Raw genomic sequence first — 57,206 nt, 5'->3', positions numbered from 1 at the left:
CGGCATTTTCCGGCTGAACCGGGTTAAAGAGGTCGAGGGTCAAAGCGACGTCGAGTGCAGCCCGAGCTGGGAGCGCGACGCCGATCTTCCGGAAACTTTCGTCGACTATGAGACCGCTCCGCGCGAATATTTCCTGAATGCGGTGACCACCGTCCTCGACGTCCAGACCCGCGTGTCGGATCTCTACAATCAGCCCTATGATCAAATCCAGGAGCAGCTTCGCCTACTGATCGAGAAGGTCAAGGAGCGCCAAGAATCGGAGCTGATCTACAACGCAAATTACGGCCTCCTCACCAATGCCGCGCCCTCGATGAAGATCAACACGCGCCGCGGGCCGCCGACGCCCGACGATTTCGATGAATTGATCGCCAAGGTCTGGAAAGAGCCGGCCTTCTTCCTCGCCCATCCGCGCGCCATCGCCGCTTTCGGACGCGAATGCACGCAGCGCGGCGTTCCGCCGCCAACCATCAACCTGTTCGGCACGCCCTTCATCACCTGGCGCGGCATTCCGTTGGTTCCGAGCGACAAGCTGAAGATTACCGATTCCGGCAACGGGACCGGCAAGACCTCGATCCTGCTATTGCGCACAGGCGAAAAGAAACAGGGCGTCATCGGCCTCTTCCAGCCCGGCGTGCCGGGGGAAGTGACGCCGAGTCTTTCGGTCCGCTTCATGGGAATCAACCGCAAGGCGATCGCCTCCTATCTGATCTCGCTCTATTGCTCATCGGCGATCCTCACTCCGGATGCGCTCGGCGTTCTGGAGAACGTCGAGGTCGGCCACTACTATGACTATCCGTTATGAATATCCCTGATCCCCGCCATGCAGCGGCCACAGCGCCGGTTGCAACCCCTCCGGCCCCCCAATGGGGGGGCCAGGGGCCTTCCGTCATCGACCCCGGTCTGATCGCGCATCTGGCGAACGCATTTTTCAACGGCGCGCCGGGGCAAGCGGTGGATCCGCAGGCGCTGGCGAACTTCGCCGCAATGCAAGAGCGGCCGCCGTCGCCGCCGACGTCCTTGCCAGGCGCGATCGGCGCCGCCGCCGCCGCGCCGGCGACAAGCGCGCCAGGCGCACAATCGGTTCCCTTCGTCACCGAACTGCCGGGCCATTCGACGGATGCAGGCAGAGCGCCGGCGCAACATATTCCCGCCGCGGGACTCGCCACCAGCGTGACCGGCATCCCCGCGGGCGCCGCCGAAAATCCTGCTCCCATCCCCCTTGCTCCGTTCAACGGTCCTTCGGCGGAAAAGGGCCAAACATCCCACCAAGGCGTCCTGAGCGAAGCGGATCTTGCCGCGCTGCCGCTGAGTCTTGGCCAAACGACATCCCTCGCGCCGGGCGCCCCTGGTTCAAACTTTGCGCCGGCGGGATCTACGCCTGGGTTTTTCCCTGCTGGCCCGCCGGCCGGTTTAGGCGAATCCCTCTATTTTCTCGATGAAGCGGGGACGGCTGTCGCGCCGACGCGGCCCGCCACGGCGCCAACTGCTCCTAGCGCGGCTGCGGCGGCGCTGGGGACGGGCCTTCCGGGCGCCTCCTTCAGTCCCGCTTTGCCGCACCAAAATCTCGCCTCCAGCCTGCCCGCCGCTGCCGGCGCTCCCGGTCCTTCCATCGAGCAGAGTCCAAATTTCGCCCCGAATTTTCCCACCGAGACCGACTTGCGTCCACAGGGACTCGGCGATGCGCAATCGTTTGGCTCAACCGCGGCTCCTTCGGGATTTTCGCACGCGTCCGCTCCCACAGGTTACCCGGCAATTCCCGGCGAAAGCTTGTATTTCTTCAACGACGCCCAAGCCGCCGCCGCGCCTGCCGCAGCCCCGAATGGGGCCGCCCAAACTCCGCATTTCGCGCCTGTGGCGCCGCAGCTTCAGCCTCTGCTCGCTCCCGAGCTGCTATCGGGGACGCGCGCCTTCGACGCCGCTTCGATCAAGCGCGACTTTCCCATCCTGCGCCAGCAGGTCCATGGCAAGCCGCTGATCTGGCTCGACAACGCCGCGACGACGCAGAAGCCGCAGGCGGTGATCGATCGGCTCGCGCTGTTCTATGAGACCGAAAACTCCAACATCCATCGCGCCGCCCACGCGCTCGCCGCGCGCGCGACCGACGCTTATGAGGCGGCGCGCGAGAAAGTCCGTCGCTTCCTCGGCGCGGATTCGGCAAATGACATCGTTTTCACGCGCGGCGCGACCGAAGCGATCAACCTCGTCGCCCAAGCCTGGGGCCGCCGCAATGTCCGCGAGGGCGACGAGATCGTCATCACCTGGCTCGAACATCACGCCAATATCGTGCCCTGGCAGATGCTCTGCGCCGAGACGGGCGCCGTGCTGCGCGTCGCCCCGGTCGACGATAGCGGGCAGGTGCTTTTGGACGAATATGCGAAGCTGCTCGGGCCCAGAACGCGCATCGTCTCCCTCCCGCAAGTCTCGAACGCGCTCGGCACGGTGACGCCGGCGCAGGAGATGGTCGCGATCGCCCATCGTCACGGCGCCTGCGTGCTCGTCGACGGCGCACAGGCGGTGTCGCATATGCCGGTCGATGTCCAGGCGCTTGACTGCGACTTCTATGTCTTTTCCGGGCACAAGGTTTTCGGCCCGACCGGCATCGGCGCACTTTACGGCAAGCCCGACGTCCTCGCCGCCATGCCGCCGTGGCAGGGCGGCGGCAATATGATCGCCGACGTCACTTTCGAGAAGACCGTCTATCAGGCGCCGCCTCTGCGCTTTGAGGCCGGCACCGGCAATATCGCCGACGCGGTCGGGCTCGGCGCCGCGATCGACTATCTCGACCGCATCGGCATGGCCAATATCGCGGCCTATGAGCATGAGCTGCTCAACTATGCGACGCAGGGGCTTCTCGGGGTGCCGGGCCTGACGATCATCGGGACGGCGAAAGAGAAGGCCGGCGTGATCTCCTTCGTCCTCGACGGCTGCCGCAGCGAGGATGTCGGCGCCGCGCTCGACCGCGAAGGCATTGCGGTGCGCGCCGGCCATCATTGCGCTCAGCCGATCCTGCGCCGCTTCGGGCTGGAGACGACCGTGCGGCCGTCGCTGGCGCTCTACAACACCTATGAAGACATAGACGCCCTTGTCGTCGCTCTGCATCGCATCCAGACTCAGAAATCCTATCGCGCGCGGTAAAAGCCGCGCGCATTTCATTCGCTCCGAGCGGAACATGCCACAACCCTTCGCAATCTAAGCGATTCCTTATAGATCAAATGATTCCATCCGACCGGGAGGCGCTCCAGCGCGACCCGCGACGCGGAGGAGGTTCCAACATGAACTATCAAGTTCAGGCGCCAGATAGAGATGCTCTCACGCCATCGCTGTGGGAGCTTGATCGAATCGTTGCGGAGCTGCGCACCTTGCGCGCCGAGTGGCGACAAAACACAAAGCCCGACGGAGTGACCTACGAACTGCCATCGCAAGAAGCGCTGTCGGACATTCTCGATGGGGTGTCCGCGGCGCTTTTTCCAAGGCATTTGGGTCCTTCCGGTCTGAGCGAGGAAGGAGTCGATCAATTCGTTGGGCGCTCGCTCGATGGAGCGCTGCGATTGCTTCTCGAACAGGTGGGCCGAGAATTGCGGCTTGTCGCCGGAACGCCTGGAAAGAGCAGCGCTCGGCAGGAGGAGGAAGCTGGCGAGATCGTTCGTGCCTTCGCCGCCAATTTGCCAAAAGCGCGGGCCCTGCTTGAAAGCGATATTCTTGCCGCCTATGAGGGCGACCCCGCCGCGCGGAGCGTCGATGAAGTGCTGTTCTGTTATCCAGGAATTGTTGCGATCACGCGGCACCGGCTCGCGCATGAGCTCTATCAACTGGGCGCTCCTCTGCTCGCCCGCATCATTTCGGAGATTGCCCACTCCGCCACGGGCATCGACATCCATCCAGGGGCGAAGATCGGCGGCAGCTTCTTCATCGACCACGGGACCGGCGTCGTCATCGGCGAAACCGCGATCATTGGCCGGAATGTCCGACTATATCAGGCGGTGACGCTGGGGGCGAAGCGTTTCGCCGTGGACGACGCCGGCGCCCTGGTCAAGGGAGGGGCGCGGCACCCCATCATCGAGGATGACGTTGTGATCTACGCCGGGGCGACCATCCTTGGCCGGATCACCATCGGCCGCGGTTCGACCATCGGCGGGAATGTCTGGCTGACGCGCAGCGTTCCTCCAGGAAGCAGCATCACTCAGGCCCAGGCGCGCAGCGACGCTTTCGTGGATGGCGGGGGGATCTAAAGCATGTTCCGAAAAAGTTGATCGACTTTTTCGATATTTAGACATCGGATATATCCGATGTCTCATCAGAACATGCTCCAACCCTTTGATCTTAAGCGATTCCTTTTCGATCAGATGATTCCATCTGATCGGGAAGCGCTCTAGGCGGATCGGCCAAGGGACGGAATGGCCCGCCTTTTCGTGATCGAATCAGGCCCGCTCTCGACAGGATCGATCAGCCGCCGATTGACCCAGAAGGCCGTCGAAACTCGCGGCTTTCGCGGACCCGGTTTTGGATAGGCGCCTTGGCCCGCGAGCTCGCCGCATAGACCGTTTGCCAGGACGCGTTCGCATGGCGCCGCGTGTTGCCTCGGCGGCGCTATTTCGGCTTCGGCCAGTAGCCGGTTGGGGCGCCCGTCGGGCCGACGGGAACCGTTTCGACGGGGCCCGTTCCGATGATCTGGACGATTGCCTCCTCATCTCCGGCGCCGTCCCAATGGACCGCCCCCGCAGGATGCAAAACATAAGAGCCGGTCTGCATCGGAACGGCCTTGTTGAAATCCAGTTCCTCGCCCACGCCATTCCACCAGACCCCCTTGATCACCGTCGCATGGCGATCCTGCGAGTGAAAATGAGGGTTCGAATGGGCGCCAGGCGGAAATTTGACTCGGATGACATAAACGCCTGGCTTCGAAGGATCGCCGAACAGGATCGCCTGCTGGGGGCCGACGCCAAGAGGGCTCTTGAAGGGGACCTGCTCCGGCGTCATTCGGATGAAGCCGTCGTCGGCCTGCGCGGCCGCTGTCAGGCAAGCGGCGACGGCAAGAGGAATTGTGCCGCGGATTGCGGCGCTGATGGGTGTCACATCGTTCTCCATTGGCAGGGTGCAAACATGGCGCATGAATGCTCAGGCGGTTGCATCTTGCGCGAGTCGCTCTTTGGCTTCGGACCGCCATTCAATGGGTTGTCGCCGGGATCCGGAAGGTTGCATTGTCCGGGGTCGCAACGGCTGCTTCCGAATGGGGCGTTCCCGCCGGCGCCCAGTCATAAGGCACGGGCTGCGCGCGATAGACTTGGTAGTTCACATTGACGCGTCCATCCGCGTCCGTGGCGCGGCGCGGAAAAGGATTGATATATTCCCACACGATCTCGCCCTTTGGCGTGACCTGAAAGAAGCGGCCATATTGCCCTTCGTTGATGAAGGTGTTGCCGTTCGGCAGGCGGCGCGCATTGCTGATGTGGGTGCTCTTGAAAGTCCAGCCGGGGTCGCCGGAATCGGGGCCGATATATTGCCAGACGATTTCCTTTTTGATCGGATCGATCTCGAGAACGCGCGAGCCGCCGGTGACGGTGAGCGCCGCCGGCGGATAGCCTCCTTCGCCCTGATTGTCGAAAAGCAGGAGATTGCCGGCGCCGGGCAAGCCGGCCGGGATGAAATGAGCGTCGTGCTGGCCGGAAATCTGATCGACGGGGCGCGGGACGGCGCGGTTCGTCGTCGTCCCTGTTTCTGGAATGGGCGGAAAATGCGGCCCGAGCGTCCAGACAATCTTGCCGGTCTTCTTCTCGATAATCGCGACGAAATTGGCGCTTCTTGAATCGAAGATGAGATTTTCCGGATCGAACCGCTTGTCGCCTGCATCGAACCAGTGGTTGGGGCCGATGGGCTTCAGATTGTTGACGTGCAGATAATCGGCGGATGTCGATGCGCGCACGAGCTTCAGCTCCTCCGGGGAGAAGCCGAATTCCTCAAGATGTTCGGAGGCCGTCCATGACCAGACGATTTGGCCTTTGGGATCGACTTCATAGACAACGTCATCGAGCACGAGGGGCTGGTCGAATCCCTTGACCGGATGGGAGATTTTGGCGAGCACGATCGTGTTGCCGCCGGGCAGGCGGGCGAGATCGTGATGCTGCTGGGCGCGGCCGCCCGGGGCCCTGTCGTCAAATGTCCAGAGCGTCTTGCCTTCCCAATCCACTTCGCCGATGGTCTTGGCAATGCGCGGACTGACGCGTCCGGGCACGAGATCGGCGCCGCTGCCCTCGACCGTGGCGAGAGTGAGCAGGACATGGCCCCGCTTGCCGTCGACGAGCGCCGGATCGAGAAAGACCGGGGGGAACCCGCGATATTTCCATTCATGGACGACAGCGCCATTGAGGTCGATCAATCGCGTGATCTCGTCTCCGCCGGTAAAGAGCACGAAGGAATTATAGGCCTTAGCCAGTTCGTAGCGCGTCGTGCCGGTTGGGAAGACGCTGGGGCTGGCGGCGGCGGCGCATCCGAGAACGCCGCCAGCAACTGCAAGAAGCGCGATGCTCCATGAACGCGGGCTCTTGTTTTTGGCGGGTGAAGCGGGGGGATTCCTTCGTATAATCATCGCAAGGGTCTCCGTGCGGAGCGGGCTCAAGGCGCCTAGCGATATTAGACTATTTAATTTATAGTGTAAGTAAATTATTGTGATGCGCTAGTCAGGCGCCTGCGGGAAAGGCAGGTGACGATCCAGCAAGGCGCACCTATTTTAGCGCTCGGAAAGTGGGACCGCAAAAACGCGGAACGGAAGCCGCGGCGCTGGCCCCTTGGCCGGATAGGCCAGGCGGGAGAGTTGGCCTTCCGCCACCCATGCGGTGTTTCCGACGCTTGCGACGCCAGTGGGTTGTAAGAACCCATCCTTAATGGTTTCGATCGAAGCGCTATCTTCGGCTATGCTCACGCGATCCAGACTGCCCGCGCCTTCGATCATCAAGAAATCATTGCCGTGAAGCGCCCGAAGAGCGTCCGGCAACGAGAGGGGCCGCGACGTCTTCAACTTCGTGACTTTTCCAGGCGCCCCATCTTTGACGTCTATTCGAAAAAGCTCGCCCGAGGTAAACGTGTTGACGTAAAGATTCCCGTCGCCGCCGAAGGCGATCCCGTCAAGGCCTACGCCATCCTTGGGCGGCTCGAAACGCGAATCGGTCAGCCACACATCCAACTGGGCGCCGCCGGGCCTCAACCGCAGGATCTGCGCGGCCAAAGAATTGGTCACGTAGACCGACCCGTCCGGACCAAGCGTCATATCGTTGCAAAGCGTGCGCGCGCCCGGCAAGGCGGCGCTGGCCTTGCCCTCGCCGGTGCGGAGATCAAATCCCTTCAGAAAGCTTCCCTGGACAGAATTCGGACCGGGCGTCCCCAAAGCAGAGGCATCGTTCGAGCAGACCCAGAGCGTATTCGATCGCTCGTCGGCAAGCAGGCCAAATGTCGAGCGGCTATCATAGGCTCCGGATTTGATCCAAGGCTCCGCATCCGTTTGACCAGGGGGAACGCGAAGAACGCCGCCGTTGACTATGCTCCCGATATAGAGCGCTCCATCCGATGTCGACGTGACGCTTTCTGGAAAGGCGCGATCGCTCGGAAGTTCGATGACCGCCGGCGTGGCGTTTGCGGCTATGGCCCCTCCTCCGGCGAGAATGGCGACCAGACAAATGCGGCGCGCCGATGTGACGAAGGAAACGCTTTCATTAGTCATGGGGAAGCCGTCCTCGTCTTAGCAGTCCTGATCGATGATCGCCCGACCGTTGAATAGCCACCCTGCGCTCGAAAGGGCGCCCGACGATGTCGTCAACTGCATGCGCATTCATGCATATCAACCCCGCTCCAACGCAGCGCGGTCCCAATGTCCAAGATCCGCGGCGCAAGCATAGACGCTCTCGATGAATTCGAGCAGCCGATCATCGACTGGGCCATCTCTCCTTGCCGCGTCATAAGGCAGGATAAATTCCTTGAGATCCCGATGCCAATAGGCGCCGCTCGGCCGAACCGCCGCATCGGCGAAGCCAGGCGGCGCAGGGTAGGCATAGGAGTAGAACGCAGGGGCTGAAAAAAAATCGTCGCCAGGCCAGAATCCGCAGCTGCTGACCTCGTGGGAATAGGCCTCGCGCATGACCCAGTCGCTGAGATTGGGCGCAGCTCCAAGATAGTCTGGCGCCCGGCGGCCGGAAAAGCGGGTGACGGCGAGATCGAAGCTGCCCCAGAAAAAATGGACCGGGCTCGCCTTGCCGATGAACCGCGAGCGGAACGCGTTTAAGACTCGATCGCATTGCGCCAGAATGCGCCAGAACCGGTTGGCGAATTCCTTATCGTAGGATGCATGCATGTGATCCTTCTCGAAGGGAATCGCATTCGGGATTTCAACTGGCGTCGTCCATATCTTCACCGCGAAGTCGAGCGAAGCGAGCCCCGCCATGACCTCGGCATAAAAGTCGGCGACCGAGCGAGGCTCCAGCGCGAGGCTCGCGGTCCTGCCATCACTGCTGGCGATAAGGAGCCTATGGTCGATGAAATCGAAGTCGATTTGGCAGGTCCGATGGCCGAACGGGATAGGGGAGGTCGTCAGCCCGCGGGCGGTGACGTAGAGCGTCGCCTGCCACCAATGATTGGCCATTGGCGCTTGGGCGAGGCGATTTTTCCCCCCCCCCTGCATCCAGAGATGCAGCGTCGCGCGGGTGTCCCGCCACTCCGCGAAGGGCAGACTCGGCCACGCATCGATGTTGTCGGTCATGAGCGCCTCGGTTTCGGCTCCCCTTCAAACGCATTTCCTATGCGCCGGGTTGCGCGAAATGATCGGAAGTCGAAAAATGCCCGGCGAGTTTCCTCTGGCGGCGCAAAATGAGTCCAGCGGCGATGGTCGGCCTTGTCTTGACGATCTTATGTCGGACAGCTTGTCGCCAGCGAGGCGCGGGTCATCGGTGAGGACGCTAGGAATCGGGCTGTATCCTGCTTCCTCCAACGAGTTTGTCTCCGCAGGATTTTCCGCAGCCGACCCGATTCAATGCGGCGGCATCGGAATGAAGATCGGCGGCGCGCCGGAAAATTTTGAGCGGCGTTTGATCTCGGCGTCGTCCGAACCCTGCGGCTTCAGGTAGACGTAGAAGCGATTGTTGCGTTCGACAATGTCATCCTTCGGCTCGCTGCTCTGGCTGATCAGCATGTCGCTCTGAATCCGCACATGCATATAGCCGGGGATCAGCTCGGCCCAGTCTTTGACGTCAGCCTGAAACACCACCGAATATTCGCGGGCGCCATCCAATTTGACCACGCTCCCACCGGGCCCGCTCGGAGCCTGCGAGGGCGTTTCCTGCCAGGTCATCCCGGTCTGTTCGAACACGCGCACCGGATTGAGCATCACATAAAGGGGCGCGTCGGGGTTCGCATTCTGCATGTTCAAAGTTGCCCGGTAGGATTTTCCGTCGGGTTCGTAGGCGATGCGGAGCAGCTCGACATAAAGCCCTGCGAAGGCGGCGTTCTTAAGCTCCAGAGCGGTCTTGTCGCGTGCGGCAAGGATGCGTTGCTGATTCCAGGAGACGCCGAAATCAGCGAGGAAACCGAGGCCGATGACGATGAGCGCGACGCGCAGGGCCTTGGACCCCAGAAATTCGAAGCGGCGGCCGAGCCGGGCAGGGACGTCCGCTCGCGCTTGCGCGCGCCGCGATGGCGCAGCCCGCCGAATGCGTTCGCGCAACTCGCCGGTCGATGGCGGCGGCGCTGAGTTCTGGGGCGTCTGGTCTGAAGCGGCTCCAGCTGACCAAGTTGCCTCGTCGCTCCCTTCGATCGCGACCAGGGCTTTCCAAAGGCCGACGATCAGTTCGTCTTTCTGCGCCTCGGTAAGCGCGTTGAGGTCTGGGAGCGAGGGCGGGCGCTTCATGATGCGCCCCTCACAATGGCGAAGTCATGGGACGATCGCTCCATCCGCGATCTGCACCACCTGCTCCGCCTCGCTGGCAAGCGCGAGATTATGGGTCACGAGCATCAGCGTCGTTCCGCGCTCGCGGTTGACGCTCAAAAAAAGCGCCATGATCTCGCGTTCGGTTTGTTCATCGAGATCAGACGTCGGCTCGTCCGCAAGCAGCAGAATCGGGTCATTGATGAGCGCCCGCGCGATCACGGCGCGGCGCTGCTCGCCGGCCGACATTTCCGATGGATAGGCGTCGAGGTGGGTCCCCAACTCGACGTCCGCCAGAAGCTGCGCGGCGCGATCATACGCCTCGGCGGCTGCATGGCGGCGATCGAGCAATGCGGGAAGCGCTACATTGTCGATAGCGCGCAGCGTCGGCAGCAGGCTCGCAAACTGGAAGACATAGCCGATGCGTCTGTTGCGGAACCGCGCCATGGCGTTGTCGTCCAACGCCCAGATGTCGACGCCGTCGATCAGGATGGACCCGATGGTCGGCCGAATTAATCCGCCGATCATCGCCATCAAAGTGGACTTTCCCGAGCCCGACCGGCCGATCACGGCGACGAAGCGCCCGTCAGGCGCCTCGAGATCGATGCGGCGAACCGCATCGACGGGGCCGCGGTCCGTCTGATAGGTCCTTCCAACGCCGCGGCAGCTCAGCATCGTCAGCCCTCGCCGCGGATCAGGTCATAGGCATCTTGGCGACTAACCCGCCAAGCCGGCGCCAATGCGCCGACGGCGCCGATCAAAGCCGCTCCAAAGACGCAGGCGGCCGCAATAAAGACCATATTTGTCCTGTCAAGCCAGAGAAAGGGGATGCCCATCTGGGTCAGATAGTAGACAAGCGAATGCTCGAACAAGCGCAGCAGCAGCGCCCCCAACGCGACGCCAATGGCGCCGCCTGCGCTGGTCACGCCGATCGCCTCGATTAGCAATAATCCAACAATCTGCGCCCGTCGCGCGCCGATCGCCTTGAGGAGGCCGATCTCGTTGCGGCGCTCGGCGACGATCGCCGAAAAGAGAACGCTCACCATCACGGCGGTGCTGGCGAACATCATCGAGACAAGAGCGAGGACGCCGCCAAGGAGCGCCGTGAGGCCTTGACGGATTCCGGTCAGCAGCGATCCTGCGGACACCGCCTTGATGCCGGAAAGATGAGAGAGAAGGGCGAACCGCGCCTGCAATTCAGTGGCGCCGGGTGCGAGTTCAATGAGAAAGCCAGAGACCTTATCCGGTTCGAGCATCGGCGGCGTTTGTCCGGTGCGCTCGCGGATCCCCGGCGCGAGCGCCAGGAGACTTGAAGTGGCCATGAACACGCCGCGCTCATGCGTTCCCACTCCGGTCCGGCCGAGCTTCGCATAGACGCGGAACGGCCTTCCGTACAGCGCGATCTCTGATCCGAGCGGCAGGTCGCGGGCGGCCCCTAGAATGGCGTCGCCAGGCTGCATGGGGCGGTTGAGACGCTCGGAGATCCAGGGCTGGATGGTGAAGTCGCGTTCCGGATCGAACCCGATGAGATCGACGCTCTCGGCATGGCCGCCGAAGCCCGATTGCTCGGAACGAAAGATGCGCTGGGACGCGGCGCGGCCGATTCCGGCGATGCGCGCCTGCGCCAGCAGGTTCGCATCGAGCGTCTGGTCGGTGGGCTCAACCACGAGCAGGGCCGCCGTGATGTTGGCGAGCGCGTCCTGCGCCACCACCATCAGGTCAGCGCCAAGCCGGCTGAATCCCACCGTTATGCTCGCCTCGATGCTGCGCATCATGACGACGCCGGCGAACGCGATGGCGCCGCTGATCGCCACCGCCAGGACGAGCAGGCTCGTGCGCGCCTTGCGGCGGCCAAGATTTTGGAGCGCCAGACTGCCGAGCAGCCAGCGCGGAACGGACGGGCTCGCCATAGCGTTTCAGATCCCGCTAGAGCGTGTCCCGATCACATGGAATCATGTGATCGACAAGGACTCGCTCAAAATCAAAAAGTTGGAGCATGTCCTGATGAGACATCGGGTATATCCGATGTCTAAATATCGAAAAAGTCGGTCAACTTTTTCGGGACATGCTCTAGGCGCAAGGCGAGCGCCCGCCTTCGCGGACTGAGCCTGTTCGTCGCGCGTCACAGCGTGCACGAGCGGGTATGCTTCATATGGGCGAGTTCGGTAGGGACGATGACGCAGTCGTGGTGCCCGCCCGCGCTCGGCAGGATGCCGATCAAAGTATCGGTCGCCGTCTCGATCACCGCGATGCCGCTCGACAGGCGCTGGAAGCCGCTGAACGGCGCCACCACATATTTTCCGTCATAGGTGATCGCCGGGGTTTGCAGATCCGGGCCTATCCCCTGGATCTCCTTGCGGATGGTCCAGGTATCGGTATCGACGACCATGACGCCGCTTGCGGCCGGCGAAGGATGCAGCACCGAGAGATAGAGCTTTTTGGAGTCGAGCGAAAAGACCATGTGGAAGGGATTGGGGTATTTGCCCCTCCACAGCGGGTCCTCGACATGGGCGATCTTCCGCCACTTGCCGGGATCGGGATCCTCCGTCGAGAACACCGAACAGTTGTTCTCCCTGAGATTGTTCATCATGCAGAGGAAGCGGCCGTCGGGCGAAAAGCCGATCTCGTGGCCAGGAGAGTGGATCTTGTCGAACGTCACCTCCCAATGATCATCAGCTGCTTTCACGACCTCATATTGGTCCTGTGAGTTCGCGTTGAACTGGAGAAAGGCGACCGGCTCGAAATTGCGCTCCGCGTCGAGAATAGCGATGCCGCCGCAAAGGCGGACGACCGTCGCCGCCCAGCGTCCGCTCGGATGCCAGATGGTGCCATCGGCGCCGGTCAAGCTGAAAGGATCGTCGCCCGGCAGGGTTCCCTCCTCGACAAAGAGCTCGCCCATCGGGACCATTTCCCATTCGATCTTCACGCCCTTCGTGCCGAGGTAGTCATATTTCCCGGTCGCCGGGTCGGGATGCAGTCTGGAAATCTTGAGGACGCCGCCATCTTGCCAGGCGCGCGACAACTCGCGCACGTTCGGCTCCCAATCGAACTTCAGCGCGGCCTTGACCCGCGAGGTGGCGCGATCGAAGCAAGCGGCGATGTCTTTTTGCCCATCGGTGACGAAGTAAGACTGGGCGTCCTTTGGATTGATCGTGACATGCACGCCGAGGCCGAGGCCGGTCTCTTCGGAAACATTCTCCATGACCTGCATCTGCGCGCCATCGTAGCGGACGCGGTAGATGTTGGTTCCCGGCGCCGGTTCCGTGATGTTGGTCGGAATGCCGTAGATCAGGCAGTTTTTGCCGCCCTGCGTGCTGTTGATGAATTCGAAGCCATTGTAGGGATCGGCGCTCGGAAATGCGCACAGGTGATGCGCGATCGGGTTGTAGTCGCCGTAGGTCCAATACCAGACCGATGCGAGCACCCGGTTGGTGTTGAGATCGAGCGCATAGCAGCCGCCGCCGAGCTTCGTGGGCAACAGAGCGATCCATTTGCCGAGGCTTCGACCGCCGACATCAGCCTTGGAGTCGATCAATTCGCGGGCGATCGGACGACGCTGCGCTTGCGCGACGACCGCGCCGTCGGGGGCGAGGCCGTGATCGCCGCCGGCTCCGAGTGCGCCGAAGGCGCCGCTATGCACCGCATTGTAGCCGAGCGCCGCGGTTTCGCCGACAATCGCCGTGCCGGCCGCAACCTTTAGTGCGCCGCGTCGCGTGATCTTCGTCGTCGCCTTCTCCGCGGGCGGCGGAGCCTCGACCCGGCTGGCCAGCGCATGAGCCTGCTTCTCGCGCAGATACTCCTGGAATTCCTCGTGGTCGGACTTGGCGATCTCCGCGCGGCGGGCGATGAAAGCGTCGATCTGGGTTCGGCTTCCTACTAGAGGAGCGTTCGCCGCCGGCGCAAGGGGAGGATTTATATCGGTCTCTTGCGCGTCCTTCATGGTCGCTGGTTTTCCGGACTGGTTCATGATCCCCCTTCGCCGTTCAGCGCGTGGCGTCGTCGCGCGGCCTTTCAAAATGTCGGTTGCATCAGCGACGCGCAGGCCGCCTCCAGCTGTCTCATTCGTCCTCGGCGGCTCGCATGGCTGCCGCGCTGGCGCCATTGCGCATCGACGCATGGGGTTCGCGGGCGGCCTCGGCCAGCAGCGTCTTTTTGGCCCTGTCGATCTGCGCGGCGAGGTAGTTTGTGCCCCCGCGATCTGGATGGACGAGCTGCTGCAGGCGGCGATGCGCGGCCTGGATTGCGGTGGGGGCGGCGCCGGGCTTGATGCCGAGAATTTCCAGCGCTTCCTCGGCGCTCATTGCCCTATCCTGCCTTGAGGGCGTCGGCGTCTCCTGCGAGACCGGCCGCTGATGGCCAATCCGCGCGTGGGTCCCGGGATGGCCGATATGCATAAGATAGTCCTCCAGCACGATGGCGGCGCGATGCGCGAGCTCTGGGCCGGGCGGTGGCTGACCGAAATCGCCGCGCAACCCATCAAGGGGATCGTCCTCGGTCCAATTAGGGCGAAACGTCGGACGCGGGAGGATCGCTCGCCAGTTGAACAATGTTGGGACGATCAACATGCCGGCGCCGAGCGCCATGGCCATGGTCCATTGCTGGTAGATAAGCAGGATGATGAGGCAGGGGAGCGAGCCGATGGCGAGGACAAACAGCAGGGATCGGCCCATCCGAATCACGACGCGCGGATCGGCGCCGATCAACCAATCGACGAGCTTGATCGCGGAGGCCGTGAGGGAGATCCCGAGCGCGATTGAACTAATGATCAGCCCAAGGTTCATAGGCGCGGCATCCCATCCGGGCGACAAATCCTTGGATGACGCTCGATTGCCCATCCCGCGACCCGCCCGCCCGGCGACTGCAAGGAGATCGGATCTGCGAGCGACTCGGCGATCCGCTCTCGAAGCCGAGCTCCGACTTGGGTCGGTGTTATGCTTAGCTTACGTCTACCAAGAGACCTTTACGGGCGCAACAGCTCGCATCAAGTGTGACGCGGCGTTTTCGCAAATTGGAAGCGATCGTGTTCTTTCCGCGCTACGTCGCGTTTTGATCGGCGAGGGCGACTGCGCCGCGCCAATCCAACAAAAAAAAAACGCGCATTCGCCAAGCTCGATGCAGCGAAATCCATGGGACGCGGGTTCGTCGCGCTGATCAAAGCCGCCGCTCAAGCGTGCGGATTTGAAAATCACAGGCAAATCATAGGAATGCGCAAACGACAGTGCAAATTCAGGATCAAGTCTTGCTCGGGGATGCTCATGCCGTGGCGTTAAGCCGCGGATGGGCCCTTTGACAGAGCGCGGGTTGCCCACCTAAAGCTGCCCTAGTGCATTTTCGAGCGAAGTAGAAACTGGGTCGCGTTAAGAAAATGCGATAGCTGCTCTTTGGCTCTACGGAAGCTGAAAGCGCACTTTGATCCCGGCGCTATCGGGACAAGCTATGCCTTGGATGATCGAGGGAGGGGCCCCATCGGCCAATCGATGCTGGTGGGTTTATTTTGGCGTGATTCCTGCTTGTCGAGAGCGGAATTGAACCTCAAGCTCGCATCATGCTCTAATCCATGAGCATCTTCTGCAATGTCGCCGGCAACGGCGATGTCATGACTTATCTACCGACCGTCGGCGCGAGCGCTCGCCGTGGTCGTTTTTTCGAAATCCGACGACGGCCGGTATCCGTCGAAATCCATAGTCCAAAAAAGGGAATATGAAGTGTCTTTCTTATACGAGATGGTGACCAACATAAAATTTGCGGCAATATACATTTTTTGGTTGGTGCTCTATATTTCTTGTAATGTTGGTCTATTCACAATAATAAGCTATGGCCTAAAATCATAGGCGTCGCCAAACTATAGCGCTAAGTCTTGCGCGAGGCCCAATTAGATTGGCCGCACGGGACCCGTTGCAGCATCGTGACTGCGGGCTCAACCAGCGTCAGCATAGTCGGCGGCCGGAGGCGAAGCGCGCTTTGGCGGTCCGCTCAAGAACGCGCTCGCGGCGCCATGAATTCCGGGCCGACCGGATCGGCGATCGACTCGCGCAAGATCCGATCGATCTCGGCTTTTGCGGCATCGTCGAGCGACCAGCCGGAGACGCCATCGATTGGCTGTAGCTGTTCGGGACGACGCGCCCCCCATAACGCCGTCGTGACGCCTTGATCTAGCAACCACCGGACCGCAAGATGAATGGCGCGTTTGCCGAAGCGATCCCCCGCGAGCCGGTCGAGGCGCTCCACGGCGGCGAGATACTGCCCGAACCGCGGCTGTTGGAACTTCGGATCGACGCGGCGCAAATCATCGCCCTCGAAAACGGTGTCCGGCCGCATCCGCCCAGAGAGGAGGCCTCGGCACAAGGCGCCATAGCCGAAAATCGCGATATTGTTCTTGCGGCAATAGGGGAGAATCTCCGCTTCGATCTCGCGCTCGAACAAATTATAGGGCGGCTGAAGCACATGGATCGGCGCAACCCGGCGAAACCGCTCCATCTGTTCGACGGAGAAATTGCTGACGCCGATGGCGCTGATCTTACCTTGCTTCAAGAGCGCATGCATCGCCTCTGCTGTTTCCTCGATCGGCGTCAACGGGTCCGGCCAATGGACTTGGTAAATGTCGATGCGATCCGTCTGCAGCCGGCGCAAGGAGTCCTCGATTTCGCGCATGATCCGATCGCGGCTTGCATTGCGAAATATCTTGCCGTCGCGCCATTCGAGCCCGACCTTGGTCGCGATCACGAACCGCGAGCGCAGGCGCCCTTCCGCGATGGCCTTGCCGACAATCTCCTCGGAGCGGCCGAAGCCATAGACCGGGGCCGTATCGATGAGATTGACGCCATGCTCCAGCGCGGCGCGGATCGTTGCAATTGAGTCGGCTTCATCCGTTCCACCCCACATCCAGCCGCCCATAGCCCAGGTTCCGATCGCCACGCGCGAAACCTTCAGCTCTGCGCCAGCAATGTCGGCAAGTTCAATGTTGGTTGCGACTGTTGCGTCTTGCATCGTTGCCTCTTTGATCAGAGTAAGCAAAATCCTTGGCCAGCGCCGCTGCGTCTCTGGCGCTCAACTGCGGGCGACAGCCTCCGCCGGTTCGGCGGTCTTAACGCGCATGCCGTCGACGACGTTCGCTGGCGGGCTGATGATGACGCGATCGCCTGGCCGCAAGCCGGCGCGCACCTCGACATTGGCGCCATTGTCGGCTTCGAGATCGAGCTTGCGCAGCACAACTTTGCCGTCTAGGACGACGGCGGCGTTGAGGCCGTCCTTACTGAAGATCACCGCCTGTGATGGGATGACCATGATTGGGCCTGATCGATTGATGTGAAGGTGGAGCGTGCAGTAGAGCCCGGCCGCCAGCACGCCGTCCTTATTGCCGACGTCAACCTCCGTGAGCAACGTGCGGCTGCCGGCGGCAAGCGCCTGCGCATTGCGCGCAACCTTGCCTTCGAAGGTTCGGTTCGGCAGCTCCGGCACAGTGACTGTCGCGAGATCGCCATCCTTGACGCCGAAATAGACCGTTTGCGGCACGAAGACCTGCACGCGCAAGACGTCGGTTCGCGCAATCGAGAACAATGGGGTTCCGCTGTTCGCGTCGGCCGCGACGAGGCTGCCGACTTCGACCAGACGACTGGTGACCACGCCATCGAAGGGCGCCGTGATCTGCTCGAAGGCGGTCAGCTGCGCAAGGCGGTTCACCGCCGCCTGCTGCACGGCGATATTCGCGTGTGCGACCGCAAGAGCCGCCGTGCGGGAGGCGAATGTCAAGCGATCCTGATCGCCCTGCTGCAGGCTCGACCACCCTTGAGAGACGAGGCGCGATGTCCTTTGGTTCGTCACGCGACCGAGATCGGCGTCGGCTTGCGCCTGTTGGACCGCCGCCTCGAGCTGGACAAGCTGCGCCTTCGCCTGGACGAGCTGTTGATCGAGATCGGGCGCCGCTATCACCGCGAGCACGTCGCCCTTGCGCACTTTGTCGCCGATATCGACATTTCGGACGGCGATATAGCCAGTGGCGCGAGCAAAGACCGTGGCGTTCTCGAACGGCGCCATGGTGCCCGGCAGCTCGATCATGCGCGGTCTTGCGTCCTCCTCGACAATCAGGGTGCGCACGCTTGGCGCGGCGTTTTTGCGGGCCTCCAACACGGCAATGGCTTCCGCCCTTCGGCTCGCCTGGCTCCAGGCCCCGAAACCAACCAATATCGCCACGATGGCGATGGCCCCAATTGCGATCGCGCGGGCGGCCCGGCGGCGCCGATCAAGGTCGGCCTTGCTATGCGCATCTTCGTGAAATGCGCGTTTCATTGGCGCATAGTTCATGACGACAATCCTTCGTTGGCCCTTCGCGCAGGCAATGCGGCGGCCGTCCGTTCAAACCGGCCGATCACTGAATAGAGGTAGGGAACGAACAAAAGCGTGGTGAGAGTGCCGACGGCGACGCCGCCGATGACGGCGCGCGCCAGCACGGCGTTCTGCTCCGCTCCCGGGCCGCCGATCGCCATGGGGATCATGCCGACGATCATCGCCGCCGCCGTCATCAGAACCGGCCGGAGCCGCGTCGTCCCGGCCGACAATGCGGCCTCGAAGGCGCTCAACCCCGCCTCGCGCTGCTCCCGGGCGAATGTAACGAGCAGAATGGAGTTCGCCGAGGCGACGCCCACTGCCATGATCGCTCCCATCAAGGATGGCACGCTCAATGTCGTTCCGGTGACGAAGAGCATCAGCAAGATGCCGGCTCCGGCGCCCGGCAAGGCGAGGATGACGGCGAGCGGATCGAGGAAGCTCTGATAATTGACGACCATCAGCGCATAGACGAAGACCGCGGCGAACAAGAGCCCAAGCTGCAGGTCGAAGAAGGCCCCCTGCATGCTTTCGATCTGTCCGCGAATGACGATATGATTGCCGGGCTTGAGTTGAGGCTCGACCTCGGCGACAATCTGCTGGATCGCACGCGCTGCGCTGCCGAGATCGCTGTTCTGCACGCTGCCGAAGACATCATAAGCAGCCTGGATGTTGGACTGGTTGAAGACCGATTGAACGTCGAGTCGCTTCGCGGCGGCGATGCTGCCAAGCATGGTCGGAATGGGCGCGCCGCTGACGTCGATGCTGCTCGCAAGCGGCGTATTGTCGAGCTGGTTCTTGTTGGCGATGCGATATTCTGGCGTTTGCACGGCAAAATAATAGGGAATGCCGTTCTTTGGATCAGTCCAGAAATTGGGAGAGACTTGCTGCGACGAACTCAAGCTGATGTTGAGATTATTGGCCGCCTCCTGCATGTTCAGCCCAAGCTCCTGAGCGCGAGTGCGGTCGATCGCATAAAGCAGCTCCGGCGCGTCGAGCTCCTGCTGAATATGGATGTCGACGAGTCCTGGAACATCGGCCAGCTTTTTCTGCAACTGCGCGGCGATCGCTTTGTTGGTTTCGCGATCGCGCCCTTGCACCTGGACGTCGATCTGCGTCGGCGTGCCGAAATTGAGCACTTGCGTGACGAGATCGGCGGGCTGGAAATAAAACAGCACATCTGGAAAGGCGGCCGGCAATTTGGCGCGCAGCTTCTTGATGATCTCGGCGGTCGGCTCGTGGCCTTCTGCGAGTTCGATCTGGATGACGCCGTCATTGACCCCGATCGCGCTCCCATCGGTGAAGGCGAGATTATAGGTGCGCGCCGGCAATCCGATATTATCGAGGATGAGCTTCAGGTCCTTGGCCGGGATCTCGGTGCGGATATTGTCCTCGATCGCTTGAAAAATCTGTTCCGTGCGTTCGATCCGGGTGCGCGCCGGCGCGCGGACGTGGAGTTGGATAAGGCCCGCGTCGACGCTGGGAAAGAAATCCGAGCCGACGAAGAGGGACAGGACGCCCGCGCTGATCATGACGATCGCGGCGACGATGGGGGTGAGAAAGCGGCGCCGTAGAATTCCGGCGAGCAGCCAGCCGTAAAAGTCCCGAAATCGATTGAATTGGGCATTGAACGCCGCGTGGAAACGAGGCAGCCAGCCGGTCGCGACGCCGCGCCGCTCGTGCTCCTTGCGCAGCAGGAGACCGATCATGATCGGGGTCAGGGTGCGGGAAATGCCGTAGGAAGCGAGCATGGCGAACACAACCGCCATGGCCAGAGGCGTGAACAGGTAGCGCGCGGCGCCTTGCAGGAAGAAAACCGAAACGAACACGCAGCAGATGGCGAGGGTCGAGATCAGGGTCGGCACGGCGATCCCCGCCGCTCCCTCGAGAACGGCCGCGTCAAAGGGCTCGTCTTCCTCCAGGAGCCTATGGGTGTTCTCGATCGTGACCGTGCTGTCGTCGACGAGAATCCCGACGGCGAGGGCGAGGCCGCCGAGCGTCATGGTGTTGATCGTCTGGCCGAGCGCCGAGAGCACGGCGATCGAGGTCAGGATCGAGAGCGGGATCGACAGCATCACGACGAGCGTGGAGCGCCAGGAGCCAAGAAAAATCAGGATCATCAGCGCGGTCAAGCCGGCGGCGATCGCGCCTTCGTGCAGCACGCCGCTGATCGCATTCTGCACGAACACCGACTGGTCGAACAGCATCTGTATGTTCATGCCAGGCGGCGCCGCCTTCTGAATTTCGGGCAATGCCGCCTTTACCCGATTGACCACGTCGAGGGTGGAGGCGTTGCCGTTCTTGATGATCGTCAACAGGGCGGAGCGCTTGCCTTCGGCGCGCACGATGTTCTGCTGCACGGCCCAGCCATCGCGGACATGGGCGACATCGGAGAGATAAACGGTCGCGCCGCCGGACTGTTTGATCGGCAGCCGGTTGAGTTGCTCGATCGACTGAGGCATACTGTTGACGCGAACGATAAATTGCTTATCGCCCATTTTCGCGTCCCCGGACGGCAATGTCAGGCTTTGGGCGTTGACCGCCTTGACCACATCGTTGGGCGTAAGCGCGCGCGCCTTGAGCGCGTCGGGGTCGATGTCGACCATGATTTGACGATACTTGCCGCCATAGGGCGTCGGCAGGGTGATGCCTGGAATGGGCGCCAGCGCCTGGCGCATCTGATAGATGCCGTAATCGTAAAGCTGCTGCTCGTTCAGCGTATCAGAACTCAAGCTGAGTTGGAGCACCGGGACGGATGACGCGTTGAATTGAACGATGACTGGCGGTTGAATGCCCGGGGGCATCAGCGCGCGGATCGCATTGGAGGCGGATACGATCTGGCTGATCGCCAGATCAACATTCACATTCGGCTGGAAAAAGATTTTCTCCACCGCGACGCCCGACAGCGTCTGGCTTTCGATGTTGCGAATGTCGCTGACGTTGGAGCTGATCGAATATTCGCTATAAGTGGTGACGCGCTGCTCCATTTCCTCCGGCGTCAGCCCGGTATATTGCCAGATTACAGTGACGACCGGTATGTTGATGTTTGGAAAAATATCCTTGGGCGTCACAAGGATTGCGCTGACGCCAAGAAACAGCATCATGAGCGCAAGCACGTAAAACGTGTGGCGGAAGCGAAGCGCAAAGCCGACAATGCCCATGACCAACTCCGTAAGGTCGAGTCTTGGCGTACTGTATGGTACAGTACATATCAAGGGCTTCCGACGCAGCTCACTAGGTTGTGAATGAATACAATCCCTCCAGGCGTAGCCTTGACTGCCCCCTCCCGACCGCCCAGCAAGCGCTTGACCGCGCGGCGGGACGCCTTCCTGGCGGCGGCTCGGGACGTGTTTCAGGAGAAGGGCTATGCCGAAGCCACGCTGGACGACGTAATCGCCAGGTCCGGCGGATCCCGGCAAACGCTTTATGCCTTGTTCGGCGGCAAGCAGGGCCTTTTTGAAGCAATCGTGACCGACGCCTGCGAGACCATCTTTCGGGGTTTGACTCCCGAACAGCTAGCGCCGCTCGCGCCGGACGCGGTGCTGCGCGAGGTCGGCATCCGCTATGTCGCGATCGTGACCGGCCAGGAGTGCCTCAACCTACACCGCCTGATTGTCGCGGAGGCGCCGCGCATGCCCGAACTCGTGCGGCAATATTGGAAATTGGGCCCGGGCCGCAGCCGGGCCTTCTTGGCCGAATTCTTCGACCGCCAGATCGCGCGAGGCGCGCTGCAAATGCGCGATAGCTGGGCCGGAGCGGACCATTTTCTGGACATGCTGTCGGGGACCGTGCGGCTACAATGCCTGATCGGCCTGCGCGAGCCGCCGACTCAGGGCGAAATCGAAACGATTGTCCAAGGCGCCGTCGTCCAATTCCTGAATGGTTGTCTGGCGAATAAAAAAGCGGAACCCTGATGGGCGCTCTTGAACAAAATTCCCGACGCTGAACGATGCGCCCAGCATGTGGCGGCAATGGCCTGGGCCCGCTGCTCGCCAGATGCTGGGCCCGTGATCCATTGCTTATGCGCTTTCGCTCGTTTCTTGACCTACAAAGACTCGACTGCGGCGCGCGCCTTTTCGATAAGCTGCTCGGCGTTGTAAACAATATCGCTGTCGGGGTCATACACCATGGCGCCAAAATTCCTGGCCAGCGCCGCGCTAACGATCATGGCGCTGGCGAGTTCACGCACGTCTCCGCTCCAGCGAAAGACGATCGCGACGTCCTTCCCTCCTATGTGCGATTGCAAGGCGGGCGATGGGCTCTGTGCATCGACATCCTGAAAGCGAATGTCGAAACCGGCGTCTTCTCCATCCAGAGTGCAGGGCAGATAGCCTGAGGTCTTGAGAGGAACATAGGCGTCGTCGAGCGTGAGCTTGAACTTCAGTCCGTCTATGGCTTGTTGCAAGGCCGGTCGCGTGGGCGCATCCGCGCGATTGAGAAAGGCGGTATGCGATCGCGGCATGGCTGTTTTCCTCTGTCCTAGGCGTGCGACTGCGCAAGGCATGTTCGCGCGCTGCAAATTTCGTGGATCGACGATATAGGATCCCGTCTGGGTTGAAGCAATTGAGATTTACTGGCGCGGCGGTCGCGCGTGGCCTTGCGCAATTTTAGCCTCTTTTTTGTAACCTCCAGGCCCACGAAACTATTTCGGTTCGTCTCGCGTAAATCCTCAAGACGCCGGCTCTGCAGTCTCCGGGCGGCGCAGGACACTAACTTGCCCGATAAAAAGCTTGCTCCACTGCGTCGGAGCGGACCTCGCGGGCTAAACAGGCGAAGAAAGCCGGGGAGCGGTCATGAGTGAAACTCCAGAAACAGGCTTGGCGACGCCCTCGCAGACGCCGCGTCGGCTGGCTGTTTACCGGCATGCGCGCGTCACCCGGTTGACCCATTGGATCAATTTCCTCTGCGTGAGCATGCTGTTGTTTAGCGGCCTGCAGATCTTCAACGCCCATCCGGCTCTGTATTGGGGGCAGTTTGGCGCGGACTCCGATCCTTCGATATTCGAGCTTGGAGCCGATGAATCGCGGCCCGGTCCGCCGGCCGGGTTCGCCAGGATTGGTTCGTCAACTTTCGAAACAACTGGGATCTTCGGCCTTTCGCGCAACGCCAGCGGCGAATTCGCGCAGCGCGGCTTCCCGGCGTGGTTGACGCTTCCAAGCTGGCGCGATCTTGCCATGGGGCGCCGGTGGCATTTCTTCTTTGCTTGGCTGTTTGTCGGCAACCTCCTAGTTTATGTTGTGGCCGGACTCGCCAATGGGCATCTTAGGCGCGACCTCGCGCCTAGCCGGCGGCAGTTGCGGCCAGGGGCTTTGCTCCAGGATATCGTCGACCATCTTCGGCTGAAATTTCCGCGCGGGGAAGAGGCGCGCCATTACAATCCGCTCCAGAAGTTGACCTATCTGGGCGTCATCGGCCTGCTATTGCCGGCAATGATTTTGACTGGCCTCGCCATGTCGCCGGGGATGGACGCTATCCTGCCGTGGCTCGTCGATATGTTCGGCGGACGCCAATCCGCGCGGACCATCCATTTCATCGCAGCCAGTCTGATTGTGCTGTTCGTTTGCGTTCATGTCGCGATGGTGCTTCTGGCCGGACCGGTGAATGAACTGCGCTCGATGATCACCGGACGATTGCTTATTTCTGTCGAGGATAAACATGAGTAGAATCCAACTCCCTCGGCGCCGGTTTTTGGCTCTGAGCGCGGCGGGGCTCGGCGGCGCGCTGCTCGCCGGCTGCGACCGGCTCTCCGAGACCCCGGCAGTCCAGGATGTCCTTTTCTCAGCGGAGTCGCTGACCTATCGCGTTCAGCGTCTGCTCGGCGGGCGCGATGCGCTGGCGCGCGAATTCACCGTCGCTGATCTCTCGCCAGTGTTTAAGGTGAATGGCAGCAGCATGCCCGAGGGCGAGGAATATGCAGCCTTGCTGGAAGGCAATTTTGTCGACTGGCGCTTGCGCGTCGAGGGGCTGGTCGCCAATCCGCTGGATTTATCGCTTGAGGATCTGCGCAACCTGCCGCAGCGGACGCAGATCACGCGCCATGATTGCGTCGAAGGATGGAGCGCGATTGGCAAATGGCGGGGCGTTCCGCTCGCCATTGTGCTGCAGCATGCGTCCCTTCTTCCTACTGCGCGGTTTGTCGTTTTCCACTGCGCCGATGTTTATGAGCGGGCGCTAGACGGGACGGGGCAATATTACGAAAGCATCGACTTGGTCGACGCTTTCCATCCGCAAACCATTCTTGCGCATAGTCTCAACGACGCGCCGCTTTCCGTTGGCCACGGCGCTCCATTGCGGCTGCGGGTCGAGCGCCAACTTGGCTACAAGCACGCAAAATATGTAATGCGAATCGAACTGACCGATCGTCTCGATAGGTTCGGACGTGGACAAGGCGGGTTCTGGCCTGACCGAGGCTATGAGTGGTACGCGGGGATCTGAACCGGATGCGCGTCGCAGTTGCTTATTGTCACTGACCCCTCCCGAACGCTTTGGCTCGGAATTCACGCGCAAAGGAGTCGAGGTCCTCATTGGGCACGTCGGATACCGCGCAATAGACGAGATCCTGTTCCGTCCATCGCATGAGGCTGAAACCTCTGAGCGAGGTTGCGGAGATGGACGGCGCCAGCCTGGCCGGCAATGCGGTCAAGCTTATCAAATGGTTGCGCAGTTGATAGACCAGCGCCGGCGCCGGCGCGCCATCGATGACGTCGACCCGCCCGCCAACGAGGACATAGCCGCGTTCTGCGAGGTCAACAACCGGCGGTGAAAATGCAAGACGCGCATCAAACCAAGGCTTGACCGCATGCCGATCCGTTGAGGCGATATCGACAGGGCGGGCCGCTAGCAAACTGCGCATATGATCAAAGACCAATGTTTCGCTGATGGACGGAGTCCGATCAGCAATGAATTGTGGGACGAGCGCTCCCGTCAAACCGACGCTGACAACAACCGAGGCCGCCAGCGCGAACCAGCTTGGGCGGGGTGGGAGGCGCAACGAGCGCGGGGCCTCGTTCGCGGCTTCAGCGGCAAGACGGGTCCGCAGCTCCTGCGGCGCCCGCCCGCGCGGCAGAGCCCTTCGAATGGCTGTTCGAAGGGCGGTCAGCTGATTCCATTCGGCGGCGAGAGTCGGGTCTTGCGCAATCTTCTTTTCAATTTCCAGCTGGCCCGCTGCGTCGAGCTCTCCGTCGAGCGCCGCCTGCATGAGAAGCCTTAAGTCGTCATGATCTTGCGTCGTCATGCCGGCGTCTCCGCCAATGAGCGAATCAACAGGGCGCGTCCCCTTGCGAGGCGAGACATGACTGTGCCGATTGGCGCCTGCAGAACCTCCGAAATTTCGCGATAGCTGGCGCCGTTGATCTCGCGCATGACGATAACTTCCTTGAAGAGCAGCGGCAGCCTTGAAACCGCATCCTCCAGTCGTTTGGCCTCGACGTTGGCGATGAGTTCCGACTCGGGCGTCGCGGTTCTGACCTCATGGTCAGGCATCCTGCGTTCGGCGTCCTCCAGGTCGTCAGCAATGATCACGGTCTTGGGCCTGTTCTTTGAAATCCAGGTATGTGCGGCGTTGCGCACGACTGTCAGCAGCCAGGCCCGGCTATTGCCGCCGGCGAATCCATCCAGGCCCTTGAACGCGCGAAGACATGCATCCTGCACGACGTCCTCAGCGTCCGTCGCGTTGCCAGTAAGCCAACGCGCCAGAGAATAGGCGTCGTCGAGATGGGGCGAGATCACCTCTTCGAAGAGACGCTGTTTCGCCAGAGCGGCTTCTGCCTGCATTCGCTTTGCGTCCAATCAAGATTCGACGATCATTGGGCCTTTGAACTGCGAACGGAGACGTCAAGCGTTTTTATACGTCTCGGCCCCGTTGAAAGTGAGTCGAAACAGTTGTTTACATCCAACGCCTCCGAATGGAAGGCTTCGCCAAAGCCGCCGAGAGAATGACTGTTGCAGTTATTTGCTCTGCGCTCGCAAGAAGGCGATAATATCTGACCTGTCCTGCAGATTCGTGACCGTAAAAAACATCTTGGCTCCGGGAACGAGGCCCTGCGGATCCATCAGCCACTTGTCCAGTGTTTCCTCGTTCCAGACAATCCCGGAATTTTTCAGCGCCGAAGAATAGGAATAATCTGAAACGGCGCCGGCCTTTCTGCCGAAAACGCCGCCGTGTTTGGGGCCGACATCATTCTGCTCGATGGAATGGCAATCGGTGCAGCCCTGATACAGAGCTTCGCCGCGGACCGGATCGCCAGCCGCATAACAAGGGAGCCCGGCCAGAAGAAGAAGCGCGCTCATGCCGCCAGTTCGAAGCATGGCTGGGGGAAACATTCTGTTCGCGCCGCGTTTCTCGCGCGTAAAAGAAGCCACCGGATTTTGCATCTTGAACATTCCTTGAAGCATTGCTGACGCCGCCACGGCGTCCCCATGAAACGGTTGGGCGCGTCACCCGTCGGAAAGCGCTACATCCGTCGTTGCGAGCCGGCGGTTGCTTTGGCTGTAGACAACGTCGGTGACGCCTAGCACGGAGCGTAGCTTGTCCGCCGGAACCAACATCGGTCCGGCGGTTGGGGCCTTTCCCGGCTCCGGCTGAGGAAAGGCGGTCGAGCGAGCGGTATGAAAGGTGACGCGGCCTTCCACCTTTTGGACTATCTGATGAATATGGCCGTTAAGCACCGTGACCGAGCCGAAGGGCTTTAGGAGCTTAAGCGCCTGCGCGGAGTCTTCGGTGCTCCAACCCCATTCCGGATAAATCGCCCAAAGCGGAATATGGGTGAAGACGACAATCGGCGTCGAATGGCTCTTTCCCTTCAGATCTTCCGTAAGCCAAGCGAGTTGATCGGCCCCGAGCGAGCCTGCTCCATTTTTCTTCAATTCAACAACATTGACCAGCGCAACGAAATGGACGCCGGAATGGTCGAACGAATACCAGCCCCAGCCTTTGCCGCCTGATTTCTTGGCATAGCGTTCGAAATAGGCCTTGCCGGAATTCTCATCTACGACGTCATGTTCGCCAGGGACGTAATGCGTGACGAGGCCGGCCTTGCCGATGATCTGATCGGCATCGTCGAATTCGCCCGGTTTGGCGAGATGCGTAATATCCCCGGTGTGAATCAGAAATTCAGGCTTGGCGCTTAAGGCGTTGATTTTCGCGACCGCCTCCTGCGCCGTTGCGGCCGCGTTTGGGTTGGCGGGTTTGGCGAAGCCGATATGCGTGTCGGATATCTGAAGAAAGCTGAAGCCGCCTTCGGCCGCCTTCGCCTCGCCGACGCCCAATATTTGCGACGACTTCGGAACGCCGCCGGAAACCGTCCACACAACCCCTGCGCCAGCCCATGCCATACACTCAAGCACGCCGCGGCGGCTCATATCCCCAACTCGCTTATAGGACATCGTCTTGCGCTCCATATGCGCCGGCGCTCTCCGGCATCATAGGTTAAGACTCGGGTGGATCGCGTTTTATTCCGATGAATGTGAGAAATATTTCGCGGGTCGCCTTGGCGCGCTGACTGATGATTTGGCCAGAGGTCCAAAACATCGGCTTGGCTGCGGGTCGATGGCGTTCGACGCTCATTTCGCGGGGCGATCATGGATCCCAACCAGAGGCCACGGCGTCACTCAGCCGTTTGGGCGCCGACTCGTTTCATATGGGTCCAAAAATGCGCGCCGGAAAAGATAGAGACGAAAATGGACCAGCCGGAAGGTTGCAGGAAGCAGGTGGAAATATTCTTCGTCAATGCGGAGGACGCAAGCCTCTTCGCACTCGGAGATGGCTAACCTTTACTGTCTCCAAGCCGCCGATCTATACGACGCGTTGCAGGAGGAAGCCGAGGCCAAGCAACTCAAAGCCGGTGAGATCCGGCGACCGTTGGCAGCGGAGATCCTGCGCCGGCAAATGGCGAGTCGCCGCTGTGCCGTTTAGCGCGTACTCATCATAAGACAAATGCTTCAGATATTCGCTGACATCGCCTAAGCTAAGAAATTGAAGAGGGAGACGAGCATGGAGCAGAAAAGCGGCCCCGTCGCCGCCCCCACGGTCGAGGATACCTATCTCGCGCCGCGTTTCGGGCTCATCGAATTTGTTCGTCGCTTGCGCAAGGACCGGCTCTCCGTTTTTTCCCCGGAAGTATTTCATCGCAATCTGATCTACAACCGCATACTCTTCCTCGACTCCTTCATGGTGAACAAACCAGAATATATCGAGCATGTGTTGCTGACCAATCAGCAAAACTACGTCAAAAGCCATTTTGTACGCACATTGTTGGGGCCGCTTCTCGGCAACGGGCTGCTGTTGAGCGAAGGCGCCTTCTGGCGCCGGCAGCGCGGCATTGCAGCGCCGGCCTTCCAACCCAAACGCATCGCCGGATTCCTCGATGTGATGGTTGCGGAAGCAGAGGCGATGGCGGCCTGTTGGCAAGAAAAGCGCGAGCCATGCGACATTGCTACTGAAATGATGGGGCTGACGCTCTCGATCATCGCGCGCACCATGTTCTCAAGCGATGTCGCCGCCGACATCGAAACAGTGCGACGGCTCATGGATGAAGTCGTCGCACAGCGCCCCAATCTCCTAGATCTCTTCGGCTTGCCTCGATGGCTTCCCCGGCGCCACTCTAAGGGCTACCGCGTCGCCATCCAAGCCTTTGACGCGCTTGTCGCCCGCATCATCGCCGAGCGCCGCGCCCAAGGGCTTGACCGTGGCGATCTTCTCTCGATGCTGCTCGCCGCGCGCGACCCGGAGTCGAGCGAAGGAATGAGCGACAAGCAATTGCGCGACGAAATCCTCACGATCTTCGTCGCCGGTCACGAGACCACGGCCAATGCCCTGAGCTGGACCTGGCATCTCTTGGCGCAGCATCCCGAGGTCGAGGCCAAGCTACATGCCGAGCTCGATCAGGTTCTTGGCGGGCGCGCCCCCAACTTCGCCGACCTCGCCAAGCTCAAATACACACGGATGGTCTTCGAGGAGGCGATGCGCCTTTATCCGCCTGCGCATACGATCTCGCGCACGGCTGTCCAAGAGGACTGGATTGGCGGCGTGCGCATCCCGCGCGGCGCAGCGATCTTCATCAATATCTATGTGACGCACCGCAATCCGACCCTGTGGCCAGAGCCGGACCGTTTCGATCCGGAGCGCTTCGCCCCCGAAGCGGTCGCCAACCGCCATCGCTTTGCCTATTTGCCCTTCGGCGGAGGGCCGCGCATCTGCATCGGCGGTGGGTTCGCCATGGCCGAGTCGCTGACGATCCTAGCGATAATCGCGCAACGCTATCGCCTGCGCGCTGCGCCTGGCCGCACGGTTGAGCCGATCGGGCTGGTAACTCTGCGGCCCAAGCACGGCATCTGGATGGCCGTGAGTAGGCGTGGAGCGTCGCCCCCTGATCAGGCAAGGTCGAGGCATCGGATATTTGATCTATTTCGCCGCTTGTCTTGTCGCCAATAGAGAATTTGTGAGAGGGAGGCGGGGCTCAATTCCAAGGTCGTGACTGTTGGCGTCTCCCCTCCAAGCGAGGGTCTAGATTTTGGCCTTGAGATCTTGGGCGACGCGCAAAGAGACTTTTTTGCTTGCCTTGATTTTCATGCTCTCGCCCGTCGCCGGATTGCGCCCCATGCGCGCTGCGCGCTTCTTGACCTGCAAAATGCCGATCCCGCTGATTCGAACTTTCGCGCCTTTCTTGAGATGTTTGATGATTGTCTCGATCATGTCGCTGAATATTGCTTCAACTTGCTGTTTCGGGAGCTCATGTGTTGCAGCGAGTTGCGCGCCGATCTGCTTCAGCGTGATCGTTGTCTGGGCCGGAGCGGCTTTCGCCGCCGCAGGTTTGACGGTGGTGGCTTTTGCGCTCGCGCTATTTTCGCTCTTTACGACGGCGCCCGCCTTCTTCACCGCAACAGATTTCTTGGCTACCACCGAATCAATCCTCCAACGATGTCTGCAATCGGCCGGATAGAGCTGTCAAGACAATGCGACTCGATTGCCGCTTGGCCCATACATCATGCAAGCATGAATTGTCCATAAGCCTTTGCTAGAGCGCTTTCAGTTTCCGCGGAATCGGAAGGCAGCTCTAGGTCTTTATTTCATCGCATTTTCTTGACGCAAACCGGTATCCACTTCGCTTGAAAATGCTCTAACGCCGGCCGCATCGACAGCGCCGGACGGCCTCCTCTTCGGGGAGCCCTCAAGGGTTGCGGCATGCGTGGCCTGTGTGGGCTTCGAACGCAGCGGTGCGACGGTTGAGTTATCGCAAAGAACAACATCTGCGGCGCGTCTGCCGATGGCGACGCCCTGACCTCTTCTAGCTTCTGAGAGTGGAAAGTGGATCCGAGAGACTGAAGCGCGGCGTTTTGATCAAGACTATTCGCGTCACAGGCAATCCGGCAAAGTCGAGCGGCGACCCCGTTGGGGCTGCGCCCCGGCCCCCATTGCGCCAGTCCTCCTCCTTGGATCCTTAAGCGCTCTGGCCGGCCCGGGTCGGGCGGCCGCATGGTTTCGCTCGACACCGGCTCACCAGCTTGATACCCGCGTTGGGCGGAGGACTGCCTCCGCTCAGAGGCGTCATGAAGCTCTATTCGGAAAACAGTTCGCCCTTCTCCGCCCCGGTGCGAGTCGCGATCTATGCGAAGGGGTTGAATATCGATATCGAACCGCCGCCCGGCGGTTTGCTGTCGGCGAAGTTCCACGCCATCAATTCGCTCGGGACGATTCCGTGCCTTATTCTCGAAAGTGGAACGCCGCTGCCGGAATCGGCTGCGATCATGGAATATCTGGAGGATAAATTTCCCGCGCCGCCATTGCGGCCGGCTGGGCCGGAAGACAAGGCGCGGGTGCGTTTGCTGCAACGCATCGGCGAACTCCTGATTATGACGCCATTGGTTGAACTCTCCCGGCAGTCCGATCCTGCGAGTGGGGATCCGAGCGCGGCTGTTTGGCTGACGCGGCTCGTGCGGGGATTGTCGTCGCTGCAGCTCTACGTCGGCGACGAACCGTTTGCGACCGGCGCGCAGTTGACGCTGGCCGACTGCGAGCTTGCGCCAGCTTTGTTCATGCTCCCGAAGATTGCCGCCGCCCATGGCAAACCCGAATTGCTCCAGGCCTACCCACAAATCGACCGCTATGTCGCAAGCAGCAGTCAACACCCGGCGATCCGCCAAGTCTTGGATGAGATGGCGCCAACCTGGAAGCTCGGAAAATACGGCGCGAGGACTGCGTCGGGATGAACAGCCAAATTGTCATTTCGGCCAGCAAAATGCCGCGCTCCGGCTTCATTTCAACAAAATATCGCAAGCTGAGCTTGAGCCGGAGATGCCAGCGGACACAGAGGATGATAGTCTCGCAATCGACATGGCGGCCTTGAAAAAATCAGCAATGCTCAGCTTCCGGGTTCCCTTTTTCCAACGTGCCGGGCTTCAGCTGGTTGCGCCGGAATCCTCTGGCAAACAGCAATGACTGACAGGCTCGCAATCGGCGCCGCTGACGTCCTGCTGGTGGTGGACGTTCAGAATGATTTCTGTCCGGGGGGCGGCCTTGCGGTTCCGCGCGGCCACGAAGTCGCGCCGATCATCAGCCGCCTGGCTGAGCGGTTTCAAAATGTGGTGTTGACGCAGGATTGGCACCCGCCCGGTCACCACTCGTTCGCCTCGACGCATCCTGGCCGGCAGCCGTTTGAAGCTCTTGTCCTCGCCTACGGCGCGCAAGTGCTGTGGCCCGACCATTGCCTCCAGGAGACGACGGGGGCGGAGTTCCACGCGGACCTGCGCATTCCTCACGCGGCCGCGGTGATTCGCAAGGGGTTTCGTCCCCTGATCGACTCCTACTCGGCCTTTTATGAAAATGATGGCGCGACGCCGACCGGGCTTGTCGGCTACCTGCGGGAGCGCGGCCTCACGCGCGTGTTCGTGACCGGGCTCGCATTTGATTTCTGCGTCCGCTACTCGGCCGAGGACGCCTGCCGCGAGGGCTTTTCCGTCATCGTCGTCGAGGACGCCTGCAGGGGAATCGACATTGAGGGGTCGGTGGCCGCCACCCGCCGGAGCCTTGCGGCAAAGGGGGCTGTTTGCATTGCATCCGACGCTATTGCGTGATCCCTTGCCATTTCGAATGGGCCGACGTCTCGTCGCTGAGATGTGCGCCAGCCTGATGGGCGATGGCGTCGCTGACTTCTTGCTCATAGGCCCTCAGGCTTGGCGAAACGAAGACTCCATAAGGCTCGGCGGCCGTCCGCAGCGAGCGAAGCGCGGCGGGCAATTGCGAGATCTTCTCGCGCGCATAAAGCCTCGTCTCGGAAAGCGTTCCTGCGCGCGCCAGACGACGCCCGTTTCGCATCACGCATTCAAGGAGAGGGACGCCAGCCTCAAGCTCGAAGCTGCGCGCAAGAATGTCGGAGGTCATGACGCCCTCCGATAACGCTCGGAAGATCTGCTTTCGCCCAGGTAGCGTCCGCTTTCCGGCGGCGAGCTTCATGCGGCCGACATTTGCGTATTCGGTCAGTTTGTAGACGAGGTCAAGCGCGGGGGCGTCGGCCGAGATGCTCATGTCGGTGCCGACCCCGAAGCTGTCGATCGGAGCTTTGGCCGCAAGCAGCTGGTCGACTTTGTATTCGTCAAGCCCGCCACTCGCCACGATCTGGACTTGGTTGAGCCCGGCGCCGTCGAGAATGTCGCGAACGCCGCGAGAAAGCTGAGAGAGGTCGCCGGAATCGAGCCGGACCGCGCGCAGCCGAAATTCGGCCCCGAGCTTTGCGGCGAGCTTGACGACGTTGCGCGCGCCCTGCAGCGTGTCATAGGTATCAATGAGAAGGGTGGTTTGGGGATAGATGGAGACGAAGGCGCGAAACGCCTCCAATTCGGATGGGCACGCCTCGATGAAACTATGGGCGATGGTGCCGCTGACAGGCATCCCGTAAACCTGCCCAGCCATGACGTTGGATGTCGAGGCGACTCCGGCCAAGTGAAAGGCCCGCGCGCCCTTTAGCGCCGCATCGAGCCCCTGCGCGCGGCGACTGCCGAAATCCATGACCGGCCGGCCGCGCGCGGCCTCGACCACGCGGGCGGCCTTCGACGCGAGCATGGTCTGCAAGCCGATCTGGTTCATGACCAGGGTTTCGACGATCTGGGCCTCTCCGATCGGCGCTTCGATTTCGAGGATTGGCTCATTGGGGAAAAAAGGCGTCCCCTCAGCCATCGCATAGACGTCGCCGGTAAAGCGGAAACCGCGCAGCCGCTCCAGAGTGCGCTCCGAGAAGGCTCCGAGCTGGGAAAGATAAGCGATGTCAGCAGAGTCGAAGCGGAGCGATTCGAGGGCGTCGATCACTCCGTCGAGCCCACAGGCGATGAGATAGTTGCGCTCCGGCGGCAGCCGACGCGCGAACAGACTGAACGCCGCTTTGTCGGTGAAGCCCAGATCCCAATAGGCTTGCAGCATCGTGAGTTCATAAAGGTCCGTGAAAAGCGCGCTGATTGAATTTGGCGCGGCGGGCTTTCCGGACGGCGTCATGATTTCAGCTTTCTCTTAGGGCGCTTCCCAATCGGATGATTCCATCTGATTGGGAAGCGCCCCAGCATTTTTTTCGTTTCATGTTGGATGGCGCCGGGAAGGCCTGCCCGATGGGCTGCGGCGGGCCTTGGCGGGTGAAGCGCGAGCGCATAGGTGCGCGCCCTCAAGGCGTCGGCCAGGGCTTGGCGATCCTTGAGATGGGCGATTTCCTCGAACGGAATTGGCCGCCCGATCGCCACCGGCAATGTCGCGCCGATCCGGGTCTTCACTTCGTGGAAAATCAGCGCAAGCCGCAGCGTCTGGCTGAGATGGCTGGCGATCTGGAAGATGCGGCTGTTCTGGCCGCCGAACCAGATCGGAGCAACGGTCGCCCTGGAACGCTGAATAAGCTGGGCGGCGAAGGGTTGCCAGCGGGAATCGACCGCCGGCCGGCGCCCCAGCCGATCGGGCGCCGTCGACACCGCGCCCGCCGGAAACACCACGACCGCGCCGCCCTTCTCCAATTGGGCGCGGGCGGCGGCGCGCGACTTGATGTTGATTTCGCGCGCCGCCGGCGCATCCGAAAAATCAATCGGCAGAATGAAGTCGCGAACTTCCGCGGCGCGCATCAGAACCGCGTTGGTGAGCACGACAAAATCGGGCCGAACCTTTTCGATGAGCCAGGAAATGACCAGACCGTCGAGCACGCCGTAAGGATGGTTGGCGACAAAGACGGCTGGGCCCGTGCGCGGCAGCCGCGCCAGAGCCGCCTCGTCATAAAGGACGTTGAGCGCCAAGGAGCGCACCGCCGCGGCCCAGAAGCTTTCGCTTGGCCGCGGATGACGCTGGTTGTCGAGGTAAAGGCGCTTCAAGGCCGGTTGGCCGGTCGCCTTTTCCATTAATCGGATCAGCTTGCGTTTGACCGGCGGGTCGGTCGGCGCGGCGTAACTGAACAGATAGTCGTCCATCGGGAACCCGATAGTCTTGCCGCATGTCTGAAGGATGACGGCGGTGGGTTTATGCCAAATAGCGGCAGGTCGGTTCTCCCCGCCCGCCGAGGCCGCTGGCGGAGGGACGGCTTGTGGAAGGGCGCCCTCGTGCGCTAAAGGACCGCATCAAGCTGAGCTGCGCCTAGCCATGATCGGGCGTATCAGGTCGAGCGGAAGATGCAAGCTGCGGATGCGCGAGTTTTAAGGAAAATATGGCGATGTATGCAAAGAAATCCCTGAGTCTAGCCGACGCCAAGCAGATCGCCGCAGCCGCGGAAGGCGAAGCTTTGAATAACCAGTGGAGCGTGACGATCGCCGTTCTCGACGACGGCGGAAATCTGCTCTACCTGCAGCGGATGGATGAAGCGCCGGTCGGCTCCGTCGACGTTGCTCAGCAAAAGGCGCGCACATCGTTTCTGTTCAAGCGTCCGACGAAGAGCTTCGAGGAGCTCGTCGCAGGCGGACGCATGGCGATGCTGGTGCTGCCCGGAGCCACTCCGATCGAGGGCGGGCTTCCCTTGCTGAATGAAGGCCGCATCGTCGGCGCCATCGGCGTATCCGGCGTGCAGTCTTCGCAAGATGCGCAAATCGCCCAGGCCGGCGTCGCGGTCGCGGCGAAATTGTGAATGTGATTCGCTAATTTCCGATTCAGGACACGTGTTGAGCGGCCATCTATTGGGCCGATCTTGAGCAGGCGACGGCCCAATTGCGGCTGGAGCCTCGCGCGGGCTCCATCGCCTTCGTGAGCGGTCCAGAGCGTTGCCCGATCAGATGGAGTCATTTGATCGAAAAGGAATCGCTCAGATTCAAGGAGTTGGAGCATGTTCTGATCGAAATAGTCGATCAACTTTTTATGGACATGCTCTCGGCGCGGACGACGCCGCATTTGAAATTTAAGAAATCGCGCCAGCGCTATAATTGGAGCATGCTCTCGTGGCGAACGCGGCGTCCGCCTTTGCGGAGGCTTCGCCGTTTTGGCTGCATTGGCCTTTCTTGCCATTGGGGCGCCCGCAAGAGGAGATCAAGAGATGCAACCCCGCGAAAAAAGCCCCCTCTCAAACGGGATCCGAGGCCGATGCCCTCGCTGCGGCGAAGGCAAGCTCTTTCGCGGCTTCTTGAAGCTCGCGCCGCGTTGCGATGTCTGCGGGCTTGATTATGGATTTGCCGATCCGGCGGATGGCCCGGCGTTTTTCGCCATGTCGGCGATGGCTTTTCCTATCGTGGGCTTCGCCCTCTGGTTCGACGCCGCCCATGAGCCGCCGTGGTGGGTTCATCTGGTCACGACCCTGCCTCTCCTGGTTGTCATCTGCGCCGCGCCTTTGCGGCCGTTGAAGGGGTGGCTTGTGTGCTCGCAATATTTCTACAAGGCGGAGGAGGGCCATCTGATCCTCGCCGATGCGAAGGACGAGGCCGGGGGGAACAATCTGGGCGGTTCGCCGGCTCTAGACGCCGAGGCCCAGCCTGGGCGGAAAAAGGATCCGTCGTGAGGCGATCGAATCAGTCCCCAAGAGCATGATCTCATCCAAAAGGCTGCAATTTTCAGGTCACGGCCTATCTCGGAAATAGGGCTCGACGGCGCCTTGGAGCTTAATCATTAAAAGATTGCCGGTGCGATCCTTGGTCGCGCCAGCGGGCAATCGGACCCAGCCCTCGCTGACGCAATATTCTTCGATGTTGTTTTTCTCGACGCCCTTGAAGCGCACGCCAACGCCGCGCTCGAGCGCGGCGGCGTCATAATAGGGGCTCTTCGGGTCGTTGGAGAGGCGATCTGGCGGCGCATCAGTCATTGGATCGGTCCGGGCAAATAGAGTTTAGCCGGGGTGTAGCCGATCCAGGGCTCAGGCGCCAATAGGCGCTTCCGGCGGCTCGGGTTGTTGAAGCCTCGCGCGGCTGAGCCAAAAAAGCGAGCCGATAAAAACGAAGCGGCCCCGGTGCATTTAAGCGACTGCGGGGCCTTGCTTCGTCATTCGAAGCGATCTGTGATTTCTACAGGTGCTTGGTGCGAGCGAACGCTTGCTTGGCCTTCGCAACCGCTATCGCACGATGATTTCAAATTGTCGACGGCGCCGTTTCGGCCCGGCATTTTGAGGATTTCGCGACGCCGTGACCCCGAGCATGTCAGGGTCAGTGGGACTTCTCCGGTGGAGTCATGGCTTCTCCATTACGGCAGTCTTGACGCCTTTGGCAGAAGGCGCTTGCTTTCGACGACCTCTTTGGGACAATCGCGAAAGCAAACCAAATAAACGCCTGTTCCCTGCATGTGTCAAATTTAATTCGCGGCTATTCTCGATGGCGTTTCCGCGCAAGGGAGAGCGCCGCGGGCGTTCTGCGATCAGCTGGCTTGGAACGCCGACAGATCATAGTTCACCAGCTCGGCGATCTGATCGATTGTAATGTCCGCGTTCGGGTAGCTCGCCAGGATTTGAGGATCCGCCGCGTAATGGCCTTGCCTAGCGAACACCGAGACGACGCGATCGCCCCAAGAGTGCTTAATGGCACCTAGGACGCGCAGCTTGTCGTCGATCATGACATAGCGCTTGGCGGGGTAGCGCCGCTCGACCTCGTCCAGCTCCAACTCTTTATGAATGAAGATGAGGACATTGTCGCCGAAAAGGGACCAAAGACCGGATCGCTCGATCTTGCGTGGTTGGAACACCGCATCGCCATCGGACAAGACGACGATCGGCCCCCATTGCGCCGCGCGCCGCACCGCGTCCAGCGCGCCTGGATACAGCCGGTCGGCGAAAGGGTAATCCACGAGCCAGTTCGCGAGCCTCAGAACGCGCGGGTCGCGCAAATTCTCGAGACGATAGCGTTCGACGGCCCCGAGATAGTCGGCATAGCCAAGCTCGACGCGCAATTGCTCGAAGATCGCCCAGTAGCGCGCCGCCGCCGCCGGGCCATGGAAGGCGGCGAGATGTTCGCTCAGATCCGCCTGGATGCGGTCATTGTCGAGCAGCGTGTTGTCGACGTCGAACAGGATTACGAGGTCATGAGGCTGCGTCATCGCGCGCGCCGTCGTTGCGACCGCTTGACGCAGAGCGAAGGAACGGCGGCGATCATGAGCGGCGCATCTCGTCGAGGCCGTAAAGCGCCGCGCCGAGCAAGGCGGCCTGCGCCGTCACGACATGCACCGGGATGGCGCGCAGCAGCTCGCTGAATCGTCCCTTGGCGCTGAAAGCTTGCATGAAGCGGCCGTCGGTCAGATTGGGCAGAAGCCGCGGCGGAATGCCGCCCGCCAGATAGACTCCACCCGTCGCCAGCACCTTGAGGGCAAGGTTGCCCGCCTCCTGGCCGAGCACCGATACGAACATCTCCAGCGTCTGCGCGCATAGCGGATGGCCGGCGGGGTCTTGCTGCGCCGCCTCTGCGATCAGCGGCGTGCGATCTTCCGCCAGAGCAAGCCTCGCCGCAAAGCCCGGCGGCTCGGCGGCTGGGTTCGCATCGCGCAGAAAGTCGTAGATATTGGCGATGCCCTGGCCTGAACAGACGCGCTCGAATGACACATGTCCGAACGATTTCGCCAAAAAGCGGCGCATGTCGGATTGACGGTCGTCGGCCGCAGCGAAGCTCGCGTGGCCGCCCTCGGACGCGCAGGCGATATAGTCGCAGCCGTCCCAAATCAGAAACGCCTCGCCAAGCCCTGTTCCAGGCGCGATGATGGCGAGCGGTCCATTGCGCTCTGGAGCGCCGGCATTGATGGTGCGCCGCTCCATCGGCAGAAGCCGCGGCGCGGCATAGGCGATGGCCTTCAGATCGTTCAAAAGAGTGACGCGCCGCAGGCCAAGGCTGCGTCGCACAGCGGCTTCCTCGACGATCCAAGGCAAGTTGGTCAAGTAAGCGCGGCCGCCGATCACAGGCCCCGCGACGTCGAAACAGGCGACCTCCGCGCGCTGGTTCGAGCGCGCCAGGAATTCGGCCACGATGGGCTCGAGCCCACGATAATCGGCACTGGCGAATTCCGCCTCGGCCACCGGCGCGCGGGGACCCGATTCGGCGCAGTAAAGCGCCAGAATCGTCTTGGTCCCGCCTATGTCTCCAGCGATCAGCATCGGGGCCGTCCCATTCGTGGCCGCCGCGCCGCGATCTGGCTTCTCCGCCCCGACGCGCGATGCATTTCCAGATGCATCAAGACCCTTCGCGCGACGATGCTCTCAACAAAGGCATTATCATGGGGACGGATCGGCGTCGACCGGCCGCGTTCGCTCTCTCCCTTCGGCGGCCTCGCCACGGATCCGCTTCACAGAAAACTGCGTTGCCGGAAAAAGGCCCTCACACTACATTCGCACGGCGAATTTACGATGCGGCTGCCTGCATATGAGCCAAGTATAAAACGCGATTCGTCCTGGAGGTCCAAATGCCCGCGCCTTTGTCGCCTGCTCTTCTCCAGAAAATGCACGCCTACTGGCGCGCCGCAAATTATCTCTCTGTCGGGCAGATCTATTTGCAGGACAATCCATTACTCGAGTTTCCGCTCACGCTGGAGCATATCAAGCCTCGCTTGCTGGGGCATTGGGGCACGACGCCAGGGTTGAACTTCATCTATGTTCACCTCAATCGGCTGATCAAGGACAATGATCTCAACATGATCAACGTCATCGGTCCAGGCCATGGCGGGCCGGGCCTTGTCGCGCATACCTATCTCGAAGGGTCATATACGGAGCGTTATCCGGCGATCGAACGCAGCCGGAGCGGATTGATGCGGCTGTTTCGGCAATTTTCCTGGCCTTATGGCGTTCCGAGCCATGTCGCGCCTGAAACCCCGGGCTCGATCCATGAAGGCGGCGAACTTGGATATTCTTTGCTTCACGCTTTTGGCGCCGCATTCGACAATCCCGATTTGATCGTCGTTTGCATCATCGGCGACGGAGAGGCGGAGACTGGCGCCCTCGCCGCGAGCTGGCACTCCAATAAGTTCCTCAATCCGGCGCGGGACGGCGCCGTCTTGCCCATTCTCCACCTCAACGGCTTCAAGATCGCCAATCCAACAATCCTCGCGCGCATCAGCCGGGACGAGCTTGTCGACCTCATGCGCGGTTATGGCTACGAGCCGTTTTTCGTCGAGGGCGACGACCCCGCCGCAATGCATCAGCTTTTGGCGAGCGCGCTGGATGCGGTTCTCGCCAAGCTGCGCGCGATCCAGGCCGCGGCGCGCGCCGCGCCGCAGGCGGCGGAGCCGGAGCGCCCGCGCTGGCCGATGATCGTCTTGCGCACGCCCAAGGGCTGGACCGGACCCAAACGCGTCGACGACAAGCCGGTTGAGGGCACTTGGCGCGCGCATCAGGTCCCGATCAACGATTTCAAGAACCCCGAACATCTCAAGCAGCTCGAAGACTGGATGAGGAGCTACCAGCCGCAGGAATTGTTCGACGCCAATGGCAAGCTGCTAGAGGACATAGCCGCGCTTGCGCCGACGGGCCATCGGCGCATGGGATCCAACCCGCACGCCAATGGCGGGGAACTGCTGCAGCCCCTTTCCATGCCCCATTTCCGCGACTTCGCGGTGGAGGTTGCGGCGCCGGGCGCTGTTCGGGCGGAATCGACGCGCGTTCTCGGCAAGTTCCTGCGCGATGTGATGAAGCTGAACCTGGCGAAACAGAATTTTCGTCTCTTCGGTCCGGACGAAACCGCCTCGAACAGGCTCGACGCGGTCTATGAAGTCAGCGGCAAGGAATGGATGGCGGAAATCGACGAGGTCGACATCAATCTCAGCGCCAACGGCCGCGTGATGGAGGTGTTGAGCGAACATTTGTGCGAGGGCTGGCTCGAAGGCTATCTGCTCACCGGCCGGCATGGCCTCTTCTCCTGCTACGAGGCCTTCATCCACATCATCGACTCGATGTTCAATCAACATGCGAAATGGTTGAAGGTCAGCAGATCGATCCCTTGGCGCAAGCCGATCGCCTCGCTGAATTATTTGCTGACCTCGCATGTCTGGCAACAGGATCACAACGGCTTCTCCCATCAGGACCCCGGATTTATAGATCATGTCGCGAATAAGAAATCCGATGTTGTGCGCATCTATCTGCCGCCCGATGCGAACTGCCTGCTTTCGGTGGCGGACCACTGCCTGCGCAGCCGCAATTACATCAACCTGATCGTCGCCGGCAAAGCGCCGGAGCAGCAATGGCTCGACATTGACGCCGCAGTGCGCCACTGCGCTGCCGGGGCGGGCGTTTGGCGCTGGGCGAGCAATGATGACGGCGATCCAGATGTGGTCATGGCCTGCGCAGGCGACACTCCTACGCTCGAGGCGCTCGCCGCCGTGACGCTTTTGCGCGACTATGTTCCTGACATTCGCATCCGGGTCGTCAACGTGGTGGATCTGATGACGTTGCAGCCGCAGAGCGAACATCCCCACGGCCTGGAGGATCAGGATTTTGACGCGCTGTTCACAACTGACAGGCCGGTGATTTTTGCGTATCATGGCTATCCGGCTATGATTCACAAGCTGACCTACCGGCGGCGCAATCACGGGAATATCCATGTGCGCGGCTATAAGGAGGAGGGCGCCACGACGACTCCTTTCGACATGGTCGTGTTGAACAATCTCGATCGCTACCAGCTCGCGCTGGACGCGATCCGCCGCATTCCACGGCTCGCGGATCAGGTCGATCTGGCGACAGCGCGTTACTGGACGACGATGGAGCGCCACAAGCTCTTCATCAGCGAACACGGCGAAGATATGCCAGAGATCCAGAATTGGCGTTGGACCTTGTGAGCGGCATGTCGCATTTTGGCGGCGATTTTCAACCGGCGGATTGCGAGGGCGAAAATCCCTAGAGCAGCATTGGATATATCCGATGTCACATAAGAACATGCTCCAACCCATGGAATCTGAGCGGCTCTTTTTCGATCAGATGATTCTATCTAATCGGGAAACGCTCTAGCGTCCTCGAACTTCATGGCGGCTAATCGATATGGCGAATGCCCATTCCATTCTCGATGCTCTGGCCCCGGTCATCTTGCTATTGCTGTTCGGCGTCGCCGCCGCCATGCTCTGCAAAGCGGCTAGGCTCAGTCCCATCGTCGGCTATCTGGCTCTCGGCCTTGGTCTGCAGGCGAGCGGGATCACGCTGTTTCAGGCGAGCGCGGCGGTGTCGCTCGTGGCGGAGCTTGGCGTCGTATTTCTTTTGTTCGAGATTGGCCTGCATTTTTCGTTGAGCCATATGCGAGAGCAGGCGCGCGACATCTTTGGCTTTGGCCCGGTGCAAGTCGCCTTCGGCGCCTTGGGCCTTGGCGGCCTCTGTCTCTTAATCGGGATGGCGCCGCTCGCCGCTTTCCTCCTCGGCGCTACGCTAGCTCTCTCCTCGACCGCCGTTGTCGCGCAATTGATCACGGAGCGCCGCCAGCAGAATTGCCCGGTGGGTCTCACCGCGACGGCGATCCTGATCTTTCAGGACGTCGCCGCGATCTTTCTCCTCATCGTCGTCGATGCGCTCCAGCGCGGCGACGGCTCGATGCCGCTGGAACTGGCGCTGGCGCTCATCAAAGCGGCGGCGGCGTTCGGCGGCGCATATGTCCTCGCCCGCCTTGTCGTGCGCCCGCTTTTCGATCTGATTGCGGCGACCAATAATGAGGAAGTCTTCACAGCAAGCGCCCTCCTTGTCGCCCTGGCGGCGAGTTGGGGGACCGGATCGATCGGGCTCTCGCTGACGCTTGGCGGGTTTTTGGGCGGCATGATCATCGCCGAAACGCCCTACCGTCCGATCATCCAGTCCGAGACCAAACCGTTCCGGGGCCTGCTCCTCAGCTTCTTTTTTATCTCGGTCGGGCTCTCGCTCGATATTGGGGCGCTCGGGCGGCTCTGGCCGGCGGTCATCGGCGCGACCTTGGTCTTTGTCGCGGTCAAGGTCGTAACCAATGCCGCCGCGAGCCTTCTGTTCCGCTGGTCGGCGCCTGGATCGCTTCAACTCGGATTTCTCCTCGCCGAGGGATCGGAATTTGCGTTCGTCATCCTCAGCCTGCCGGCCATGCGCGCTCTTATCGGCGAGGAGGCGGCCTCGATCGTCATCGCCGCGGTGGCTCTGAGCCTCGCCCTGACGCCGACTCTGGCGCAGGCCGGGCGATCGCTGGCGGGCCGTCTGCGCGCGCGCGATCAATCGAAGCGAGATCGAGAACTTTTGGAGGCCGGTTTGGCGGCGCCAGTGGCAATCGTCGGCATGGGGCAGGTTGGCCGCACCGTCGCGGACGCCTTGACCGAATTTAAGATCGGCTATGAGGGGATCGAACGCAATCAGCGGCGCTTCGCCGAGGCCAATGCCGACGGCTACGCGGTTGTCTTCGGCGATGCCGCCGACCCAAGGATTTGGGAGCCGGTGGCGCTGCATCAGCGTCGCATCGTCCTGCTGACGGCGCCTCGGCTGGAGGTGTCGCGCGCGCTCACGCCGCTGACTGCCCGCTCCTATCCCAATCTGAAGCGTTTCGCCGTCGCGGCCGATGAATCGGAGCGCGAGGGCTTCGCCGAGGCTGGCCTTTTTCCGGTGTTCGACCGCAGCCTGCCGCCCGGCCTTGATCCGGCGGCGGCGATCTTGCGGGACCTCGGCATAGATGATGATGCGATCGGGGCCTGGATGCGCCGGCAGCAGGATCGCGCGCTGAATGAGCTGACAAGCGCGGAAGCGGCATAAGGCGCGGCGGCGCTTGAAAGCCGTCGCTGCTTGGACGGGTGACGACGACCTCCTATATCCTGGAGGCGCAGGGAGTTCGCGCATGGCCTATGAGCTCTACTATTGGCCTGGGATTCAGGGACGCGGCGAATTCGTGCGGCTGGCATTGGAAGAGGCCGGCGCGGACTATATTGACGTGGCTCGCCGCTCAACTGAAGAGGGCGGCGGCATTCCCGCTCTCATGGCGTTTCTGGAACGCAAAGACATCGCGCATCCGCCTTTTGCGCCGCCTTTCTTGAAGGATGGCGATGTCTTGATCGGCCAGACCGCCGCCATCCTGCTCTATCTTGGCGACCGCCACGAACTTGCCCCAAAAGATGCGGCGCAGCGGCTTTGGACCCACCAGATTCAGTTGACCATCGCCGATCTCGTTGGGGAGGCCCATGACGCGCACCATCCTTTGAGCGCCGATCTCTATTATGAGGAGCAGAAGCCCGAGGCGCTGCGCCGAGCGAGCGACTTCCGGGAGCGGCGCATCCCTAGATTTCTTGGCTGGTTCGAGGACATTCTGGCGCGCAATCCCAAGGGCGATGGGCATCTCGTGGGCAAAGCAATCACCTATGCCGATCTATCGCTGTTCCAATGCGTCGAGGGCCTGCTTTATGCCTATCCGCGAAGCATGAAGCGGAGGCTCGCTCAGTTTCCGCGCGTCGCGGCTCTGCATCAGGGGGTGGCGCGACGCCCGCGCATTCGCGCCTATCTCGCCAGCGAACGGCGGCTGCCGTTCAATGAGGAAGGGATATTCCGCTGCTATCCCGAACTCGACCGATAAAAGACGCCGCGGTCAGCGCAAGAGCAGATCGACGGCGGCCTTCAGGTCATCGGCGACGCGGTAGGGCCCTTCGGAAATGCGCGTCTCGTGCTTAGGGCGATATTTCCCCGTGCGCACGAGCATGCCTTGAAGGCCGGCGGCGATCGCTCCGGCGACATCGGCTTCCGCGTCGTCGCCAATCATCACGACATCCTTCGCCGCGCAGGCCATGCTTTCGACAGCGAGCTTGAAGAACGCCGGGGCCGGCTTTCCGAGCACGGTCGCCGTCCTGCCTGAAGCATATTCGAGCCCCGTAACGAAAGGACCTGCGTCGAGGCTCAACTCGCCGTCGCGATCGAGGAAATTGCGATTCTTCGCCAGCGCGAGAAACGCGGCGCCATGGAGGATCTTCCGGAAGGCTTGGTTCAGGAGATCGTAAGTGAAGAAAGCGCCGGCGTCTCCGAGCACGACGGCCTCGAGGCCATTGGTCGTCAAGCCGGCAAAATCTTCGCGCAAATCCGGATGCACGATGAGATAGGGTACAAGGTTATGGCGTTCGAGATGGGTGCGTGCGAGCGCCGCGGGCGTGTAGACATCCTCCGCCGCGACGCTGAGACCCAGGCGGCCAAGATCGCCGACGATCTGGCGCAGGGGGCGGCGCGCGGTGTTGGTGAGAAACTTCAGTGGAATGCGCGCCTCTCTGATCCGCTGCACCGCCTCGAGAGAGCCTGGCAAAGCCGCCTCGCCGACATAAACGACGCCATCAAGGTCGACCAATATGCCTTTGAGCCCGGTCATGGGCGTCCTTCTCGTCGGCGGGGCTGGCGCGGCCCTTTGGCTTCATCGCAATGCGGAGCAGGGTTTCTGTCGAGCGGGACCGCCAACCGCGGCCTCACGCGTGAGGGGCTGGAAGCATCAATGGCTCCTTGAGCTTTACAATTTGCCGGAAGCCATCCGCATCGATGATTTCGATGTTTGTCAGCGGTCCAACTCCGTTGTCGACGTAGATTTCGCGAGGGTTATGGATCAAATGGTCGAGTCCCTCGAGAGCCACCTCCATCATGTCGTCCTTCGGATCATAGGCCAAGCCAAGGACCGGCAACCATCTGGCCTGCACCTGGTCCCCAAGGGAGAGCGCCGCGACTTCGATTTCCGCCTCGCAGCCTTTGAGCGCCTTTGAAAGATGGTCGAAGAACGGACGCCAATCTGACTTTTCGAGCTTCCTCACGCTCATGATGCCCTCCTGCGTCAAACTTCGCGCGCCTCGCGAGGCCCATGCTTGCGCTCCTCGAGCGAGAGCATGGACGCAGGCGAAGACATAGGGCGATCGCTCATTACGGCGAGCGCTTTGTTTCAACCGAATTTTCTGAACGCGAACCGATCTTTGCTTTTCTCGAAGACGCTCGATGGTTCCGCATCCTAACGGCTCCAACGACGGGCGGGCGCTGCGTCACCCTGTGTTGCGAAGGCCCGCGGCGATGCCGTTGATCGAGATCAGAATGCCGCGCAGGGTCTTGTCATCATGCTTGCCGCTGCGCCAGCGGCGTATAAGCTCGATCTGGAGATGATTGAGCGGCGCGATATAGGGGAAGCGGTTCTTGATCGAGCGCGCCAAGGCCGGATTGTCGGCGAGGCGCTCGCTCGCTTCGGTGATGGCGTTCAGCGCCTCGATGGTGCGCATCCATTCGTCCTCCAATGCGCCGTACACCTTTTGCGCCAGCGCCCGGTCCGGAACGAGGTCCGCGTAATGTTTGGCGAGGGCCATGTCGGCCTTGGCGAGAACCATGTCCATGTTCGAAAGAAGGGCTCGGAAGAATGGCCACTCGCGGTTCATCCGTCTGAGGAGAGCCAGCCGCTCCTCGGGCGCGGCGGCGAGGAAGGATTTCACCGCCGATCCAAAGCCGAACCAGCCCGGCAAAGTGAGCCGCGCCTGGCCCCAGGAAAAGCTCCAGGGAATGGCGCGCAGATCCTCGATGCGCCGGCTTGAGCGGCGCGAGGCCGGGCGCGATCCAATGTTCAGCTCGGCGATTTCGGCGATTGGCGTGGCGGCGAAAAAATAGTCGACGAAGCCGGGCATCTCGTAAACCAGCGCCCGATAGGCCGCCATGCTCGCTTGCGAAATCTCCGCCGCGGCGGAGAGAAATTCTTCGGAGGCGGCTTGGGCCGGCGGGAGCAGGGTGGCTTCAAGCGAGGCCGCGACCAAGGCTTCGAGATTGCGCCGGCCGATGTCGGGATGGCCATATTTGGAGGCGATCACCTCTCCTTGTTCGGTCAATCGGATCTGCCCATTCACCGTCCCGGGCGGCTGCGCCCGTATCGCCTGGTAGCTGGGGCCGCCGCCGCGCCCGACCGTTCCGCCGCGTCCATGAAAGAGCCGCAGCGCGACGCCTTTGTGTTCCTTGAACAGTTTCGCAAGAGCGGTCGAGGAGCGGTAAAGCTCCCAGTTGCTGGTGAAGAAGCCGCCATCCTTGTTGCTGTCCGAATAGCCGAGCATGATTTCCTGCTGCGCTCCGGAGGCGCGCACCAAATCGGCGACGCCGGGCAGAGCGTAGAAAGCGCGCATGATGGCTTCGGCGTTGCGCAGGTCTTCGATGGTTTCGAAGAGCGGAACCACCAGCAATTGCGCCGCGGCGTCGCCGTCGCCGAGCACCCCGGCCATCATCCCGCATTCCTTTTGCAGGACAAGCGCCTCAAGAAGATCGCTGACGGTTTCGGTGTGGCTGATGATGTAGTGGCGGATCGCCTGGTCGCCGTAGGATTTGCGCAGCTCGCGCGCCGCCTCGAAAATTGCGATTTCTTCTTCGGCCCGCTCGGAATAGCGCACGCCTGGAACGCGCAGCGGACGCGGATCGCGAAGCAGATCGAGAAGCAGCGTCTGCTTGCGCTTTTCGTCGAGGCTGGCGTAGTCGGCGGCGACGCGCGCTTCGGCGAGAAGTTCGGCGAGCGTCTCTTCGTGGCGGTCGGAGCTCTGACGAAGATCGACCGTCGCGAGATGAAAGCCGAACACATCGACGGCGCGGCGCAAGGGCGCGAGCCGGGCCGCGATCAAAGCGACGCCGTGGTTCGCCCGAAGCGAGTCCTCGATAACGCCAAGATCGGCCTGTAGTTCGCCGGCGTCGTGATAGGGCTCGCCCGGCGCCATCGCGTGCCGCAGAGCCTCGGCGCCGGTGAGCTTCAAAAGGCTCGCGGAAAGCCGCGCATAGACGCCGATGAGAGCGCGGCGATAAGGCTCGTCCTCGCGATGTGGGTTCTCATCGCCCGATCGGTCGGCCAAATCCTGCAATTGCGGCGCGCAGCCGACGAGCAGGCGCGAGATCGAAAGCTCGCCGCCGAGTTCGTGAATTTCGGTCAGGTAATGGCGCAGCGCCGTCTCGCATTGCCGGCGGAGCGCGAGCGTCAGCGTTTGCGCATTGACATTGGGATTTCCATCGCGGTCGCCGCCGATCCAGGAGCCCATGCGAAAGAAGGGTCCGACCGAGCCGCCTTCGAGCCAGTCCTCGAGCTCGGCGTAGAGACGGGGAATTTCGCGAAGGAAGGTCGTCGGGTAATAGCCTAGCGCGTTCTCGATCTCGTCGCGGACGCTCAAGCGCGAGTAGCGGAGCAGGCGCGTCTGCCAGAGCTGTGCGATCCGCGTCCGCAACAGCGCCTCATTCTGTTTTTTCTCGCGTTCGCCAACGAGGCTTTCGCGGGCGACGAGAAGTTTCGCGATGGAGCGTTCGGCGTCGAGCAGGCTCTTGCGCTGCACTTCGGTCGGATGCGCCGTGAGCACAGGCGAAATCAAACTTCCGCCAAGCGCGGCGCCGACCGCCTGCGGACCGATTCCGGCTTCGGCCAAGAGCTGGAAGGTCAGGGCGAGACTTCCCTCCTCGCGGCGCTGCGGCTCCTCCTGCTCGCGCGCGGCGCGGCGGCGGATATGATGACGGTCCTCCGCGATATTGGTGAGGTGGGCGAAATAGCTGAACGCCCGGATGACGGACATTGCCTGTTCCGCCGTCAGCCCGCGCAACAGCGCATCGAGCGTGCGTCCGACCTCCGGGTCGGCGTTGCGGTCGAAGGCGACGCTGAGGCGGCGAATGGTCTCGATCCGCTCGAAGGCTTCGTCGCCGTCCTGCTCGCGAATCGTGTCGCCGAGCAATTGGCCGAGCAGGCGAATGTCCTCGATGAGCGGGCGCTCCTTCGCAGAGACGCCATTGGTCGAATTTGAAGGAGGACTTTTTGTCATTGCGGTCTCGCGAGGTTCGCGGCGGCTGGCATGGCGCCGCGTGGTTGAGGCCGCGCCGCGGCTCGCTTTCTACTAGAGCATTTTCGAGCAAAGCAGCAACCGGCTCGCGTTAATCGCGATAAAACAAAGACCTAGAGTTTCTGTCAGAATTCCATGGAAGGTGAAAGCGCGGCAAATACGCTCGGTCTCTCTTCTGGAGAAAATAAGGCTCTTCGCGCGAGCGCGGGCGATGCGGCCGCCAAACCTTCGGCGCGGAAGCCGCCTCTCCTAGAGCATTTTCGAGCGAAGTGGATACCGGTTCGCGTTAAGAAAATGCGACAAAACAAAGATCTAGAGCTGCTTTCAGATTCCGCCGAAACTGAAAGCGCTCTAACAATCCGCGGCAATGAGCTGATGGACGAAGTAATTTCATCCCGGCTCATCCGCCAGTGCAAGCGGTTGCGGCGCCGAGGATTCACGCCATTTTCAGGCGCAAATCCTCAGCGCGCGCCGACAGCCGCTTTCTTGCGCTCAGGCGCGGAAAAAGGAATGAAGGGTCGGCTCAGTGTAGGGTGGGGAGGGGAGCGTCGCCGCGCAATTTGGCGATTTCATCCTTGAGCAGCAGTTTTCGCCGTTTCATTTCGGCCAATTTCAGCTCGTCAGCGGCGGGATGCACCAATTCCTTCGCGATTTCTTTGTCCAGCGCTTCGTGACGCTGCTCTAGTGCGGCCAGATGGTTCTCGAGGGACATGCAGAACTCCTTATCAAGGTTTTCGCATAGTCGATTAATGTGCCACAGGATTGGAGCTTCGTGAAGCGCCTTGGGTAGCCCCTCCATTCAAATTCTGGAGCGGCGCCGGCGAGCGATGCGGGCATGTCCTTAAGCATCTGCTCGCCTCTCCGATAGATCACGCGTGAAAACAATGGGGTATGGCGCATGCTGTAAAGGGTGGGGAGCCATGCGCATCTGATCGACGGTCCAAACGTCGCACGCCTATGGGCTTGACGGCGACGGCGCCAGCGCCGGTCAAGGCGCCGCCTTCTTCGCCATTTGTAAGGGCGGCCTTCAACGCTTGCCCGACGCCGCTGCCCCCCAATGCTTAGACGCGGCCGATGGGAGGGAGGAGCGCCCCTGCAAAATTGATCTGTCGCAAGACAGAGTCGCTCCCTCAGGATTAGAAAGCCGAAATTGGCGCGAAGCGGAAGGAAGCCAGCCATGCTCGAGATGAACTCCGACAAGGTCTGCTTCGTCATCATCAAGGCGCGCGAATTCGATGTCCAGGAGGAGGACTCGGAGGCCGATTCCTCCAATGCAACGGATGACAATTTCGCGAGCGTTTTCTCGTCCGAGAAGGATGACAGCGTCCGCAAGGAGCTGAAGGCCTTCATCGATGGCATGGACGAAGACGAGCAATGCGAGCTTGTTGCGCTGTGCTGGCTCGGGCGCGGCGATTTCTCCGTCGAGGAGTGGAAGATTGCGGTCGCGGAGGCGCGAAGCCGCCGCCAAGGCTCGACCGCCGACTATCTGATCGGCATTCCGCTGGTTTCGGACTATCTCGAAGAAGGCCTTTCGAAGTTCGATCTATCCTGCGAGGGGTTCGAGATGGGGCGGCTCTGAACCGGAAGCAGGATCAAGCATCACAAAGGGAGCCTCAAATGCAAGTGCCGCTCGAAATCGCCTTCCAGAATTCCGAGCCCTCCGAGGCAATCCGGTCCGAAGTCGAAAAACAGGCCAAGCGGCTGGAAAGATTCTCCGACCGGATCACCAGCTGTCATGTGGCGGTCGTGGCGCCGCAGACGCGGCATCGGCATGGGGACCTGTTCAAAATCGATATTCGGATCGCAATGCCGGAGCATAAGGACGTCCTCGTCACCAAAACGCACGCCGACGCGCCCGAGCACGAGCATGTTGTGGTCGCGATCAAGGACGCCTTCGCCGCGGCGCAGCGCCAGATCGAGGACGCCGTCCGGGAAATGCGCGGTCAGGTCAAGCCGCATCAAGCCGAGGACCACGGCCGCGTGACCAAATTCCTTGCCGGGGAGGATTGCGGCTTCATCGAAACCGCCGACGGCCGCGAGGTCTACTTCCATCGCAACAGCGTTCTTGACGGCGCCTTCCAGGAGCTCAGCGTCGGCTCCGAAGTCCGCTTCATCGAGGAGATGGGGGATAAGGGCGCGCAGGCGAGCACGGTTCGCCTCATCGGCAAACACCATCTGCTCTAATTCGAAAGCGCGTGATGGCCGATCTCCTCTTTTCCGAGGCGCTTCGCGCCCAAGGCGCCGATGAAGCGGCTGCGATCGTTCGGGCGGCGTGCGAGGCTTTGCCGCCGCCGGCTTCGACGGATGATTTCGGCAAGCCGTTCGACCGTTTCGCGGACGCGAAGGTCGTCCTCCTCGGCGAAGCGACTCATGGCACGTCGGAATTCTACCGCGCCCGCGCGGCGATCACGCGCCGCTTGATCGAAAAGCACGGCTTCAACATCGTCGCCGTCGAGGCGGATTGGCCCGACGCCGCGCGGATCGACCGCCATGTGCGCAGCCACGCGCATGAACCCTCGTCGGAAGAAGCCTTTTCGCGCTTCCCAACCTGGATGTGGCGAAACGTTGAAGTCCATGACTTCGTCGAGTGGCTGCGCGCCCATAACGAGGCGGTGCCCGCGCGGGCGCAAACCCAATTCAGCGGCCTCGACATCTACAGTCTGGGGAGTTCGATCGCCGCCGTCCTCGCCTATCTCGATCGCGTCGATCCGCAGGAAGCGAAAGAGGCGCGCCGGCGGTATGGATGCCTTACTCCCTGGCAGGACGATCCCGCGGGCTATGGCCGCGCCGCGCTTTATGCCGCCAAGTCGCCTTGCGAAGATGGCGTCGTCGCGGAGTTGCGCGCGCTGCTCGACGCCCGGCTCGCCTATGTCGGCCGCGACGGCGAGGCCTTTTTCGACGCCGCGCAGAACGCCCGGGTGGTGCGCTCGGCCGAGCATTATTACCGGCTGATGTACCGCAGCTCCACCGAGTCGTGGAACCTCCGCGACCGCCACATGTTCGATACGCTCGTGCGGCTGCTTGCCGCGCGCGGCAAGGACGCCAAAGCGGTGGTCTGGGCGCATAATTCGCACATTGGCAATGCCGCCGCCACCTCCATGGGCTGGCAGGGCGAATTCAACATCGGCGAGTCCTGCCGCGCGGCGTTCGGCGACTCGGCTGCGCTGATCGGCTTTGGCACGGATCGCGGGACGGTCGCCGCCGCCAGCGATTGGGATGGGCCGATGCAAGTGAAGACCGTGCTTCCAGCGCGCCCCGACAGCTTTGAGCGCATCTTCCGGCAGAGTTTCGTCGAGCGGTCTTTGACCGACTGGCGCGGCGGCGGCAAGCGCGAATTGCGCGATGTGTTGTCGAAGCCCCGGCTGGAGCGCGCAATCGGCGTCGTTTACAGGCCGGAAACGGAACTCACGAGCCATTATTTTCAAGCGGTTCTGTCCGAACAATTCGACGCCTATGTCTGGTTCGAGCAAACCAGCGCGGTGACGCCGCTGGCCGGCGGCCGGCCGCACGGCGCGCCCGACACCTATCCTTTCGGCCTATGAGGCGTCCCCCGACGCCTGCCGTTGACGCCAGAATCCTCTGACCAAGATCGCCTTGCGCCATGCAACTCTTCACGCTCAACGCCAGCAGGACCTTTGCCGAAAAGATCGCGGCGGCGCTTGGCGTCGAGCTCAGCAGCCATGAGGAGCGCGAATTCGAGGATGGGGAGCACAAGGCGCGGCCGTTGGCGAGCGTGCGCGGGGAGGACGTCTATGTCGTCCAGAGTCTCCACGGCGGTCCAGACCAATCGCCCAATGACAAGCTCTGCCGGCTTCTCTTCTTTCTCGCGACGATGAAGGAAAACGGCGCCGCGCGGGTGACGGCGGTGATCCCCTATCTTGCCTATGCGCGAAAGGATCGGCAGACCAAGCCGCGCGATCCGGTGACGACCCGCTACGTGGCCGAGCTTCTTGAAGCCGCCGGCGCCGATTGCGTGGTCACGCTCGACGTTCACAATATCGTCGCGTTCCAGAACGCATTTCGCTGCGAGACCATCCATCTCGACACGCGCCGCCTGTTCGCCGAGCGGGCGGTCGCCCTCATTGGCGAGGCCGCGGCGGTCGTCGCCTCGCCGGATCCTGGCGGCGTCAAGCGGGCCCAGCTCTTCCGCGAGATGCTCGAGACCATGCTGGGGCGGCCGGTCGGGAGCGCCTTCATGGAAAAACGCCGCAGCGCCGGCGTCGTGAGCGGAAATCTTCTCGTCGGCGACGTCGCCGGCGCCACGGTGCTTATTGTCGACGATCTCATCAGCGGCGGCGGAACCATGGCGAGGGCGTCGCACGCCTGCCGCGAAGGCGGGGCGAAGACAATCTATGCTTTCGCCGCGCACGGGCTTTTTACCGGCGAGGCGGCGAGCGCCCTGCGCCATTCGGATCTCGCCAAGACCTTCGTCACGGATACCGTGCCGCCGTTTCGGCTTGACGACAAGCTCGTCGGCGGCCGCGTCGAAATCTTGAGCGCGGCCCCCCTCTTCGCCAAGGCGATCCGGGCGCTTCACGAAGATGGTTCGATCAATGCGCTGCTCGAAGGCTGAGGCGGCAGCGCGTCGGCCTCCGCAAGCTCCACATAGCGCCGGGCGAGAGGCAACCATTTCTCCGGCTTGCGCGGGTCGCGCTCCAGAATATGGACGAGCGACAAGCGCGCGCGCAGGCATGCGCGATAGCAGCGGTGGAAAGAGACGAGATCGCCTGCTGGCGCATCGCCGGAATGATGAGCGTAGCGGCTCAAAAGGACCGGCCCGATCCAGCTTGCGCCCAGCCGGCTGCACTCGAGGCCAAGATAGGTCAGTTCGTCGATCGGATCGACAAGCCGGAGACGGCGGTTGAACTCCAAGCAGTCGATGATGACCGGCGGATCGCCGAGGCAAACATGCTCCGGCCGCAAGTCGCCATGTCCCTCGACGATCCGGCCGGCCTCGACGCGCTCCTTCAAGAGATCAGCGCGGTTGCGCAAAATATCATCGACAAAACTGGAGATTTGTTCGATGCGGCCGCCGTCGAGTGCGAAGGCGGGATCGCTCAGCACCCTCTTGTTGAGAGCGTGCTCCTCAATGAAATTCGCCACATAGTCAGCCGGAGCAAGATCGGCCGGCTGCGCGCGCTCATAAAAGGCCGCGAGGCGATCGGCGACCGAAACAATGTCCTTCTGGCCGACGGCGCCGGCGAGGATCGCACTGTCGAGCATGCGATCGCGCGGGAGGCGGGCCATGATGACGAGCCAGTCGACGGGGCGCCCTTTCCCGCCAATCCGGAGCCGCCCATCGTCGCCCAAGATCAGTGGCGCGACGCCAAGATAGATCGCCTCCGCCAGCCTGCGATTGAGGCGCTCCTCTTCGCGGCAGTCAAATTCGCGCGCTGCGATCGAGGTGAAGTCGAGGAAGGCATAACGGACCGGCTTTTTGAGCTTATAGACGCGGTCCCCGGCCAGAAAGACCCAGGACATGTGGGTCTCTTCGGCGACGACGTCCTTCGGCCGATGCTCGTAGGATGCGGGATCCTCGAGAAACCGCACCTTGTCCTCGAGGGAGACCTCTGAAACATCGGTCAATGAAGGGACATCCGATCATGGGGCCATGCTCAATCTTGGTCATTGATTCGCGCTGTGAAGCGTTGACGCAGATCAAGGAGAGGCCCAGCCATTTCCTTATATTGAATATTGCCTGTCCGATAAAACGCCGGAGGCGGCGTCCGAGGAAAAGACATGACGACGCTCGCCCCCCCGCCGCCGCATCTGGCGCGCCTCTTCAGCCGCCTCGACGCGGGCGACGCGAGCGACGAACATTTGCGATCGGCCTTTGCCTTCTGGCGCGACAAGCGCGGTCAACGTCTCATGCCGACCGCCGACGACGTATATCCTGGGCCGGAGTTGATAGCGGCTGATGTCTTTATTTTCCGGTGCGCCGATCCGGAGCATGAATGGAGGGCGACCGAAGCGGGCGCCGAGGCCGCCAGGCTCCTCGGGCTCGATGGCGCGGACAAAAGCCTATCGAAACTGCGGGCGCCGCGCATCGCCGCGCGTCTGCGGCGTCTTTTTGAGATGGTCGGCGAGACAGGCGAACCTGTCGCCGCCGCGTTCGAGCTTCGAGCCAAGCAGGGCCGCCAATGGATCGAGGTTCTCGCGGCTCCGCTCTCTTCCGACGGCCGCCGCGTCGATGGCGTCTATGGCGGCATCAGGCGGAGATAGTCCTGCAAGCGGGGTCTCGCTTTAATTCGCGCGATAATTGTTGGGCTCATCTTTCCGCGATCGTCACTTCGATCCGCCGATTGAGCCGTCGCGCCGCGTCGCCTCCGTTGGGGTCGCGTGGTTGATATTCGCCGAAGCCGGCAATGGCCAGCCGTTGCGGCGAGACCCCTTTTTCGATCAAATATTGCGCCGCAGCGCTCGCCCGCTGCGCGGAGAGCGCCAGGTTGGATGGAAATTGCTTCGATCGGATCGGTCGCGCGTCGGTATGGCCTTCGACGCGCGCGACCCAGGCGATGTCCGGCGCCCGTTTTTCAAGGTCGATGATCGCGCTAGCGATTCGATCGAGTTCGCCGCGCCCAGCCGGAGCAAGGGTCGCGAGGCGCGATCCAAAGAGGAAGTCGGACTGGAGAACGAGCCGATCGCCGATCACGCTGATTTCCGGCCGGCCGCCGAGGCTTTGTTTCAGGCTTTCAAGGAACATTGACCGATAGCGGGCGAGATTCTTGACTTTCTCGGCGGGCATGGCGTCGACGCGCGCGGCGATTTGGGCTTGCAATTGGCGATTGCGCGTCTCGGCCGCCGCCAAGGCGTTCTCGCGTTCTGCGAGTTGGCCCTGGAGGGCTGCGATCCGCCCAGTCAGGTTTTCGATTTCTTTCGGCGCGACCGAGGGCGCTTGCAGCTCTGTCCGGCGTTGGCCGCTTGCGCCGGCCTCGTCTCCGATCTTGGCGCGGTCCTGCGTCGCCTGCAATGGCTCCGCTGGTTTTGGCGCGGTCTTGGGACTCAGCATGAACAGCCAGGTGATGGCGGCGAAGATCGGCAGCAGGATCGCGCCGGACCAGAGCATGTAGGGGAAGAAGCCCGGCATCTTCACCCCGGCCCGCCGGGCGATGGCGTAGACCATGAAATTCGGCGCGTTGCCGATATAGGTATTGGCGCCCATGAACACCGCCCCAAGGGAAATCGCCGTCAATGTCTTGGCGAGCGGGCCCATCAGCGTCGCCGGATCGCCGCCGGCGAGTTCGAAAAAGACGAGATAGGTCGGCGCATTGTCGAGGAAGGACGAAAGCAGGCCGGTCGCCCAGAAATAGACCGGATTGTTTGGCGTCCCGTCGGCCAGCGCCAGGAGGCGGATCACGGGAGCGAAAGGTCCATCGGTTCCGGCCTGGAGCATGGCCATCACCGGAATGATGCAAATAAAGATGCCGGCGAAAAGATAGGCGACCTCCCGGATCGGCTCCCATTCGAAGCCGTTCTCGGCGCGCGCGCGGGCCCCGGTCAGAGCGAGCGAGGCGAGGCCGACGCCAATCATGACCGCTTCGCGAACGAGGTTTTGCAGTTCGATCCTTGTGCCGAGCACGTCGAAGCCGAGGCCGGGGCGCCAGATCCCGCTGGCGACGATGGCGGCGATCGCGACCGCGATCAGGGCGATATTGACGAGGCCGGCAACGCGCAGGGCTCCGGTCTGGGAGGAGGCGGTCCCGAAAGTCTTTTCCCGACGGTAAAAGTAGGAATCGAGCAGAACGAAGATCACCAGCAAGACGCAAACCGCGAAGAGCGTCTGCGGCCATAGCGCCTTTGTCGTCCAGAAGAAATCGACGCCGAGTAGGAAGCCCAGAAAAAGCGGCGGATCGCCAAGCGGCGTCAAAGCGCCGCCGATGTTCGAAACGAGAAAGATGAAAAACACCACGACATGGGCGTTGACCCTGCGCCGCTCATTGGCGCGAAGCAGCGGGCGGATAAGGATCATCGAGGCCCCGGTCGTTCCGATGATGCTTGCGGTCGCCGCGCCCAAGCCGAGAATCGCGCTATTGACGAGCGGCGTTCCGGCAAGCTTGCCGGAAATGGAAATGCCGCCCGCCGCTGTGAACAGGGCGAACAGCATGAGAATGAAGGGGAGATACTCCAGCGCAATGCTATGCGCGAGTCCCGCCAGCATGGCGGCGAAGCCTTCCACGGCGACGAGGCCGGCGAGTGTGAGCAGGGCCCAAAAAGCCGCCGCTTTCTCGTAGTGAATGTGCCACCATTCCTTGACGACGAGCGGGCCAAGGGCGATCGACAGCAAAATGCCGGCAAAGGGCAAGGCAAGCGGCCAGGGAAGATTTGCGCCGTTGAGCGCATCCGCGGCGGCGGCGGGGCTGACCATCGCCATGAGCGCGAGCTGGGCCGCGACCGCCCGTTTTTGTACAAAGGCCAACATCGCCTGCTTCCACCCCAAACCGCGCAATGGTTGCGGACAGCTTTATGGTCGGCGGCTAGGCGCGGCAAGGCCATTGCTCCGCTCGAGGAGCGGTTCGCATTCAGCTCCGCTCGTGCTAGAGCATATTCCGAACAGATTGGTTCAATCTGTTCGGAATATGCTCATACTCTTTAACACTGGAGCGCTTTCGAGCGACGCAGCTTTTGGTTCGCGTCTTGAAAATGCAAGCAGACGAAGAGCGAGATCTGCTTTTTCCGCATCCATTGGACCTGAAAGCGCTTCGGCCCGCCCTGTTCGGCTTCAAAAAACTAGACCCTGTCGGCCTCGAAAAGGGCGATCGACATTCGACGCATATTCTTTGAGCGGAGCTTAAAAAAGGTCGAACCGGTTTGCCGATAAAGATCGGCTCCAATTCTCTGCTTTCAGGCCATGTCCGGGCCGATCGGATGGAG

Annotated in this window: 48 protein-coding genes (1 of these 48 only partly in view); 19 read left to right on the top strand and 29 right to left on the bottom strand. The window is 61.7% G+C overall.

The window, feature by feature from the left end:
• The 3 genes from DL86_RS16985 to epsC form a co-directional block, all read left to right on the top strand.
• A protein-coding gene (locus DL86_RS16985; RefSeq protein ID WP_036263779.1) for a family 2A encapsulin nanocompartment shell protein crosses the window boundary here: on the top strand, positions 1 to 802 show its 3' portion. 143 nt of this gene lie to the left of the window's left edge; the window shows 802 of its 945 coding nt (coding positions 144-945); the start codon falls outside the window, past its left edge; its stop codon occupies positions 800 to 802.
• Positions 799 to 3,135, top strand: coding sequence for a family 2A encapsulin nanocompartment cargo protein cysteine desulfurase (locus DL86_RS16980; protein ID WP_036263778.1), 2,337 nt, complete (start codon positions 799 to 801; stop codon positions 3,133 to 3,135). Before DL86_RS16985 ends, DL86_RS16980 begins: the two co-directional genes overlap by 4 nt.
• Positions 3,136 to 3,272: 137 nt before the next feature.
• The gene (gene epsC, locus DL86_RS16975) at positions 3,273 to 4,229 is read left to right on the top strand and encodes a serine O-acetyltransferase EpsC (protein WP_036264130.1); all 957 of its coding nucleotides are present in this window, start codon (positions 3,273 to 3,275) and stop codon (positions 4,227 to 4,229) included.
• 358 nt (positions 4,230 to 4,587) lie between these two features.
• Here epsC and DL86_RS16970 read toward each other — a convergent pair whose 3' ends face one another.
• The 12 genes from DL86_RS16970 to DL86_RS16910 form a co-directional block, all read right to left on the bottom strand.
• The gene (locus DL86_RS16970) at positions 4,588 to 5,073 is read right to left on the bottom strand and encodes a cupin domain-containing protein (RefSeq protein WP_245276412.1); all 486 of its coding nucleotides are present in this window, start codon (positions 5,071 to 5,073) and stop codon (positions 4,588 to 4,590) included.
• A 91-nt stretch (positions 5,074 to 5,164) separates the two neighbouring features.
• Positions 5,165 to 6,583, bottom strand: coding sequence for an aryl-sulfate sulfotransferase (locus DL86_RS16965; protein ID WP_084572989.1), 1,419 nt, complete (start codon positions 6,581 to 6,583; stop codon positions 5,165 to 5,167).
• A gap of 141 nt (positions 6,584 to 6,724) precedes the next feature.
• The gene (locus DL86_RS16960; RefSeq protein ID WP_036263776.1) at positions 6,725 to 7,711 is read right to left on the bottom strand and encodes a hypothetical protein; all 987 of its coding nucleotides are present in this window, start codon (positions 7,709 to 7,711) and stop codon (positions 6,725 to 6,727) included.
• Positions 7,712 to 7,828: 117 nt separating this feature from the next.
• The gene (locus tag DL86_RS16955) at positions 7,829 to 8,743 is read right to left on the bottom strand and encodes a DUF5996 family protein (protein ID WP_036263775.1); all 915 of its coding nucleotides are present in this window, start codon (positions 8,741 to 8,743) and stop codon (positions 7,829 to 7,831) included.
• Positions 8,744 to 9,010: 267 nt separating this feature from the next.
• On the bottom strand, positions 9,011 to 9,886 hold the full coding sequence (locus DL86_RS16950; protein WP_036263773.1) for a hypothetical protein: 876 nt from the start codon (positions 9,884 to 9,886) through the stop codon (positions 9,011 to 9,013).
• A gap of 24 nt (positions 9,887 to 9,910) precedes the next feature.
• Positions 9,911 to 10,579: an ABC transporter ATP-binding protein gene (locus DL86_RS16945; protein ID WP_036263771.1), complete on the bottom strand. Its 669-nt coding sequence runs from the start codon at positions 10,577 to 10,579 to the stop codon at positions 9,911 to 9,913.
• A gap of 2 nt (positions 10,580 to 10,581) precedes the next feature.
• Positions 10,582 to 11,814, bottom strand: a complete 1,233-nt coding sequence (locus tag DL86_RS16940; protein WP_051953641.1) for an ABC transporter permease — start codon at positions 11,812 to 11,814, stop codon at positions 10,582 to 10,584.
• 212 nt (positions 11,815 to 12,026) lie between these two features.
• Entirely contained in the window at positions 12,027 to 13,871 is a 1,845-nt protein-coding gene (locus DL86_RS16935) for a YncE family protein (RefSeq protein ID WP_036264122.1), read from the bottom strand.
• Between the two features lie 91 nt (positions 13,872 to 13,962).
• Positions 13,963 to 14,685 (bottom strand): J domain-containing protein, encoded by a 723-nt coding sequence (locus tag DL86_RS20330; RefSeq protein WP_051953640.1) that lies wholly within the window; start codon positions 14,683 to 14,685, stop codon positions 13,963 to 13,965.
• 1,192 nt (positions 14,686 to 15,877) lie between these two features.
• Entirely contained in the window at positions 15,878 to 16,891 is a 1,014-nt protein-coding gene (locus DL86_RS16920) for an aldo/keto reductase (protein WP_084572988.1), read from the bottom strand.
• A 60-nt stretch (positions 16,892 to 16,951) separates the two neighbouring features.
• Positions 16,952 to 18,205 (bottom strand): efflux RND transporter periplasmic adaptor subunit, encoded by a 1,254-nt coding sequence (locus DL86_RS16915; protein ID WP_036263764.1) that lies wholly within the window; start codon positions 18,203 to 18,205, stop codon positions 16,952 to 16,954.
• Positions 18,202 to 21,387, bottom strand: coding sequence for an efflux RND transporter permease subunit (locus DL86_RS16910; RefSeq protein WP_036263761.1), 3,186 nt, complete (start codon positions 21,385 to 21,387; stop codon positions 18,202 to 18,204). The genes DL86_RS16915 and DL86_RS16910 overlap by 4 nt, the downstream gene beginning before the upstream one ends.
• A gap of 111 nt (positions 21,388 to 21,498) precedes the next feature.
• On the opposite strand from DL86_RS16910, the gene DL86_RS16905 reads away from it, so the two are divergent.
• A complete protein-coding gene (locus tag DL86_RS16905) occupies positions 21,499 to 22,140 on the top strand; it encodes a TetR/AcrR family transcriptional regulator (RefSeq protein ID WP_036264114.1) in 642 nt (213 codons plus the stop codon).
• A gap of 131 nt (positions 22,141 to 22,271) precedes the next feature.
• On the opposite strand, the gene DL86_RS16900 is transcribed toward DL86_RS16905, so the two are convergent.
• A complete protein-coding gene (locus DL86_RS16900; protein WP_036263758.1) occupies positions 22,272 to 22,688 on the bottom strand; it encodes a hypothetical protein in 417 nt (138 codons plus the stop codon).
• Positions 22,689 to 23,019: 331 nt separating this feature from the next.
• On the opposite strand from DL86_RS16900, the gene DL86_RS16895 reads away from it, so the two are divergent.
• Entirely contained in the window at positions 23,020 to 23,889 is an 870-nt protein-coding gene (locus DL86_RS16895; RefSeq protein ID WP_051953636.1) for a cytochrome b/b6 domain-containing protein, read from the top strand.
• Positions 23,882 to 24,661 (top strand): molybdopterin-binding protein, encoded by a 780-nt coding sequence (locus DL86_RS16890; protein WP_036263756.1) that lies wholly within the window; start codon positions 23,882 to 23,884, stop codon positions 24,659 to 24,661. The genes DL86_RS16895 and DL86_RS16890 overlap by 8 nt, the downstream gene beginning before the upstream one ends.
• A gap of 28 nt (positions 24,662 to 24,689) precedes the next feature.
• Here the strand turns inward: DL86_RS16890 and DL86_RS16885 are convergent, their stop codons facing one another.
• The 4 genes from DL86_RS16885 to DL86_RS16870 all read right to left on the bottom strand — a co-directional run bounded on the left by DL86_RS16885 (position 24,690) and on the right by DL86_RS16870 (position 27,610).
• Positions 24,690 to 25,460 carry an anti-sigma factor family protein gene (locus DL86_RS16885; RefSeq protein ID WP_036263753.1) on the bottom strand — a complete coding sequence of 257 codons (771 nt, stop codon included), beginning with the start codon at positions 25,458 to 25,460 and terminating at the stop codon, positions 24,690 to 24,692.
• A complete protein-coding gene (locus DL86_RS16880; RefSeq protein WP_036263750.1) occupies positions 25,457 to 25,999 on the bottom strand; it encodes a sigma-70 family RNA polymerase sigma factor in 543 nt (180 codons plus the stop codon). Before DL86_RS16880 ends, DL86_RS16885 begins: the two co-directional genes overlap by 4 nt.
• A 174-nt stretch (positions 26,000 to 26,173) precedes the next feature.
• Positions 26,174 to 26,515 (bottom strand): c-type cytochrome, encoded by a 342-nt coding sequence (locus tag DL86_RS16875; RefSeq protein ID WP_036264106.1) that lies wholly within the window; start codon positions 26,513 to 26,515, stop codon positions 26,174 to 26,176.
• A 147-nt stretch (positions 26,516 to 26,662) separates the two neighbouring features.
• Positions 26,663 to 27,610 (bottom strand): metallophosphoesterase family protein, encoded by a 948-nt coding sequence (locus DL86_RS16870; protein WP_036264104.1) that lies wholly within the window; start codon positions 27,608 to 27,610, stop codon positions 26,663 to 26,665.
• Positions 27,611 to 28,217: 607 nt separating this feature from the next.
• Here DL86_RS16870 and DL86_RS16860 point away from each other — a divergent pair.
• Positions 28,218 to 29,657 carry a cytochrome P450 gene (locus DL86_RS16860; RefSeq protein ID WP_051953634.1) on the top strand — a complete coding sequence of 480 codons (1,440 nt, stop codon included), beginning with the start codon at positions 28,218 to 28,220 and terminating at the stop codon, positions 29,655 to 29,657.
• Between the two features lie 72 nt (positions 29,658 to 29,729).
• On the opposite strand, the gene DL86_RS16855 is transcribed toward DL86_RS16860, so the two are convergent.
• Positions 29,730 to 30,101 (bottom strand): HU family DNA-binding protein, encoded by a 372-nt coding sequence (locus DL86_RS16855; RefSeq protein ID WP_084572987.1) that lies wholly within the window; start codon positions 30,099 to 30,101, stop codon positions 29,730 to 29,732.
• Positions 30,102 to 30,772: 671 nt separating this feature from the next.
• On the opposite strand from DL86_RS16855, the gene DL86_RS16850 reads away from it, so the two are divergent.
• Together DL86_RS16850 and pncA are read left to right on the top strand one after the other, a co-directional pair.
• A complete protein-coding gene (locus DL86_RS16850; protein ID WP_156964718.1) occupies positions 30,773 to 31,432 on the top strand; it encodes a glutathione S-transferase family protein in 660 nt (219 codons plus the stop codon).
• 225 nt (positions 31,433 to 31,657) lie between these two features.
• Complete coding sequence (gene pncA / locus DL86_RS16845; protein WP_036263744.1) at positions 31,658 to 32,296, top strand: bifunctional nicotinamidase/pyrazinamidase; 639 nt, start codon at positions 31,658 to 31,660, stop codon at positions 32,294 to 32,296.
• Here pncA and DL86_RS16840 read toward each other — a convergent pair.
• Entirely contained in the window at positions 32,286 to 33,707 is a 1,422-nt protein-coding gene (locus tag DL86_RS16840; RefSeq protein WP_051953632.1) for a nicotinate phosphoribosyltransferase, read from the bottom strand. The genes pncA and DL86_RS16840 overlap by 11 nt on opposite strands.
• Positions 33,704 to 34,654: a lysophospholipid acyltransferase family protein gene (locus DL86_RS16835; RefSeq protein ID WP_051953630.1), complete on the bottom strand. Its 951-nt coding sequence runs from the start codon at positions 34,652 to 34,654 to the stop codon at positions 33,704 to 33,706. Before DL86_RS16835 ends, DL86_RS16840 begins: the two co-directional genes overlap by 4 nt.
• Before the next feature lie 239 nt (positions 34,655 to 34,893).
• Between DL86_RS16835 and DL86_RS16830 the strand changes: the two genes are divergently transcribed.
• Both DL86_RS16830 and DL86_RS16825 read left to right on the top strand, forming a co-directional pair.
• Positions 34,894 to 35,301 carry a GlcG/HbpS family heme-binding protein gene (locus DL86_RS16830; RefSeq protein WP_036263741.1) on the top strand — a complete coding sequence of 136 codons (408 nt, stop codon included), beginning with the start codon at positions 34,894 to 34,896 and terminating at the stop codon, positions 35,299 to 35,301.
• A 402-nt stretch (positions 35,302 to 35,703) separates the two neighbouring features.
• Positions 35,704 to 36,162, top strand: a complete 459-nt coding sequence (locus DL86_RS16825) for a DUF983 domain-containing protein (protein WP_084572986.1) — start codon at positions 35,704 to 35,706, stop codon at positions 36,160 to 36,162.
• 57 nt (positions 36,163 to 36,219) lie between these two features.
• Here DL86_RS16825 and DL86_RS16820 read toward each other — a convergent pair whose 3' ends face one another.
• The 3 genes from DL86_RS16820 to glk form a co-directional block, all read right to left on the bottom strand.
• A complete protein-coding gene (locus DL86_RS16820) occupies positions 36,220 to 36,462 on the bottom strand; it encodes a DUF3297 family protein (RefSeq protein ID WP_036263739.1) in 243 nt (80 codons plus the stop codon).
• A gap of 545 nt (positions 36,463 to 37,007) precedes the next feature.
• Positions 37,008 to 37,682: an HAD family hydrolase gene (locus DL86_RS16815; protein WP_036263738.1), complete on the bottom strand. Its 675-nt coding sequence runs from the start codon at positions 37,680 to 37,682 to the stop codon at positions 37,008 to 37,010.
• 52 nt (positions 37,683 to 37,734) lie between these two features.
• Positions 37,735 to 38,727, bottom strand: coding sequence for a glucokinase (gene glk, locus DL86_RS16810; protein ID WP_036263736.1), 993 nt, complete (start codon positions 38,725 to 38,727; stop codon positions 37,735 to 37,737).
• 305 nt (positions 38,728 to 39,032) lie between these two features.
• Here glk and DL86_RS16805 point away from each other — a divergent pair, with 305 nt between their 5' ends.
• The 3 genes from DL86_RS16805 (at position 39,033) to DL86_RS16795 (ending at position 44,116) form a co-directional block, all read left to right on the top strand.
• Entirely contained in the window at positions 39,033 to 41,396 is a 2,364-nt protein-coding gene (locus DL86_RS16805) for a phosphoketolase family protein (protein ID WP_036263733.1), read from the top strand.
• Between the two features lie 199 nt (positions 41,397 to 41,595).
• Complete coding sequence (locus tag DL86_RS16800; protein ID WP_036263731.1) at positions 41,596 to 43,305, top strand: cation:proton antiporter domain-containing protein; 1,710 nt, start codon at positions 41,596 to 41,598, stop codon at positions 43,303 to 43,305.
• 82 nt (positions 43,306 to 43,387) lie between these two features.
• Positions 43,388 to 44,116 (top strand): glutathione S-transferase, encoded by a 729-nt coding sequence (locus DL86_RS16795; protein WP_036263728.1) that lies wholly within the window; start codon positions 43,388 to 43,390, stop codon positions 44,114 to 44,116.
• Positions 44,117 to 44,128: 12 nt separating this feature from the next.
• Here DL86_RS16795 and DL86_RS16790 read toward each other — a convergent pair whose 3' ends face one another.
• From DL86_RS16790 to DL86_RS16775, 4 genes are all read right to left on the bottom strand, one after another.
• Complete coding sequence (locus DL86_RS16790; protein WP_036263726.1) at positions 44,129 to 44,893, bottom strand: TIGR01458 family HAD-type hydrolase; 765 nt, start codon at positions 44,891 to 44,893, stop codon at positions 44,129 to 44,131.
• Between the two features lie 94 nt (positions 44,894 to 44,987).
• Complete coding sequence (locus DL86_RS16785; protein WP_036263723.1) at positions 44,988 to 45,329, bottom strand: DUF5335 domain-containing protein; 342 nt, start codon at positions 45,327 to 45,329, stop codon at positions 44,988 to 44,990.
• Between the two features lie 216 nt (positions 45,330 to 45,545).
• Positions 45,546 to 48,317: a phosphoenolpyruvate carboxylase gene (ppc, locus tag DL86_RS16780; protein WP_036263721.1), complete on the bottom strand. Its 2,772-nt coding sequence runs from the start codon at positions 48,315 to 48,317 to the stop codon at positions 45,546 to 45,548.
• Positions 48,318 to 48,858: 541 nt separating this feature from the next.
• Complete coding sequence (locus DL86_RS16775; RefSeq protein ID WP_036264084.1) at positions 48,859 to 49,047, bottom strand: YdcH family protein; 189 nt, start codon at positions 49,045 to 49,047, stop codon at positions 48,859 to 48,861.
• A gap of 465 nt (positions 49,048 to 49,512) precedes the next feature.
• On the opposite strand from DL86_RS16775, the gene DL86_RS16770 reads away from it, so the two are divergent.
• From DL86_RS16770 to DL86_RS16755, 4 genes are read left to right on the top strand one after another with little or no spacing between them, the layout of a single operon-like run.
• Positions 49,513 to 49,914 carry a DUF3775 domain-containing protein gene (locus DL86_RS16770; protein WP_036263719.1) on the top strand — a complete coding sequence of 134 codons (402 nt, stop codon included), beginning with the start codon at positions 49,513 to 49,515 and terminating at the stop codon, positions 49,912 to 49,914.
• 38 nt (positions 49,915 to 49,952) lie between these two features.
• Entirely contained in the window at positions 49,953 to 50,519 is a 567-nt protein-coding gene (locus DL86_RS16765; RefSeq protein ID WP_036263716.1) for an HPF/RaiA family ribosome-associated protein, read from the top strand.
• A gap of 14 nt (positions 50,520 to 50,533) precedes the next feature.
• Positions 50,534 to 51,877, top strand: coding sequence for an erythromycin esterase family protein (locus tag DL86_RS16760; protein WP_036263713.1), 1,344 nt, complete (start codon positions 50,534 to 50,536; stop codon positions 51,875 to 51,877).
• A gap of 59 nt (positions 51,878 to 51,936) precedes the next feature.
• Positions 51,937 to 52,908 carry a ribose-phosphate diphosphokinase gene (locus DL86_RS16755; RefSeq protein ID WP_036263710.1) on the top strand — a complete coding sequence of 324 codons (972 nt, stop codon included), beginning with the start codon at positions 51,937 to 51,939 and terminating at the stop codon, positions 52,906 to 52,908.
• On the opposite strand, the gene DL86_RS16750 is transcribed toward DL86_RS16755, so the two are convergent.
• A complete protein-coding gene (locus DL86_RS16750; protein WP_051953628.1) occupies positions 52,869 to 53,921 on the bottom strand; it encodes a hypothetical protein in 1,053 nt (350 codons plus the stop codon). The genes DL86_RS16755 and DL86_RS16750 overlap by 40 nt on opposite strands.
• A gap of 153 nt (positions 53,922 to 54,074) precedes the next feature.
• On the opposite strand from DL86_RS16750, the gene DL86_RS16745 reads away from it, so the two are divergent.
• Positions 54,075 to 54,557, top strand: a complete 483-nt coding sequence (locus DL86_RS16745; RefSeq protein WP_036263708.1) for a PAS domain-containing protein — start codon at positions 54,075 to 54,077, stop codon at positions 54,555 to 54,557.
• A gap of 46 nt (positions 54,558 to 54,603) precedes the next feature.
• Here the strand turns inward: DL86_RS16745 and DL86_RS16740 are convergent, their stop codons facing one another.
• Positions 54,604 to 56,754 (bottom strand): sodium:proton antiporter, encoded by a 2,151-nt coding sequence (locus DL86_RS16740; RefSeq protein ID WP_162180454.1) that lies wholly within the window; start codon positions 56,752 to 56,754, stop codon positions 54,604 to 54,606.
• Between the last annotated feature and the right edge of the window lie 452 nt (positions 56,755 to 57,206).

The organism is Methylocapsa aurea, from assembly GCF_000746085.1.
Classification (GTDB): Bacteria; Pseudomonadota; Alphaproteobacteria; order Rhizobiales; family Beijerinckiaceae; genus Methylocapsa; species Methylocapsa aurea.
Note: the sequence above shows the minus strand (reverse complement) of the source record. Positions and strands in the feature narration are given on the sequence as shown.

What these genes read in the sequence shown, in the direction of transcription:
- DL86_RS16900 (WP_036263758.1), bottom strand. Translation starts at nt 22,688, where the DNA reads ATGCCGCGATCGCATACCGCCTTTCTCAATCGCGCGGATGCGCCCACG.
- DL86_RS16945 (WP_036263771.1), bottom strand. Translation starts at nt 10,579, where the DNA reads ATGCTGAGCTGCCGCGGCGTTGGAAGGACCTATCAGACGGACCGCGGC.
- DL86_RS16870 (WP_036264104.1), bottom strand. Translation starts at nt 27,610, where the DNA reads ATGTCCTATAAGCGAGTTGGGGATATGAGCCGCCGCGGCGTGCTTGAG.
- DL86_RS16830 (WP_036263741.1), top strand. Translation starts at nt 34,894, where the DNA reads ATGTATGCAAAGAAATCCCTGAGTCTAGCCGACGCCAAGCAGATCGCC.
- glk (WP_036263736.1), bottom strand. Translation starts at nt 38,727, where the DNA reads ATGCTGATCGCTGGAGACATAGGCGGGACCAAGACGATTCTGGCGCTT.
- DL86_RS16825 (WP_084572986.1), top strand. Translation starts at nt 35,704, where the DNA reads ATGCAACCCCGCGAAAAAAGCCCCCTCTCAAACGGGATCCGAGGCCGA.
- DL86_RS16910 (WP_036263761.1), bottom strand. Translation starts at nt 21,387, where the DNA reads ATGGGCATTGTCGGCTTTGCGCTTCGCTTCCGCCACACGTTTTACGTG.
- DL86_RS16955 (WP_036263775.1), bottom strand. Translation starts at nt 8,743, where the DNA reads ATGACCGACAACATCGATGCGTGGCCGAGTCTGCCCTTCGCGGAGTGG.
- DL86_RS16800 (WP_036263731.1), top strand. Translation starts at nt 41,596, where the DNA reads ATGGCGAATGCCCATTCCATTCTCGATGCTCTGGCCCCGGTCATCTTG.
- DL86_RS16775 (WP_036264084.1), bottom strand. Translation starts at nt 49,047, where the DNA reads ATGTCCCTCGAGAACCATCTGGCCGCACTAGAGCAGCGTCACGAAGCG.
- DL86_RS16915 (WP_036263764.1), bottom strand. Translation starts at nt 18,205, where the DNA reads ATGAACTATGCGCCAATGAAACGCGCATTTCACGAAGATGCGCATAGC.
- DL86_RS16935 (WP_036264122.1), bottom strand. Translation starts at nt 13,871, where the DNA reads ATGAACCAGTCCGGAAAACCAGCGACCATGAAGGACGCGCAAGAGACC.
- DL86_RS16895 (WP_051953636.1), top strand. Translation starts at nt 23,020, where the DNA reads ATGAGTGAAACTCCAGAAACAGGCTTGGCGACGCCCTCGCAGACGCCG.
- DL86_RS16745 (WP_036263708.1), top strand. Translation starts at nt 54,075, where the DNA reads ATGACGACGCTCGCCCCCCCGCCGCCGCATCTGGCGCGCCTCTTCAGC.
- DL86_RS16960 (WP_036263776.1), bottom strand. Translation starts at nt 7,711, where the DNA reads ATGACTAATGAAAGCGTTTCCTTCGTCACATCGGCGCGCCGCATTTGT.
- DL86_RS16785 (WP_036263723.1), bottom strand. Translation starts at nt 45,329, where the DNA reads ATGAGCGTGAGGAAGCTCGAAAAGTCAGATTGGCGTCCGTTCTTCGAC.
- DL86_RS16760 (WP_036263713.1), top strand. Translation starts at nt 50,534, where the DNA reads ATGGCCGATCTCCTCTTTTCCGAGGCGCTTCGCGCCCAAGGCGCCGAT.
- DL86_RS16840 (WP_051953632.1), bottom strand. Translation starts at nt 33,707, where the DNA reads ATGACGCCGTCCGGAAAGCCCGCCGCGCCAAATTCAATCAGCGCGCTT.
- DL86_RS16795 (WP_036263728.1), top strand. Translation starts at nt 43,388, where the DNA reads ATGGCCTATGAGCTCTACTATTGGCCTGGGATTCAGGGACGCGGCGAA.
- DL86_RS16950 (WP_036263773.1), bottom strand. Translation starts at nt 9,886, where the DNA reads ATGAAGCGCCCGCCCTCGCTCCCAGACCTCAACGCGCTTACCGAGGCG.
- DL86_RS16790 (WP_036263726.1), bottom strand. Translation starts at nt 44,893, where the DNA reads ATGACCGGGCTCAAAGGCATATTGGTCGACCTTGATGGCGTCGTTTAT.
- DL86_RS16980 (WP_036263778.1), top strand. Translation starts at nt 799, where the DNA reads ATGAATATCCCTGATCCCCGCCATGCAGCGGCCACAGCGCCGGTTGCA.
- DL86_RS16920 (WP_084572988.1), bottom strand. Translation starts at nt 16,891, where the DNA reads ATGCAAGACGCAACAGTCGCAACCAACATTGAACTTGCCGACATTGCT.
- DL86_RS16820 (WP_036263739.1), bottom strand. Translation starts at nt 36,462, where the DNA reads ATGACTGATGCGCCGCCAGATCGCCTCTCCAACGACCCGAAGAGCCCC.
- ppc (WP_036263721.1), bottom strand. Translation starts at nt 48,317, where the DNA reads ATGACAAAAAGTCCTCCTTCAAATTCGACCAATGGCGTCTCTGCGAAG.
- DL86_RS16860 (WP_051953634.1), top strand. Translation starts at nt 28,218, where the DNA reads ATGGAGCAGAAAAGCGGCCCCGTCGCCGCCCCCACGGTCGAGGATACC.
- DL86_RS16885 (WP_036263753.1), bottom strand. Translation starts at nt 25,460, where the DNA reads ATGACGACGCAAGATCATGACGACTTAAGGCTTCTCATGCAGGCGGCG.
- pncA (WP_036263744.1), top strand. Translation starts at nt 31,658, where the DNA reads ATGACTGACAGGCTCGCAATCGGCGCCGCTGACGTCCTGCTGGTGGTG.
- DL86_RS16740 (WP_162180454.1), bottom strand. Translation starts at nt 56,754, where the DNA reads ATGTTGGCCTTTGTACAAAAACGGGCGGTCGCGGCCCAGCTCGCGCTC.
- DL86_RS16965 (WP_084572989.1), bottom strand. Translation starts at nt 6,583, where the DNA reads ATGATTATACGAAGGAATCCCCCCGCTTCACCCGCCAAAAACAAGAGC.
- DL86_RS16765 (WP_036263716.1), top strand. Translation starts at nt 49,953, where the DNA reads ATGCAAGTGCCGCTCGAAATCGCCTTCCAGAATTCCGAGCCCTCCGAG.
- DL86_RS20330 (WP_051953640.1), bottom strand. Translation starts at nt 14,685, where the DNA reads ATGAACCTTGGGCTGATCATTAGTTCAATCGCGCTCGGGATCTCCCTC.
- DL86_RS16850 (WP_156964718.1), top strand. Translation starts at nt 30,773, where the DNA reads ATGAAGCTCTATTCGGAAAACAGTTCGCCCTTCTCCGCCCCGGTGCGA.
- DL86_RS16805 (WP_036263733.1), top strand. Translation starts at nt 39,033, where the DNA reads ATGCCCGCGCCTTTGTCGCCTGCTCTTCTCCAGAAAATGCACGCCTAC.
- DL86_RS16815 (WP_036263738.1), bottom strand. Translation starts at nt 37,682, where the DNA reads ATGACGCAGCCTCATGACCTCGTAATCCTGTTCGACGTCGACAACACG.
- DL86_RS16770 (WP_036263719.1), top strand. Translation starts at nt 49,513, where the DNA reads ATGCTCGAGATGAACTCCGACAAGGTCTGCTTCGTCATCATCAAGGCG.
- DL86_RS16835 (WP_051953630.1), bottom strand. Translation starts at nt 34,654, where the DNA reads ATGGACGACTATCTGTTCAGTTACGCCGCGCCGACCGACCCGCCGGTC.
- DL86_RS16890 (WP_036263756.1), top strand. Translation starts at nt 23,882, where the DNA reads ATGAGTAGAATCCAACTCCCTCGGCGCCGGTTTTTGGCTCTGAGCGCG.
- DL86_RS16875 (WP_036264106.1), bottom strand. Translation starts at nt 26,515, where the DNA reads ATGAGCGCGCTTCTTCTTCTGGCCGGGCTCCCTTGTTATGCGGCTGGC.
- DL86_RS16755 (WP_036263710.1), top strand. Translation starts at nt 51,937, where the DNA reads ATGCAACTCTTCACGCTCAACGCCAGCAGGACCTTTGCCGAAAAGATC.
- DL86_RS16940 (WP_051953641.1), bottom strand. Translation starts at nt 11,814, where the DNA reads ATGGCGAGCCCGTCCGTTCCGCGCTGGCTGCTCGGCAGTCTGGCGCTC.
- epsC (WP_036264130.1), top strand. Translation starts at nt 3,273, where the DNA reads ATGAACTATCAAGTTCAGGCGCCAGATAGAGATGCTCTCACGCCATCG.
- DL86_RS16880 (WP_036263750.1), bottom strand. Translation starts at nt 25,999, where the DNA reads ATGCAGGCAGAAGCCGCTCTGGCGAAACAGCGTCTCTTCGAAGAGGTG.